Origin of the sequence: Paracoccus sp. SJTW-4 (assembly GCF_047716885.1) — a bacterium.
Lineage (GTDB): Bacteria > Pseudomonadota > Alphaproteobacteria > Rhodobacterales > Rhodobacteraceae > Paracoccus > Paracoccus solventivorans.
The window spans coordinates 1,280,246-1,334,799 of record NZ_CP136681.1 but is presented as its reverse complement, the minus strand read 5'-3'; the positions used below and the strand labels follow the sequence as shown (position 1 = coordinate 1,334,799).

General features: G+C 69.8%; 54 protein-coding genes, 2 tRNA genes and 1 pseudogene (2 of these 57 running past the window's edge). 34 read left to right on the top strand and 23 right to left on the bottom strand.

Features of this window, described 5'->3' with window-relative positions:
- The 10 genes from RSP45_RS06540 to lpxB all read left to right on the top strand — a co-directional run.
- Nucleotides 1-200 carry the 3' portion of a phosphatidate cytidylyltransferase gene (locus RSP45_RS06540; RefSeq protein ID WP_415393697.1) on the top strand. Its footprint begins 604 nt before the window's first position, so 200 of the gene's 804 nt are visible here — the last part of the coding sequence; the start codon falls outside the window, past its left edge; it ends in the stop codon at nucleotides 198-200.
- Nucleotides 201-1,373 carry a 1-deoxy-D-xylulose-5-phosphate reductoisomerase gene (gene dxr, locus RSP45_RS06535; protein WP_415393696.1) on the top strand — a complete coding sequence of 391 codons (1,173 nt, stop codon included), beginning with the start codon at nucleotides 201-203 and terminating at the stop codon, nucleotides 1,371-1,373. It begins immediately after the preceding gene.
- Nucleotides 1,370-2,704: an RIP metalloprotease RseP gene (gene rseP, locus RSP45_RS06530; RefSeq protein ID WP_415393695.1), complete on the top strand. Its 1,335-nt coding sequence runs from the start codon at nucleotides 1,370-1,372 to the stop codon at nucleotides 2,702-2,704. Before dxr ends, rseP begins: the two co-directional genes overlap by 4 nt.
- A 126-nt stretch (nucleotides 2,705-2,830) precedes the next feature.
- Nucleotides 2,831-5,170, top strand: coding sequence for an outer membrane protein assembly factor BamA (bamA, locus tag RSP45_RS06525; RefSeq protein ID WP_415393694.1), 2,340 nt, complete (start codon nucleotides 2,831-2,833; stop codon nucleotides 5,168-5,170).
- Complete coding sequence (locus tag RSP45_RS06520; RefSeq protein WP_415393693.1) at nucleotides 5,170-6,408, top strand: OmpH family outer membrane protein; 1,239 nt, start codon at nucleotides 5,170-5,172, stop codon at nucleotides 6,406-6,408. Before bamA ends, RSP45_RS06520 begins: the two co-directional genes overlap by 1 nt.
- 1 nt (nucleotide 6,409) lies before the next feature.
- Nucleotides 6,410-7,033: a nicotinate-nucleotide adenylyltransferase gene (locus RSP45_RS06515; RefSeq protein WP_415393692.1), complete on the top strand. Its 624-nt coding sequence runs from the start codon at nucleotides 6,410-6,412 to the stop codon at nucleotides 7,031-7,033.
- A gap of 66 nt (nucleotides 7,034-7,099) precedes the next feature.
- Nucleotides 7,100-7,585 (top strand): 3-hydroxyacyl-ACP dehydratase FabZ, encoded by a 486-nt coding sequence (fabZ, locus tag RSP45_RS06510; RefSeq protein ID WP_415393691.1) that lies wholly within the window; start codon nucleotides 7,100-7,102, stop codon nucleotides 7,583-7,585.
- Nucleotides 7,578-8,366: an acyl-ACP--UDP-N-acetylglucosamine O-acyltransferase gene (lpxA, locus tag RSP45_RS06505; protein ID WP_415393690.1), complete on the top strand. Its 789-nt coding sequence runs from the start codon at nucleotides 7,578-7,580 to the stop codon at nucleotides 8,364-8,366. The genes fabZ and lpxA overlap by 8 nt, the downstream gene beginning before the upstream one ends.
- Complete coding sequence (locus RSP45_RS06500; RefSeq protein WP_415393689.1) at nucleotides 8,363-9,193, top strand: LpxI family protein; 831 nt, start codon at nucleotides 8,363-8,365, stop codon at nucleotides 9,191-9,193. Before lpxA ends, RSP45_RS06500 begins: the two co-directional genes overlap by 4 nt.
- 49 nt (nucleotides 9,194-9,242) lie before the next feature.
- Nucleotides 9,243-10,397, top strand: coding sequence for a lipid-A-disaccharide synthase (gene lpxB / locus RSP45_RS06495; RefSeq protein ID WP_415393688.1), 1,155 nt, complete (start codon nucleotides 9,243-9,245; stop codon nucleotides 10,395-10,397).
- Here lpxB and RSP45_RS06490 read toward each other — a convergent pair.
- From RSP45_RS06490 to RSP45_RS06480, 3 genes are all read right to left on the bottom strand, one after another.
- Complete coding sequence (locus RSP45_RS06490; RefSeq protein WP_415393687.1) at nucleotides 10,381-10,728, bottom strand: RidA family protein; 348 nt, start codon at nucleotides 10,726-10,728, stop codon at nucleotides 10,381-10,383. The two genes, lpxB and RSP45_RS06490, sit on opposite strands and share 17 nt — an antisense overlap.
- A 2-nt stretch (nucleotides 10,729-10,730) precedes the next feature.
- Nucleotides 10,731-11,486 carry a sulfite exporter TauE/SafE family protein gene (locus RSP45_RS06485; RefSeq protein ID WP_415393686.1) on the bottom strand — a complete coding sequence of 252 codons (756 nt, stop codon included), beginning with the start codon at nucleotides 11,484-11,486 and terminating at the stop codon, nucleotides 10,731-10,733.
- A gap of 607 nt (nucleotides 11,487-12,093) precedes the next feature.
- Entirely contained in the window at nucleotides 12,094-13,440 is a 1,347-nt protein-coding gene (locus tag RSP45_RS06480) for a glycosyltransferase family 4 protein (protein WP_415393685.1), read from the bottom strand.
- A gap of 336 nt (nucleotides 13,441-13,776) precedes the next feature.
- On the opposite strand from RSP45_RS06480, the gene RSP45_RS06475 reads away from it, so the two are divergent.
- A complete protein-coding gene (locus tag RSP45_RS06475; RefSeq protein ID WP_415393684.1) occupies nucleotides 13,777-14,514 on the top strand; it encodes a class I SAM-dependent methyltransferase in 738 nt (245 codons plus the stop codon).
- A gap of 104 nt (nucleotides 14,515-14,618) precedes the next feature.
- Nucleotides 14,619-15,506: a hypothetical protein gene (locus RSP45_RS06470; protein WP_415393683.1), complete on the top strand. Its 888-nt coding sequence runs from the start codon at nucleotides 14,619-14,621 to the stop codon at nucleotides 15,504-15,506.
- A 256-nt stretch (nucleotides 15,507-15,762) separates the two neighbouring features.
- Here the strand turns inward: RSP45_RS06470 and RSP45_RS06465 are convergent.
- Together RSP45_RS06465 and RSP45_RS06460 are read right to left on the bottom strand one after the other, a co-directional pair.
- Nucleotides 15,763-15,836: transfer RNA gene (locus RSP45_RS06465), tRNA-Gly, on the bottom strand.
- A 130-nt stretch (nucleotides 15,837-15,966) separates the two neighbouring features.
- Entirely contained in the window at nucleotides 15,967-16,389 is a 423-nt protein-coding gene (locus RSP45_RS06460) for a DUF1489 family protein (RefSeq protein WP_415393682.1), read from the bottom strand.
- Between the two features lie 157 nt (nucleotides 16,390-16,546).
- Between RSP45_RS06460 and RSP45_RS06455 the strand changes: the two genes are divergently transcribed.
- The 5 genes from RSP45_RS06455 (at nucleotide 16,547) to RSP45_RS06435 (ending at nucleotide 20,320) form a co-directional block, all read left to right on the top strand.
- Nucleotides 16,547-17,752 carry a multidrug effflux MFS transporter gene (locus tag RSP45_RS06455; protein ID WP_415393681.1) on the top strand — a complete coding sequence of 402 codons (1,206 nt, stop codon included), beginning with the start codon at nucleotides 16,547-16,549 and terminating at the stop codon, nucleotides 17,750-17,752.
- Between the two features lie 147 nt (nucleotides 17,753-17,899).
- A complete protein-coding gene (gene rpsD / locus RSP45_RS06450; RefSeq protein WP_073060516.1) occupies nucleotides 17,900-18,517 on the top strand; it encodes a 30S ribosomal protein S4 in 618 nt (205 codons plus the stop codon).
- Between the two features lie 156 nt (nucleotides 18,518-18,673).
- Nucleotides 18,674-19,441, top strand: coding sequence for a segregation and condensation protein A (locus tag RSP45_RS06445; RefSeq protein WP_415393680.1), 768 nt, complete (start codon nucleotides 18,674-18,676; stop codon nucleotides 19,439-19,441).
- On the top strand, nucleotides 19,438-20,061 hold the full coding sequence (gene scpB, locus RSP45_RS06440) for an SMC-Scp complex subunit ScpB (protein ID WP_415393679.1): 624 nt from the start codon (nucleotides 19,438-19,440) through the stop codon (nucleotides 20,059-20,061). The genes RSP45_RS06445 and scpB overlap by 4 nt, the downstream gene beginning before the upstream one ends.
- 70 nt (nucleotides 20,062-20,131) lie before the next feature.
- Complete coding sequence (locus RSP45_RS06435) at nucleotides 20,132-20,320, top strand: hypothetical protein (RefSeq protein WP_415393678.1); 189 nt, start codon at nucleotides 20,132-20,134, stop codon at nucleotides 20,318-20,320.
- A 3-nt stretch (nucleotides 20,321-20,323) separates the two neighbouring features.
- On the opposite strand, the gene RSP45_RS06430 is transcribed toward RSP45_RS06435, so the two are convergent.
- From RSP45_RS06430 to ihfA, 4 genes are all read right to left on the bottom strand, one after another.
- Complete coding sequence (locus RSP45_RS06430) at nucleotides 20,324-21,394, bottom strand: 2'-deoxycytidine 5'-triphosphate deaminase (protein WP_415393677.1); 1,071 nt, start codon at nucleotides 21,392-21,394, stop codon at nucleotides 20,324-20,326.
- 65 nt (nucleotides 21,395-21,459) lie between these two features.
- Nucleotides 21,460-21,537, bottom strand: a tRNA-Pro gene (locus RSP45_RS06425).
- Between the two features lie 112 nt (nucleotides 21,538-21,649).
- A complete protein-coding gene (locus RSP45_RS06420) occupies nucleotides 21,650-22,291 on the bottom strand; it encodes a MerR family transcriptional regulator (protein ID WP_415393676.1) in 642 nt (213 codons plus the stop codon).
- Nucleotides 22,292-22,328: 37 nt separating this feature from the next.
- The gene (ihfA, locus tag RSP45_RS06415; protein ID WP_073060500.1) at nucleotides 22,329-22,628 is read right to left on the bottom strand and encodes an integration host factor subunit alpha; all 300 of its coding nucleotides are present in this window, start codon (nucleotides 22,626-22,628) and stop codon (nucleotides 22,329-22,331) included.
- Nucleotides 22,629-22,854: 226 nt separating this feature from the next.
- Here ihfA and RSP45_RS06410 point away from each other — a divergent pair, with 226 nt between their 5' ends.
- The gene (locus RSP45_RS06410; protein WP_073060496.1) at nucleotides 22,855-23,124 is read left to right on the top strand and encodes a DksA/TraR family C4-type zinc finger protein; all 270 of its coding nucleotides are present in this window, start codon (nucleotides 22,855-22,857) and stop codon (nucleotides 23,122-23,124) included.
- A 3-nt stretch (nucleotides 23,125-23,127) separates the two neighbouring features.
- Here the strand turns inward: RSP45_RS06410 and RSP45_RS06405 are convergent, their stop codons facing one another.
- The gene (locus tag RSP45_RS06405; protein ID WP_415393675.1) at nucleotides 23,128-23,850 is read right to left on the bottom strand and encodes a response regulator; all 723 of its coding nucleotides are present in this window, start codon (nucleotides 23,848-23,850) and stop codon (nucleotides 23,128-23,130) included.
- A gap of 136 nt (nucleotides 23,851-23,986) precedes the next feature.
- On the opposite strand from RSP45_RS06405, the gene mce reads away from it, so the two are divergent.
- On the top strand, nucleotides 23,987-24,391 hold the full coding sequence (mce, locus tag RSP45_RS06400) for a methylmalonyl-CoA epimerase (protein ID WP_415393674.1): 405 nt from the start codon (nucleotides 23,987-23,989) through the stop codon (nucleotides 24,389-24,391).
- Nucleotides 24,391-24,660: a DUF1467 family protein gene (locus RSP45_RS06395; protein WP_324327079.1), complete on the top strand. Its 270-nt coding sequence runs from the start codon at nucleotides 24,391-24,393 to the stop codon at nucleotides 24,658-24,660. Before mce ends, RSP45_RS06395 begins: the two co-directional genes overlap by 1 nt.
- A 36-nt stretch (nucleotides 24,661-24,696) precedes the next feature.
- On the opposite strand, the gene RSP45_RS06390 is transcribed toward RSP45_RS06395, so the two are convergent.
- Nucleotides 24,697-25,260, bottom strand: coding sequence for a nitroreductase family protein (locus RSP45_RS06390; protein WP_415393673.1), 564 nt, complete (start codon nucleotides 25,258-25,260; stop codon nucleotides 24,697-24,699).
- A 104-nt stretch (nucleotides 25,261-25,364) separates the two neighbouring features.
- On the opposite strand from RSP45_RS06390, the gene RSP45_RS06385 reads away from it, so the two are divergent.
- On the top strand, nucleotides 25,365-25,628 hold the full coding sequence (locus tag RSP45_RS06385; RefSeq protein ID WP_415393672.1) for a DUF167 domain-containing protein: 264 nt from the start codon (nucleotides 25,365-25,367) through the stop codon (nucleotides 25,626-25,628).
- On the opposite strand, the gene RSP45_RS06380 is transcribed toward RSP45_RS06385, so the two are convergent.
- Nucleotides 25,625-25,873, bottom strand: coding sequence for a hypothetical protein (locus RSP45_RS06380; RefSeq protein ID WP_415393671.1), 249 nt, complete (start codon nucleotides 25,871-25,873; stop codon nucleotides 25,625-25,627). The genes RSP45_RS06385 and RSP45_RS06380 overlap by 4 nt on opposite strands.
- Before the next feature lie 186 nt (nucleotides 25,874-26,059).
- On the opposite strand from RSP45_RS06380, the gene RSP45_RS06375 reads away from it, so the two are divergent.
- A complete protein-coding gene (locus RSP45_RS06375) occupies nucleotides 26,060-26,869 on the top strand; it encodes a M48 family metalloprotease (protein ID WP_084731888.1) in 810 nt (269 codons plus the stop codon).
- A 130-nt stretch (nucleotides 26,870-26,999) separates the two neighbouring features.
- Here the strand turns inward: RSP45_RS06375 and ilvN are convergent, their stop codons facing one another.
- The 3 genes from ilvN to RSP45_RS06360 form a co-directional block, all read right to left on the bottom strand.
- Complete coding sequence (gene ilvN, locus RSP45_RS06370) at nucleotides 27,000-27,560, bottom strand: acetolactate synthase small subunit (RefSeq protein WP_073060477.1); 561 nt, start codon at nucleotides 27,558-27,560, stop codon at nucleotides 27,000-27,002.
- A gap of 11 nt (nucleotides 27,561-27,571) precedes the next feature.
- Nucleotides 27,572-29,335 (bottom strand): acetolactate synthase 3 large subunit, encoded by a 1,764-nt coding sequence (locus RSP45_RS06365; protein WP_415393670.1) that lies wholly within the window; start codon nucleotides 29,333-29,335, stop codon nucleotides 27,572-27,574.
- 186 nt (nucleotides 29,336-29,521) lie between these two features.
- Complete coding sequence (locus tag RSP45_RS06360) at nucleotides 29,522-30,334, bottom strand: arginyltransferase (RefSeq protein ID WP_073060471.1); 813 nt, start codon at nucleotides 30,332-30,334, stop codon at nucleotides 29,522-29,524.
- A 407-nt stretch (nucleotides 30,335-30,741) separates the two neighbouring features.
- On the opposite strand from RSP45_RS06360, the gene RSP45_RS06355 reads away from it, so the two are divergent.
- Nucleotides 30,742-33,573: a bifunctional [glutamine synthetase] adenylyltransferase/[glutamine synthetase]-adenylyl-L-tyrosine phosphorylase gene (locus RSP45_RS06355; protein ID WP_415393669.1), complete on the top strand. Its 2,832-nt coding sequence runs from the start codon at nucleotides 30,742-30,744 to the stop codon at nucleotides 33,571-33,573.
- Nucleotides 33,574-33,592: 19 nt separating this feature from the next.
- Here the strand turns inward: RSP45_RS06355 and RSP45_RS06350 are convergent, their stop codons facing one another.
- Together RSP45_RS06350 and carA are read right to left on the bottom strand one after the other, a co-directional pair.
- A complete protein-coding gene (locus RSP45_RS06350; protein WP_415393668.1) occupies nucleotides 33,593-35,611 on the bottom strand; it encodes a glycosyltransferase family 2 protein in 2,019 nt (672 codons plus the stop codon).
- 80 nt (nucleotides 35,612-35,691) lie between these two features.
- Nucleotides 35,692-36,843 (bottom strand): glutamine-hydrolyzing carbamoyl-phosphate synthase small subunit, encoded by a 1,152-nt coding sequence (carA, locus tag RSP45_RS06345; RefSeq protein WP_415393667.1) that lies wholly within the window; start codon nucleotides 36,841-36,843, stop codon nucleotides 35,692-35,694.
- A gap of 163 nt (nucleotides 36,844-37,006) precedes the next feature.
- Between carA and RSP45_RS06340 the strand changes: the two genes are divergently transcribed.
- Nucleotides 37,007-37,468, top strand: coding sequence for a GatB/YqeY domain-containing protein (locus RSP45_RS06340; RefSeq protein ID WP_073060458.1), 462 nt, complete (start codon nucleotides 37,007-37,009; stop codon nucleotides 37,466-37,468).
- 190 nt (nucleotides 37,469-37,658) lie between these two features.
- Here the strand turns inward: RSP45_RS06340 and RSP45_RS06335 are convergent, their stop codons facing one another.
- Entirely contained in the window at nucleotides 37,659-38,255 is a 597-nt protein-coding gene (locus tag RSP45_RS06335; RefSeq protein WP_415393666.1) for a (d)CMP kinase, read from the bottom strand.
- A gap of 111 nt (nucleotides 38,256-38,366) precedes the next feature.
- Nucleotides 38,367-39,505: pseudogene (locus RSP45_RS06330) on the bottom strand (NAD(P)/FAD-dependent oxidoreductase).
- 202 nt (nucleotides 39,506-39,707) lie between these two features.
- On the opposite strand from RSP45_RS06330, the gene RSP45_RS06325 reads away from it, so the two are divergent.
- Genes RSP45_RS06325 through RSP45_RS06315 form a run of 3 tightly spaced genes read left to right on the top strand, consistent with a single transcriptional unit; the run spans nucleotide 39,708 to nucleotide 41,165 of the window.
- Nucleotides 39,708-40,082, top strand: a complete 375-nt coding sequence (locus RSP45_RS06325) for an NADH:ubiquinone oxidoreductase subunit NDUFA12 (protein ID WP_415393665.1) — start codon at nucleotides 39,708-39,710, stop codon at nucleotides 40,080-40,082.
- Between the two features lie 7 nt (nucleotides 40,083-40,089).
- Nucleotides 40,090-40,608 carry an outer membrane lipid asymmetry maintenance protein MlaD gene (locus tag RSP45_RS06320; RefSeq protein WP_415393664.1) on the top strand — a complete coding sequence of 173 codons (519 nt, stop codon included), beginning with the start codon at nucleotides 40,090-40,092 and terminating at the stop codon, nucleotides 40,606-40,608.
- Nucleotides 40,605-41,165, top strand: a complete 561-nt coding sequence (locus tag RSP45_RS06315) for a DUF2155 domain-containing protein (protein WP_073060439.1) — start codon at nucleotides 40,605-40,607, stop codon at nucleotides 41,163-41,165. Before RSP45_RS06320 ends, RSP45_RS06315 begins: the two co-directional genes overlap by 4 nt.
- Here the strand turns inward: RSP45_RS06315 and aat are convergent.
- The 3 genes from aat to RSP45_RS06300 all read right to left on the bottom strand — a co-directional run bounded on the left by aat (nucleotide 41,063) and on the right by RSP45_RS06300 (nucleotide 45,240).
- Complete coding sequence (aat, locus tag RSP45_RS06310; RefSeq protein WP_415393663.1) at nucleotides 41,063-41,803, bottom strand: leucyl/phenylalanyl-tRNA--protein transferase; 741 nt, start codon at nucleotides 41,801-41,803, stop codon at nucleotides 41,063-41,065. The two genes, RSP45_RS06315 and aat, sit on opposite strands and share 103 nt — an antisense overlap.
- 74 nt (nucleotides 41,804-41,877) lie before the next feature.
- Nucleotides 41,878-44,058 carry a phosphoribosylformylglycinamidine synthase subunit PurL gene (gene purL / locus RSP45_RS06305; protein ID WP_415393662.1) on the bottom strand — a complete coding sequence of 727 codons (2,181 nt, stop codon included), beginning with the start codon at nucleotides 44,056-44,058 and terminating at the stop codon, nucleotides 41,878-41,880.
- A gap of 285 nt (nucleotides 44,059-44,343) precedes the next feature.
- A complete protein-coding gene (locus tag RSP45_RS06300; RefSeq protein WP_415394009.1) occupies nucleotides 44,344-45,240 on the bottom strand; it encodes a LysR family transcriptional regulator in 897 nt (298 codons plus the stop codon).
- Between the two features lie 147 nt (nucleotides 45,241-45,387).
- Between RSP45_RS06300 and RSP45_RS06295 the strand changes: the two genes are divergently transcribed.
- From RSP45_RS06295 to RSP45_RS06265, 7 genes are all read left to right on the top strand, one after another.
- On the top strand, nucleotides 45,388-48,801 hold the full coding sequence (locus RSP45_RS06295) for an indolepyruvate ferredoxin oxidoreductase family protein (protein ID WP_415393661.1): 3,414 nt from the start codon (nucleotides 45,388-45,390) through the stop codon (nucleotides 48,799-48,801).
- A 258-nt stretch (nucleotides 48,802-49,059) separates the two neighbouring features.
- Complete coding sequence (locus tag RSP45_RS06290) at nucleotides 49,060-49,872, top strand: glutamate racemase (RefSeq protein WP_415393660.1); 813 nt, start codon at nucleotides 49,060-49,062, stop codon at nucleotides 49,870-49,872.
- An 18-nt stretch (nucleotides 49,873-49,890) separates the two neighbouring features.
- Entirely contained in the window at nucleotides 49,891-50,331 is a 441-nt protein-coding gene (ccmE, locus tag RSP45_RS06285; RefSeq protein WP_073060422.1) for a cytochrome c maturation protein CcmE, read from the top strand.
- Between the two features lie 99 nt (nucleotides 50,332-50,430).
- Nucleotides 50,431-51,042: a holin-associated N-acetylmuramidase gene (locus tag RSP45_RS06280; RefSeq protein ID WP_415393659.1), complete on the top strand. Its 612-nt coding sequence runs from the start codon at nucleotides 50,431-50,433 to the stop codon at nucleotides 51,040-51,042.
- Nucleotides 51,033-51,566, top strand: coding sequence for a 3TM-type holin (locus tag RSP45_RS06275; RefSeq protein WP_415393658.1), 534 nt, complete (start codon nucleotides 51,033-51,035; stop codon nucleotides 51,564-51,566). The genes RSP45_RS06280 and RSP45_RS06275 overlap by 10 nt, the downstream gene beginning before the upstream one ends.
- Nucleotides 51,567-51,797: 231 nt before the next feature.
- Complete coding sequence (locus tag RSP45_RS06270) at nucleotides 51,798-53,759, top strand: heme lyase CcmF/NrfE family subunit (RefSeq protein ID WP_415393657.1); 1,962 nt, start codon at nucleotides 51,798-51,800, stop codon at nucleotides 53,757-53,759.
- Entirely contained in the window at nucleotides 53,756-54,241 is a 486-nt protein-coding gene (locus tag RSP45_RS06265) for a cytochrome c-type biogenesis protein (protein ID WP_324327125.1), read from the top strand. The genes RSP45_RS06270 and RSP45_RS06265 overlap by 4 nt, the downstream gene beginning before the upstream one ends.
- On the opposite strand, the gene RSP45_RS06260 is transcribed toward RSP45_RS06265, so the two are convergent.
- Nucleotides 54,229-54,554: the final stretch of an NUDIX hydrolase gene (locus RSP45_RS06260; protein WP_415393656.1), read on the bottom strand. Its footprint extends 382 nt past the window's final position; the window shows 326 of its 708 coding nt (coding positions 383-708); its start codon lies beyond the right edge, outside the window; its stop codon occupies nucleotides 54,229-54,231. The genes RSP45_RS06265 and RSP45_RS06260 overlap by 13 nt on opposite strands.

Below are 54,554 nucleotides of genomic sequence, written 5' to 3'. Positions count from 1 at the left end.
TCGGCCCGATTCTGGCCTTTGCCGGGCAGATGGGCGACATTGCCGAAAGCTGGATCAAGCGGCGGGTGGGCGTCAAGGACAGCTCGCAGCTGATCCCCGGCCACGGGGGGCTGATGGACCGTTTCGACGCCATGACCGGATCGCTGGGGCTGGCGACGCTGCTGTCGCTGGCGGGGCTGCTGCCGGCAATCGGGGGCTGAATGCGCAGCGTCTCGATCTTTGGCGCGACCGGCTCGATCGGGGAAAACGCCTTTGACCTGCTGATCCGCTCGGGCGGGGCCGCGGCGTGGCGCACGGTGGCGCTGACCGGCGGCCGCAACGTCGCGCGGCTGGCCGAGATGGCGCGGGCGCTGCGGGCGGAAATCGCCGTGATCGCCGATGACACCCTGCTGCCCGTGCTGCGCACGGCGCTGGCGGGCAGCGGCGTTCAGGCCGCGGCGGGCGCGCAGGCGATTGCCGAGGCCGCGGACCGCCCGGCCGACTGGTCGCTGTCGGCCATCGTCGGCGCGGCGGGGCTGGCGCCCGGGCTGCGGGTGGTGGAACGCGGCGGCACGCTGGCGCTGGCCAACAAGGAAAGCCTGGTCACCGCCGGGCGGCTGCTGATGGGGCAGGCGGCGCGGACCGGCGCCACCATCCTGCCGGTCGATTCCGAACATTCCGCGGTGTTCCAGTGCCTTGAGAATGAAAACCTCGACCGGATCGAGCTGGTGACCCTGACCGCCTCGGGCGGCGCCTTCCGCGACTGGCCGCTCGAGCGGCTGGCGGCGGCGACGGTGGCCGAGGCCTCGACCCACCCCAACTGGGTGATGGGGCAGCGCATCACCATCGACAGCGCCAGCATGTTCAACAAGGCGCTGGAGATCATCGAGGCGCATGAGTTCTTCGGCCTGCCGAGCGAGCGGATCGCGGTACTGGTCCATCCCGAATCCATCGTGCACGCGCTGGTGTCCTATGCCGACGGCGGCACGCTGGCGCATCTGGGCCCGCCCGACATGCGCCACGCCATCGGCCACGCGCTGCATTGGCCCCGGCGGGAAAAACTGCCGCTGCCGCGGCTGGATCTGGCCCGGCAGGGCAGCCTGACCTTCCGCGAACCCTGCGCCGCGCGCTGGCCGGCGCTGTCGCTGGCGCGGCAGGTGATCGCGCAGGGCGGCGCCGCCGGGGCGGTGCTGAACGCGGCCAAGGAACAGGCGCTGGACGACTTCATCGCCGGGCGCATCCGCTTTACCGACATGGCGGGCGCGGTGGCGCATGCGCTGGACCGCGCCGCCGGGCAGACGGGGTTCGGCCGCAGCCCCGCCAGCCTGGCTGAGGTGCTGGCCTGGGACGAGGCCGCGCGCCGCGCCGCCGCCGACTGGCGGGCCGCCGCATGATCGAGGCTGTGATCACACAGACCGGCGGGCTCGCCTGGACCGTCGTCGCCTTTGTGGTGGCGCTGTCGATCATCGTCGGCGTGCATGAATACGGCCATTATATCGTCGGCCGCTGGTGCGGGATCCGGGCCGAGGTGTTCTCGCTGGGGTTCGGACCAAAGCTGGTGGCCTGGCGCGACCGCCGCGGCACGGTCTGGCAGATCGCGGCGATCCCGCTGGGCGGCTATGTCCGGTTTCTGGGCGACGCCGATGTCGCCAGCGCGACGCGTGACGGAACCGTGGACCCGGCGCTGGCCCGGCAGACGCTGGGGGGCGCGCCGCTGTGGGCGCGGTTCGCCACGGTGGCGGCGGGACCGGTGTTCAACTTCATCCTCGCCGCGCTGGTCTTTGCGGGTGTGATCACATGGCAGGGGCTGGCGACCGAGCGGCTGGAGGTGGGCGAGATCCTGCAAGCCCCGCCCGGGGTGGTGAACCAGCTGCAACCGGGGGACGAGATCCTCGCCATCGCCGGCCACCCCGTTCCCGACTGGCCGGCGCTGTTCGCCCTGCCCGAGACGCTGCCCGCTGCGCCCAGCCACGACTGGACCGTGCGCCGGAACGGGGCCGAGATCACCGTGACCGCCCCCGACCCGGCGCCGCCGCGCATCTCGGGGGTGTCCCCGCGCAGCGCGGCCTCGGCCGCCGATCTGCGCCCGGGCGACGTGGTGCTGGCGGTCGAGGGCCGCCCCATCGCCCGCTTCACCGAGCTGCGCCCCGCGGTCGAGGCCGCAGCGGGCCGCCCCGTGGCCCTGCGCGTCTGGCGTCCGGGCGTGGGCGAGGCCGATTTCGCCCTGATCCCGCGCGAACAGGACCTGCCCACGGCGGACGGCGGCTATGAAAAGCGCTGGTTGATCGGGGTCACCGGCGGCGAGGGGTATTTCCGCCCCGCCACCCGCACCCCCGGCCCGGTCGAGGCGCTGGCCATCGGCGCCCGCCAGACCCGCGACGTGATCTGGGGCTCGCTGACCGGCATCGTCGCCATGATCACCGGGCAGATCGGGCGCTGCAACCTCTCGGGCGCGATCTCGATCGCCGAGGTGGCGGGCGATGCCGCCAGCGCCGGGGCGGGCAATTTCTTCTGGCTGGTGGCGCTGTTGTCGGCGGGGATCGGGTTCCTGAACCTGCTGCCGATCCCGGTGCTGGATGGCGGCCATCTGCTGTTCTACACATGGGAGGCCGTGGCCCGCCGCCCCCCCTCCGAACGCGCGATGGACATCCTGACCCGCATCGGCATGGCGCTGGTGCTGACGCTGATGGTGTTCGGCCTGACCAACGATATCGTCTGCCGCTGACCTGCCAGGCCCGGATTGCCCCCGTTTCTGCCGGGTTTGCTTTGACAGCTCCCCCCGTGCGGGGTTAATCCTGCCGCAAATGGCGAACGGAAAACCGGCGCCGGACGCTGACGCGAGGGGCAGGCAATGACGGATCGGATGAGGGGCGCGGCTTTGGCCCGCGCGCGCGCGGCGGGGACGATCCCGGCGATGGTGCTTGCCGCGGCGCTGGGCGTGGCCGGCGCGGCGAGTGCCGCGGTCTACGACCAGGTGCGGCTGGAGGGCGCACAGACGGTCGATGCCGAGACCGCGCTGTCGCTGGCCAACCTGCGCCGCGGCGCCGACCTGTCGCTGGGCGATCTCAACGATGCCCAGCAGCGGCTGCAGCAATCCGGGCTGTTCGAGGCGGTCGAGATCGTCCCGCAGGGCCGCACGCTGATCATCCGGGTCAGCGAATACCCGGTCATCAACATCGTCAATTTCGAGGGCAACCGCCGCATCAAGGACGACCAGCTGGCCGAGGTGGTGCAGTCGCGTTCGCGCCGGGTGTTTTCGCCCAGCATGGCGGAACAGGACGCGCAGGCCATCGCCGCGGCCTATGCCTCGCAGGGGCGCTATGCCGCCCGCGTCGATCCGCGGGTGATCCGCCGGTCCGGCAATCGCGTCGACCTGGTGTTCGAGATCCGCGAGGGCAAGGTCACCGAGATCGAGCGCATCGGTTTCACCGGCAACCGTGCCTTTTCCGATCGCAAGCTGCGCGACGTGCTGTCCACCAAGCAGGCCGGGCTGCTGCGCGCCTTTGTCCGCCGCGACACCTTCGCGCCGGAACGGATGCAGCTGGACGAACAGCTGCTGACCGACTTCTACCGCTCGCGCGGCTATGCCGATTTCCGCGTGCAGGCCGTCGCCCCCGAGGTCGCGCGCGAACGCGACGCCTTTTTCGTGACCTACAACATCTACGAAGGCCCGCGCTACAGCTTCGGCAATGTCGCGGTGGTCAGCGAGATCCCGGGCCTGGATGTCGCCCCCTATCAGGCGCAGAACAAGGTCCGCCGCGGGCAGGTCTACAGCCCCTCGGCCGTGGAAAACACCATCCAGCGGATGGAGACGCTGGCCCTGCAGCAGGGGCTGAACTTCGTCGCGGTCGAGCCGCGGGTGACCCGCAACATGCGCAACCAGACGCTGGACCTGACGCTGGCACTGGTGCGCGGCCCGCGCATCTTCGTCGAGCGGATCGACATTGAGGGCAATACCACCACCCTGGACGAGGTGATCCGCCGCCAGTTCCGCACCGTCGAGGGCGACCCCTTCAACCCGCGCGAAATCCGGGCCTCGGCCGAACGGATCCGGGCGTTGGGGTATTTCAGCGACGCGCAGGTGGAAACCCGCTCTGGCTCGACGCCGCAGCAGGTCATCGTCGATGTGAACGTCGAGGAACAGCCCACCGGCTCGCTGAGCTTCGGCGCCAGCTACGGCGCGGATGCGGGCGTCGGCTTCAACGCCTCGCTGTCGGAAAACAACTTCCTTGGCCGCGGTCAGACCGTGCAGTTGGGCTTTTCCACCGCCAGCGGCTCGCGCAGCTTCGATTTCAACTTCGTCGAACCGTATTTCCTGGGGCGCGACCTGCGGGCGCGGTTCTCGGCGTGGTATCGGACCTCGGACTATTACAACGCGCGCTACAATACCCGCAGCATCGGCCTGTCCTCGGGGGTCGAGTTCCCGGTCAGCGACAACGGCCGGCTGGAGCTGCGCTATCGGATCAGCAAGGACAAGCTGTTCGACGTGACGCCGATCGACCTTGTTGAGGATATCGGCTCGTCCGATATCCTCGTGCGAGAGGAGGGCGAGCGGATCACCTCGGCGCTTGGCTACAGCTACGGCTATGACAGTCGCATCGTCGGGATCGACCCGCTGACCGCCTACAAGCTGCGCTTCAGCCAGGATTTCGCCGGGCTGGGCGGCGACGTGGAATCGGTGACGACCACGGTTCTGGCCGGGGTCGAAAGCCGCGCCTGGCGCGAGGAAGTCACCCTGCGGGCCGAGTTCGAGGCCGGGGCCCTGCACATGCTGGGCGACGAGGACAGCCGCATCACCGACCGTTTCCGCAGCACCGGCCGCATCCGCGGGTTCGAGGCCAACGGTTTCGGCCCGCGCGACCTGATCGCGCCCTATCGGGACGCCCTGGGCGGCAATTATTTCTGGGCACTGCGGACCGAGGCGCAATTCCCCATCGGCGTGCCCGAGGAATACGGCATCTCGGGCGGGTTGTTCGCCGATGCGGGGTCGATCTGGGGGCTGGACAACACCATGGGCGGGACCGGCACCGACCCCGTTGACGACAGCATGAAGATCCGCGCCGCGGTCGGGGCCTCGCTGTTCTGGACCACGCCGATCGGGCCGCTGCGGTTCAACTTTGCCAAGGCGGTGAAGAAAGAGGACTACGACCGGGACCAGTCGTTCGACCTGTCCATCACCACGCGGTTCTGATGCGCGGGGCGGGGCTGCGGCGGGCGGGTGCGCCCCTGATCGCGGCGCTGCTGCTGGCGGCGTCGCCGCTTGCGGCGCAGGAACCGGCCGGTACGCGCCCGGTCCCGCGCGCCGAGACCCCGCAAGCCACGGATGCGCCGGGGCTGAGCGGTGCGGCCAGCGACCTTGCCGGCCCCGCCGCGGCCCCGCCCGTGCCCGCCGCCCCGAACAGGGCCGCCGACACGCCGCTGCGGCTGGCGCCCACCCCGGCCGCGCCGGGGCAGGACCCGCTGGCGCTGGCGGTGGTGATCGTCGATCAAGAGGCGCTTTACCGGCAGTCCCGCTGGGGAATGCGCGCGCAGGCAGAGCTTGCCGCGCAGTCGCGCCAGGTTGCCGCCGACAACGACCGCGCCTTTGCCGATCTGGTCGCCGACGAGGACGCGCTGACCGCTGCCCGCGCCCGGCTGTCCCCCGAGGAGTTCCGCATCCGCGCCGCCGAGTTCGACGAGCGGGTGATGGCGATCCGCCGCGAACGCGACGAGGCGCGCGAGGCGCTGTCGGACACCGCCGAACGCGACCGCGCCATCTTCTTTCAGGCCGCGGCGCCGGTGCTGGGGCGGGTGATGGTGGCGCGGGGGGCGTTGGTGATGCTGGACCAGCGCATGGTGCTGATCGCCGACGACCGGGTGGACGTGACCGACGATGCCATCGCCGCGCTGAACGCCGAGCTGGGCGACGGCCGCGAGATCATCGCCGCCGCGCTGAAGGCGCAGGCCGAACAGGAACGCGCACAGGCCGAGGCCGAGAAGGACAAAGCGCCGGCGGGGTCCGAGACGGACCTCGATTCCGCCGCCGGCCGCGACACGGCGGCGGGGGCGGACGGGGCGGCCGCTGACCCCGGGTCCGCGACTGCGCCGGAGGATGCGGCGCCCGCGGCTGTGCTTGACGATGAATCGGCCGAACCGGCCTCCTCGGCGGGGTTGGGCGAAACGGCGGACCCGGCGGCCGCGGCTGCGACGGTGCCGGGGGATGCGGCGCCTGCGGCTGTGCCTGTCGATGAAGCGCCCGGAACGGCATCCTCGGTAGTGCCCGCGCCGGGGGCTGCGGGCACTGACGCCTCTGACCCGGCGCCGCTACCGGAGGATGCAGCCACCGATGCGCCGGATCTGGGTGCCGACTCTGCCCCCCGCGCGGAGGCCGCGCCGGCTCTGCCGCCCGCGGGCTCTGGCCCTCCCTCCGGGCCCGGCGGGGCCGAGTGAGATGCGGGCCGGGACGGGCGACACGCTGATCGCCCTGCCGGGGCAGCGGATCGGGCTGCTGGGCGGCTCGTTCGATCCGCCGCACGCCGGGCATCTGCACATCACCGAAATGGCGCTGCGCCGGTTCCGGCTGGACCGGGTGTGGTGGCTGGTCAGCCCCGGCAACCCCTTGAAACCGCACGGCCCCGCGCCGCTGCCCGACCGCATCGCCGCCGCAAGGGCACTGGTCCACGACCCCCGCATCCGCGTCACCGGGATCGAGGCGCAGCTGGGCACGCGCTGGACCGCCGACACCATCGCCGCGCTGCGGGCGCGCTGGCCGGGGGTACGCTTCCTGTGGCTGATGGGCTCGGACAACCTGATCCAGTTCAGCCGCTGGGACCGCTGGCGCGGGATCGCCGCGCAGGTGCCGATCGGGGTGATCGCGCGTCCGGGCACCCGCACGCCGGCGCGGACCTCGCGGGCGGCGCGGATCCTGTGGCAGGCGCGGCTGCCCGAAGCCCGCGCGCCCCTGCTGGCCGAGGCGCCGGCGCCGGCCTGGGTGATGATCAACGGGCCGATGAGTCCGCTGTCGTCCTCGACCATCCGGGCCGCGCGGAACCCCGCCCCCGGGCGGCCCGGCTGACCGGGGCCAGCTTGCCAAGGCTCAAGCGCATTTGCTAGCACATCCAAAACATCCCGGAGTGACAGAATGGCCGAGCCAGAGCGCGCGCCCGCACCCTACACCACCGCCGACCTGGCCCTGATCAAGCGCATCATTCCGCATCGCTACCCGTTCCTGATGATCGACCGGGTGCAGGACATCGTGCCCTTCGAGGGTGGGGTGGGCATCAAATGCGTGACCTCGAACGAGCCGCATTTCCCCGGGCACTTCCCCGACCAGCCGGTGATGCCCGGCGTGCTGCTGGTCGAGGCGATGGCCCAGACCGCCGCGGTGGTGGTGGGCATCACCCGCAACTACATCGACGAGCGGCTGCTGACCTATTTCATGGGGGTCGACAACTGCAAGTTCCGCCGCATGGTCCAGCCCGGCGACGTGGCCGAGCTGCATGTCAAGGTCAAGCGGCCCGGCGGCAAGATCTGGAAGTTCACCGGCGAGGTGCAGGTGGACGGGCAGGTCTGCGCCAGCGCCGAGTTCACCGCGATGATGGCCGTGAATGACGCGGCCGATGGCTGACACGCAGATTCACCCCTCGGCCATCGTTGAGCCGGGGGCCGAATTGGGGCAGGGGGTCCGCATCGGGCCCTTCTGCCATGTTGGGCCTCAGGTGCGGCTGGGCGATCGGGTCGAGCTGAAATCCCATGTCGTCGTCGCCGGTGAGACCGAGATCGGCGCGGGCACGGTGATCTTTCCCTTTGCCTCGATCGGACAGGCGCCGCAGGACCTGAAGTTCGGGGGCGAGCGCACGCGGCTGGTGATCGGCGCCCGCAACCGCATCCGCGAATACGTGACCATGAACCCCGGCACCGCCGGCGGCGGCGGGCTGACCCAGGTCGGCGACGACGGGCTGTTCATGTCCTCAAGCCACGTCGCGCATGACTGCCGGATCGGGAACCACGTGATCCTGGTCAACAGCGTCGCCATCGCCGGGCATTGCGTGCTCGAGGACGAGGTGATCGTCGGCGGGCTGTCGGGCGTGCACCAGTTCGTCCGCATCGGCCGCGGCGCGATGATCGGGGCGCTGAGCATGGTCACCGCCGACGTGCTGCCGCACGGGCTGGTGTCGGGGCCGCGCGGGCAGCTCGAAGGGTTGAACCTGGTCGGGCTCAAGCGCCGCGGCGCCAGCCGGGCCGAGATCGCGGCGCTGCGCGAGCTGCTGGCGGCGCTGGCGTCGGGATCGCTGCGCGAGACCGCGCAGCTGCGTGCCGGGGGCGAGGTCACCGCGATGGAGCGCGAGGTGCTGGACTTCATCCTCGGCCCCAGCGACCGCAGCTTTCTGCGCCCGCCCGCGAAATGAGCGGCGCGGCAAAAACCGCGATCCTCGCCGGGGACGGGGTGCTGCCGGGGGTGGTGGCGCAGGCGCTGGGTGACGCCGGGACCCCGCCGCTGGTGCTGGCGCTGGAAGGATTTCCCCCCGCGCTGCCCCCGGGGATCGCCGCCGAAAGCTTCCGGCTTGAACGGCTGGTGCCGCTGCTCGACCGGCTGGTGGACGAGGGGTTTGCGCGGGTGGTCTTTGCCGGCGCGATCCGCCGCCCGCGGCTGGAACCCGAGATGTTCGACCCCCGCACCGCCGCGCTGGTCCCCCGCATCCTGACCGCGATGCAGCAAGGCGACGACGGCGCGCTGCGCGAGGTGATCGCGATCTTCGAGGACTGGGGGCTCGAGGTCGTGGGCGTCGATGCGATCTGCCCCGCGCTGGTGCCCGGTGAAGGGGTGCTGGCGGGCGAGCCTTCGGCCGCCGACCGCGCGGATGCCGCCCGCGCCGCCGCGATCCTGTCGGTGACCGGGCCGCTGGATATCGGGCAGGGCTGCGTGGTGGTGCAGGGGCTGTGCCTAGCGTTCGAGACCCTGCCGGGGACCGAGGCGATGCTGGAGTTCGCCGCCCTGCACCAGGGGCTGCGTCCGCGCCCCGAGGGCGCGCGCGGCGTGCTGTTCAAGGCGCCGAAGCCGGGGCAGGACCGTCGCATCGACCTGCCCGCCATCGGCCCCGACACGGTGGCGCAGGCCGCCCGCGCCGGGCTGGCCGGGATCGCATGGCAGGCCGGCGGCGTTCTGCTGCTGGACCGCGGGGCGACCATCGCCGCGGCCAAGGCGGCGGGGGTGTTCCTGTGGGCACGGGCGTGACCGGGTATTTGGGCCAGAAAGAAACCGCTGAGTCCGCGCAGGTGGCCGCGTGAAGGCGTTCCTGATCGCGGGCGAGCCCTCGGGCGACCGGCTGGGCGGTGCGCTGATCGCCGGGCTGCGCGAGTTGGACCCGGGGCTGGAGATCGCCGGGATCGGCGGCGAGTCGATGGCGGCGCAGGGGCTGACCAGCCTGTTTCCCATGTCCGAGCTGTCGCTGATGGGCATCTGGGAGATCCTGCCGAAATATCGCGCGCTCAAGCGCCGCATCGCGCAGACCGCGCAGGCGGTGGTGGCGGCGGCGCCCGATGTGCTGATCACCATCGACAGCCCCGATTTCGGCCTGCGGGTGGCGCGGCTGGTGCGGGCGGCGGCGCCGGGGATCCGCACCGTGCATTACGTGGCGCCCTCGGTTTGGGCCTGGCGGCCGGGACGGGCGGCGAAAATGGCCGAGGTGATCGACCACTTGCTGGCGATCTTGCCGTTCGAGCCGCCGCTGATGCGCGCCGCCGGGATGAGCTGCGATTTCGTCGGCCATCCGGTGGTGGCCGAGCCGGTGGCGACCCCGGAGGAGGCCGCGGCTTTCCGTGCCCGCCACGGCATCGCCGCCGACGCGCCTTTGGTGCTGTGCCTGCCCGGGTCGCGCCAGGGCGAGGTCGCCCGCCTCGGCCCCCGTTTCGACGAGGCGCTGATGCAGCTGCGCGACCGGGTGCCAGAGCTGCGGGTGGTGCTGCCCACCGTGCCCGGCGTGGCCGCGATGGTGGGGCAGATGGTCAAGCGCTGGCCCACCGCGCCGGTGGTCGTGCAGGACAGCGAGGACAAGCGCGCGGCTTTTGCGGCGGCGGATCTGGCGCTGGCGGCCTCGGGGACGGTCAGCCTGGAGCTGGCGGCGAATCAGGTGCCGATGGTGATCGGCTACGACATGGCGCCCCTGACAAGGGCGCTGCTGGGGATGCTGCTGAAAACCGACACGGTGACGCTGGTCAACCTGGTCACCGACACCCGCGCGGTGCCCGAGTTCCTGGGCAAGCGCTGCCAGCCCGGCCCCATGGCCGCGGCGCTGCTGCAGCTGCTGGACGACCCCGACGCCCGCGGCGAACAGCTTGCCGCGATGGAGCTGACCATGCAGCGGCTGGGCCGGGGCGGCGAGCCGCCCGGGCTGCGCGCCGCCCGCTCGGTGCTGGCGGCGGTCAGAGCGCCGCGGTGACGATCACCTCGACCCGGTAATCCGGGGTCGCTAGCCGCGATTCGCCGGTGGCACGGGCCGGGCAGTGGCCTTGCGGCACCCATGCGTCCCAGACCGCGTTCATTTCCGCGAAATCCGCCATGTCGGCCAGCCACACCTGCGCCGAGAGGATGCGGGTGCGATCGGTCCCGGCCTCGGCCAGCAGCCGGTCGACCTCGGCCAAGGCGGTGCGGGTCTGCTCGGCCACGCTGTCGCCGGGGGTGCCGATCTGGCCCGCCAGCCAGACCACGCCATTGTGGACGACGCCCATGCTCATCCGGGGGCCGCATTCGATCCGTCTGATATCCGCCATGTTCATGCTCCGCTTGCCAGTCGCCAAAAGAATACCGCCGTCATGCCGAAGCCGACGACCGCGATCAACCCGCGCAGCACCGGCACCGGGATGCTGCGCGCCACCGGCGCGCCTAGATAGCCGCCCAGGACGGTGCCGATCGCCACCGACAGCGCCGGTCCCCAGGCGACCTGCCCGCCGGCGGCGAAGATCGCGAAGCTGATGATCGACAGCGCGAAAGATAGCCAGTTCTTCAGCCCGTTCATCTCGATCAGGTCGGTCATCCCCCACAGCGCGAACAGCGCCAGCAGCACGATGCCCAGCCCGCCGTTGAAATACCCGCCGTAGATTGCGACGGGAATCATGGTGCCGGCGCCAAAGGCGGTCACGCCCCCGCGATAGCGCGCGGCCCAGGCGCGCAGCCGCCCGCCGGCCATGAACACCAGCGTCGCGGCCAGCAGCAGGAACGGGACCAGTACCGCAAACGCCTCGTTCGAGGACAGCAGCAGCAGTGCCGAGCCCGCCGCGCCGCCTGTCATGGTCAGCACCGTCAGCCGGCTGAAGATCGCGCGCGGCAACAGCGCGATTTCCCGCCGGAACCCCAGCGCCGCCGACAGATATCCCGGCAGCGCCGCCACCGTGCTGGTGGCATTGGCCGACACCACCGGCACCCCCACGAACACCAGCGCCGGAAAAGTGATGAAGGTGCCGCCCCCCGCCACCGCGTTGAGCACCCCGCCCAGCACCCCGGCGATAAGCAGCAGAAGGAAGTCGGTCACGGAAAGCTCCTGTCGTTTTGCAGCGCGGGCCACACTGGCGGCGCGGATCTTGGGGGGCAAGGGGCGGCGCCCGGTGGTTCCCGGCAGGCGGAAACCTGTGGTGTGTGGAGGACAGGGGGGCGAATCGGGCGGGTTGTTCCAGTTGCGGGGGAGATGATGAGGATGCGCCGATGCTTGGGGAAAGTGTTAACACCGCACCGGCAAATGAAGGATTGAAGCGGGTGGAGGGAAACGAGCTGTCGTAAGCTTGGGAAGCTTCTGCTCTGTCATTGAGTTACACCCGCACCCCGGAATGTCCGAGACTCACCGCTGGACTGTGGCCTCGTCTATAGACGCGAGCAATGTTCCGTCTTTTTCCTTTTGTCCACAATTGCGAGATCAAACTTTCCTGCCGTGGGCTGCGGTTTGGCGTCCTCTATTTTTCCGGCAAGGGAATGGAGGCATTGTCGGGTAATGCAACATGAAATTCGGCAAGGCTCGATATTTCCCGGTGGCGCGGCATTCTGCTGTTGAATAATACTGATAAGCCGTTCAGGAGCCGGGCGATGCAATTTGAAACAGGATCAATCCCGCAAAGGAATCTTCACCCCGTGCAACCCTGCATCGGTCAAGGCTCCCCGAGCTGAACAGCCCCTCGATCCGTCCCGGCCATCGGATCGGGCCGCACCGCTCGCAGGCCCAGCACCCAGTCATAGACCTCGCGCACCTGCGTGGCCTTGCGCGTCCATGTGAACAGCCCTTCGACCCGCGCCCGTGCCGCCGCTGCCTTCTGCGCCACTTCGGCCGGGTGCTCCGCGCAACGCAGTAAGGCCGCGCGCAGCCCGGCCACCACCTCGGCGCGGTCGCCGATAGGCACCGCATAGCCGGTGTCCGGCGTCACCAGCTCGGCCGGGCCCGCATAGTCGATCACCACCGGGCAAAGACCCAGCGCCATCGCCTCGAGCACCACGCCGCCGCCGAATTCGCGGATGGAGGGAAAGGCCAGCACCGTGCATTCCGCGGCGATATCCTGCACCTCCTCGTGTTTTTTCCAGCCGTGAAAGCGCACCGTGTCGCCGAGGTGCCGGGCCTGCTCTTTCAGCGCGGGCAGCACCGGACCGTCGCCGATGATGTCCAGCTCCATCCGCCCCGATTCCAGCAGCGGCTCTGCCGCCGCAATCAGCATGTCGACCCCCTTCAACGGCACCAGCCGGCCGATGAAACAGGCCCGCAGCGGCCCGCCGGCCAGCGCAGGCCCGTGATCGGCGCTGCGCCAGAACCGGGCAGGGTCGACGGCATTCTCGGGCAGATAGATCACCCGGTCCCGATGCCGGGCAGGGATGTCGCGGATCATCTGCCGTGATCCGGCCAGAATGGCGTCCGCCCGCAGCGTGTTGCGCCGCCCGGGCAGCAGGCGCGACAGCCCGCGCAGCCGTGACAGCCATTCGTTTTCCTGCTTCATCTCGGCCTCGAAACCCTTGGGCCAGGGCACCCCGCCGTTGAGCGGCCCCAGCAGGAACGGCACCCCGGCACGGCGGCATTTCGCGGCAATCGGACTTTGCTGCACCGGCGACAGCGGCGTGATCCGATGCACCAGGTCGAATTGCCCGGCCCGGATCTGCGCCCCGAACCGCCGCCACACCAGATGTTCGAAATAGGGATAGCTGATCGTGTTCACCGCCTGCTGGATCGTCCAGCCGCGCCCCTCGCCACCCGACAGCAGACTGCCCAGCTTCCACAGGGGCCGGGCCAAGGCCTCGCTGTCGATGGCGGTGAAATCGCGACCCTCGACCAGCCCGGCGCGCAGGATCGCCTCTCGGTTGCGGATCTGGGTGACCAGATGCACATCGGCCACGTCGCGCAGCGCCTGCGCGAGGGACCAGCCGACCAACGGAACCGACACCCATTCGGGATTGGCTGCCTCGGCGATCAGCAGGACCCTTGGCCGCGTCGTCCCTGTGGTTTCCTGCGTCATGTCCCTGTCCCCGCCCGTCCCATCGCATGTGGCAGCCGACCTGCACCTGCCGATCGGCTTCGATTGCGTTGAAACAATCTTAGACCATGGCGGCGGCTTGCCACCATGGGCAGCATGATCCGACCTGATCGTTGATGATCGCGGGCGGGCGGAATTGATGTCAATCCCAATCCCCCGCGAACTTGAGAAAACGCCTCATGGTTGCATGATCGGTTGACAACAAGTTGGACCGAGACCGATTTCGCCGGTGACCCGATCCGAAGCTTGTCTTCAAGGCCGGCTTCAAATAGCATGGCGCAAGGGGAAATTATAGCCGGGAGCAATCGGAATTAGCTGATGATCTGCAATAGGGCTGATTTTGTAAAGTATTATAATGATTTGATCCGTGGCAGGGAGTTTGTCGAATACGAGTCCTATTATGAAAACTCGGTGACCCGCTTCTGGAAAGCATTCGACCATATCCAGCGGCTAGATCTGCCGCCTTCGGCCAGGGTTCTTGATATCGGCGGCGGTATCATGGGGGTCTTGCTGGCGCGGATCCATGGCATGCAGGTCACCGTCGGCGACGTCAATCGCCGTGCGGCCGAGGATATAAATGGCTTCGGTATCCCCTTTGTCGAGCTGAACCTGATGTCGGATACGCAGCTTCCGCAAGAGCAGTTCGATCTGATCATCCTGCAAGAGGTCATCGGCCATATCCCGCAACCGCCCTATATCGTTTTCGGGCGGATTCAGGGTTTCCTGAAAAGCGGCGGTATCCTGTTCCTGACGACGCCGAATGGATCGCGTTTCCGCAATGTGCTGTATCTTCTGGCCGGAAAGCAGGTCCTGGATCATTTCCGCTACCCCGAGGGGACCGAATCTCTGGGGGCGCAGCATGAATATACGCTCAGCCAGATGACATGGCAGTTGGAGCGGGCAGGGATGCAGATCCTGTTCGCCAAGCAGTATACCTGCGGCTGGGCGGGGGCGACGCTGTGGGCGCGGTTGGCGCACAGGCTGGTTGCACCGGCCGCCCTGATCCCGCATCTGCGCAACGGCCTGATGCTGGCGGCGCGGAAACCGGCGGACTGAGACCGCCGGGGCGGAAACGCGGGTTTCGTGAAAAAACTGATGCCTGTATGGCTTCTGTCCGTTATAATTCTTTCGATCCGGTTCATCCTTCAGGAAAGGCCTTCATGACCGCCCTGACCTCCACGGATACACCGCCCTCTCCGCCTTCCGGGTGCTTCGTCGTAATGGCGCATCCCGATGACGAGGTGCTCTGGGCCAGTTCCATCCTGAAAACCGCGGGCAGGGTGATCCTGTGTTACGGCGATTTTCCGGGCCAGCCGGTCTTTTCGGAGGGGCGCCGGCGGGCCGTTCGCGCCCTGCCGCTGAGCAATGTGGAAAGCCTGAATATTGTCGAGGCATCGGTATTCAATCACGCCACCTGGCCCATTCCCGAAGAAACGGCCGAGGGGCTGGCGCTTCGCCGGATGCCGTTCAACCTGCATGGCGCCACCGCGGCCGCCTATCGGGCCAATTTCGAAATGCTCTGCACCGCGCTGGAAGATCGCCTGAAAGGGGCGGCGGATGTGGTGACCCACAATCCGTGGGGCGAGTATGGGCATGAGGATCACGTGCAGGTGTTCCGCGCCGTCGAGGCGGTGCAGAAAAAACTGGGCTTTCGGATCTGGGTCACCTGCTATGTCAGCGACAAGGCGGTGATTCTGATGCAGCGCCATCTGTATCGGCTGGGTCCGCCTTCACCGCCGCTGGGGACGGACAAGGCGCTGGGGGATGAAATGCGCCGGATCTACATGGAAAACAGCTGCTGGACCTGGCCCGATGAATATGTCTGGCCGGATCGCGAATGGTTCTATCCGCTGCTGCCGAATGCCGGGGAGGCTCCGCCGGTATCACCGTGCCAGGTGCAGCCGGTTCATCTGAACATGATCCGTTTCGACTGGGTGCCCATGCGCAGCAAGGATTTCGTGAAAAACGGCCTGCGTCATGTGAAATACCGGCTGGTGCGGCGTTTCCCGAGTTTCGGGCGGTTTCTGGAGGGAATCAGGAATCGGTAACCGATGAAGGGGCCGGAATGCGTTATCAATCGCGGGCCAAGAACATTATCGGCTCTGCGGGCACCGCGCGGCACTGGCGATCTGGCCACGCACCCTGGACTGCGCCGGTCACCACCCTCCGCATTCCCTCCGTTCCCGCGAATGGGATCGGTCGCAACGGCTTGCTGACCATAGCAACCGCCTCTCGGCCAACAAACATTCCTGGGGTGGAGGCCCGTTCCGGGCCGGGCAGCGCGCCGGTGCGAACACTGATTTCTGGAGCGGGTGAAGGGAATCGAACCCTCGTCGTAAGCTTGGGAAGCTTCTGCTCTACCATTGAGCTACACCCGCGGCCCGCCTGCGATATACAAAGCTGCCGGCCCGGTCAAGCGGGCAGTCGCCGGAATGCTGCCGCGCCCCGGCTTCTTCCCTTGTAAAAATATCCCCGCCGGAGGCTCCGCCGCGTCAGCGCCGGATGGCGTCAAAGCAGCCCCATCTCGGCCAGTTCGCGGACCAGCTCTGGCGGCAGCGGGTCCTCGCTGGCGCGGCCGGGGGGCAGGTCGGGGGGCGCGTCGGCGCCGGGCAGATAGCGCCAGCCCTGGAAGGGGCGGCGGGGCACGGCGGCCACCCGCACCAGCTGCGGGTCGAGCACCAGCGCGCAACGGGTGATTCCATCGGCACCGACCCGGTCGTTGAGCCCCAGCAGCCGCTGCCGTGCCAGCATCACCCCCCGGAACACCCAGTAGATCGAGCCGCCGGCCAGCAGCTCTTCGGCGCGTTTCGGGCGCATCCTGGTGACGTGGATCGCGGGGCCGGCGCCGAAACGCTCGTGCTGCCATTCCTCGAGATCCTCGGGACGGTCGGCGCCGACGCAGAGTTTCATCATGTGCAGGGGCTCGCTCATGCCGCCGATATAAACCCCGGCGGCGCAGGTGAACAGGGCGGGTGAACAGAGGGGTGACAACCGCCGCCCCCGGGCACGGCATGGTGAAAACCGATCCTCGCGCCGGGGTTGCGACCCCCGGTCGCAGAGCGTAGGGGATCATGGAAAGGACGCTCTCATGACTTCGCAAAACTCTGACACCGCTCGGGCGCGGCAGGGTGAACTGATTGCCATGCTGGCATTCCTGTTCGCCACGGTGGCATTTTCCATGGATGCGATGCTGCCGGCGCTGCCCCAGATCGCCGCCGAGCTGACGCCGACCGACGTCAACCGCGCGCAGCTGGTGCTGACCAGCTTCATGGCCGGCATGGGCATCGGCACGCTGTTCGCCGGGCCGATCTCGGACGCGCTGGGGCGCAAGCGGGCGATGGCGATCGGGATTACCATCTACCTGGTATTCTCGATCGTGGCGATGTTCGCGGGGACGCTGGACGCGCTGCTGCTGGCGCGATTCGCGCAAGGGCTGGGGGCGGCCTCGCCGCGGATCGTCGGCACCGCGCTGGTGCGCGACCTTTACGCCGGGCGCGAGATGGCGCGGATCACCAGCTTCATCATGATGGTGTTCATGATCGTGCCGGCGATGGCGCCGCTGATCGGGCAGGGGTTCATCCATGTGCTGGGCTGGCGCGGGGTATTCATCGGCTTCTTCCTGTTCGGCTCGCTGGGCTGGCTGTGGCTGGGGCTGCGGCAGGAGGAAACGCTGGCCCCGCAGGACCGCCGCCCGCTGCGGCTGCGCAGCTTGTGGGAGGGCACGCGGGAGGTGCTGTCCGACCGGCAGGTGGTGCTGAGCACGATCACCATGACGCTGGGCTTCGCGCAGATGTTCGCGCTGCTGTCCTCGGCCCAGCAGCTGTTCGGCGAGACCTACGGCCAGGGCGAGCGCTTCCCGCTGTGGTTTGCCGTCATGGCGCTGCTGGCGGCGACCGGCACGCTGATCAATTCGCGGCTGGTGATGCGGGTGGGGATGCGGCGGATCGCCCGCACCGCCTATCTGCTGCAGATCTTCGCCTCGGCGGCGTTCCTGCTGGCGCTATCGGGCGGGCTGCCGCCGCTGCTGCGCTTTCCGGTGTTCTTCCTGTGGTCGGTGGGCATCTTCACCATGGCCGGGCTGACCTTCGGCAACCTCAACGCGCTGGCGATGCAGCGCATGGGGCATATCGCGGGGCTGACCGCCTCGGTCGTGGCGGCGCTGTCGACGCTGGGGGCGGTGCTGATCGCGGCGCCGGTGGGGCTGGCCTATGACGGCACCGCCATGCCGGTGGCGGTGGCGGCGCTGGTCTGTTCGGCGCTGGCCTGGGCGATCATGGGGCTGATGCGGGGCTGACGGCCCATGGGGGGCGGTTGACTCTGCCCCCCGCGCGGCTATAAGCGCCGCTTCCATTGGTGTTGGTGGACCCTGCAAGGGGAAGCCTGTCGCCCCTGTGAAGGGGAGAGGACAACGCCCTTCTGCAACGAACGAAGGAGATCAGCGATGACCAAACGCACCGCTGCCAAGTACAAGATCGACCGCCGCATGGGCGAAAACATCTGGGGCCGTGCCAAGTCCCCGGTGAACAAGCGCGAATACGGCCCCGGCCAGCACGGCCAGCGCCGCAAGAACAAGCTGTCGGACTTCGGCACCCAGCTGCGCGCCAAGCAGAAGCTCAAGGGCTACTACGGCGACCTGACCGAAAAGCAGTTCCGCCGCATCTACGCCGAGGCGGTGCGCCTGCGCGGCGACACCGGCGAGATGCTGATCGGCCTGCTCGAGCGGCGCCTGGACGCGGTGGTCTATCGCGCCAAGTTCGTGCCGACCATCTTCGCCTCGCGCCAGTTCATCAACCACGGCCATGTCACCGTGAACGGCAAGCGGGTGAACATCGCCTCCTATCGCGTCAAGGAAGGCGACGTGATCGCGGTGCGCGACCGTTCGCGCCAGCTGGCCATCGTGCTGGAAGCCGTGGGCCTGGCCGAGCGTGACGTGCCCGATTACCTGGACGTCGACCACAACAAGATGACCGCCACCTTCGTGCGCACCCCGGCGCTGGGCGACGTGCCCTATCCGGTGGTGATGGAGCCGAACCTGGTGGTCGAATTCTACTCGCGCTGATCTCTTGCGCGATCGGGTTTCAGGGGCCGTCCTTCGGGGCGGCCCTTTTCCATTGTGGCGGCGCCGGACCGGGGCTCTGCCCCGGGCCCCGGGATATTTGACGACAGAAGACATACGCTGGTTGACAGCGCGGGCCCCGGTTTCCATGGGTGGGGGATGAACCCGACGCCGGCCAATACCGACAGCATCCCGCGCCCCGACGAGGCGCTGATCGTCGATGTGTCCGGCTATGACGGGCCGCTGGACCTGCTGCTGACGCTGGCGCGCACGCAAAAGGTCGATCTGATGCAGATCAGCGTGCTGGCGCTGGCCGAGCAGTATCTGGGCTTCATCGAACGCGCGCGCAGCCTGCGCATCGAGCTGGCGGCGGATTATCTGGTGATGGCGGCGTGGCTGGCCTATCTCAAGTCGCGGCTGCTGTTGCCGCCGGACCCGCAGGCCGAGGGCCCCTCGGCCGAGGATCTGGCCGCGCATCTGGCCTTTCAGCTGGAACGCCTGCAGGCGATGCGCGAGGCGGCGGCGCGGCTGATGGGACGGCCGCTGCTGGGGCAGGACCGTTTCGCCCGCGGCGCCCCCGAGACGGTGGCGAAGCTGCGCGCCACACGCTGGCAGGCCGGGCTGATCGAGCTGATGCAGGCCTATGCGCGGCTGCGCACCCGCGACGAGTTCCGCCCCTATGCCTTTGACCGCCGCGATATCTGGTCGCTCGAGGATGCGCTGGACCGGATGCGCCGGATGATCGGCCACAGCGGCGACTGGACCGACCTGATGCGTTTCCTGCCCGAGGGCTGGACCGGGACTCCGGCGCGGCGGCGCTCGGCCACGGCGGCAACATTCGCGGCCTCGCTGGAGCTGGCGCGGCAGGGGCGGGTCGAGCTGCGGCAGCAGGCGGTGTTCGCCCCGATTGCGGTGCGGCCGCGATGAGCACGCCCCCGCCCGAGGACCAGCAGGAGCGGATGGTCGAGGCGCTGCTGTTCGCCAGCGCCGAGCCGCTGGCTGTGCGCGACCTGGCCCGGCGGCTGCCCGCGGGCTGCGATGCGGCCGAGGCGCTGCGCCGCCTGCGCGCGCGCTATGCCGGCCGCGGGGTCGAGCTGGTCCGCGTCGGCGACGCCTGGGCATTCCGCACCGCCGCCGACCTGGGCTTCCTGATGCAGGAGCAGGTGGTCGAGACCCGTCGCCTGTCGCGCGCGGCGACCGAGACCCTGGCCATCGTCGCCTATCACCAGCCCGTCACCCGCGCCGAGATCGAGGAGATCCGCGGCGTCTCGGTCAGCCGCGGCACGCTGGACCAGCTGATCGAGATGGGCTGGGTGCGGCTGGGCCGTCGCCGCCAGACCCCGGGCCGGCCGGTGACCTTCGTGGTGACCGAGGCGTTCCTCGACCATTTCGGCCTGGCCAGCGTCGGCGATCTGCCGGGTCTGGCGGAACTGCGCGCGGCGGGTCTGCTCGACTCCCGCGCCGGCGCGATGCCGGGGCTTGCGCCGGATCGGGAGGACGCCGATAGTCATGCGGACGGGCCGGGCGACGATCTTTTCGGAGATTGACGCCTGGAATCACAAGGGCTTGCGTCGAATCGGGCGCTTGAGGGGTTGCACCATGAATGCCAATGGCCTGATGTCCATGCTGATCCGCCGCCTGATGAGCTGGGGCATGGACAAGGGGATCGACCTCTACGCCCGGCGCAGCGGCGGGACCGACCCCGACGGCAAGCCCACGCCCGCCGCCCAGAAACAGGCGCGAGGCGCGCGCGAGGCCGCCAAGCGCGCCCGGCAGGCGGCGCGGATCACCCGCAGGCTGCGCTAGCCCTCAGCCGCGGAACTGCTTGGCAAGCTTCAGCCCCTGGCCCTGGTAGTTCGAGGCGATGCCCGCGCCGTAAAGCCGGTCGGGAGGCGCGGCCATCCGCTCATAGACCAGCCGGCCGACGACCTGGCCGTGTTCCAGCGCGAACGGCGCCTCGTGGCAGCGCACCTCGAGCACGCCGCGCGCGCCTGCGCCGCCGGTGCCGTACCCGAAACCGGGGTCGAAGAAACCGGCGTAATGGACCCGGAACTCGCCCACCATCGCCAGATAGGGCGACATTTCCGCGGCATGGTCCGGCGGAATCGTCACCGATTCGCGGCTGACGAGGATGTAGAAGGCGCCGGGATCGAGGATTAGCCGGCCTTCGTCCGTGCGCAGCTCGTCCCAGAAATCCCGCGCCAGATAGCCGCCGATGCGGTCGAGGTCGATCACCCCGCTGTGCGGCCGCGCCCGATAGCCGACCAGATCGCCCGAGGCCGGACGCAGATCGACCGAGAAGCCCAGCCCGCCGTCGATCAGCGGTTCGCCATCGACCAGCGGCTGTGCACCATGCAGCGCCGCCAGCGCCGGGTCGTCCAGCATCGCCTGCCCGCGCCGCAGCCGCAGCTGGTTCAGCCGCATCCCCGGCCGCACCAGCACCGAAAAGCTGCGCGGGCAGATCTCGGCGTAAAGCGGGCCGTCATAGCCGGGGGGCAGGCGATCGAACTCGGTGCCGTCGTCGGTCACCAGCCTTGTCAGCAGGTCCAGCCGCCCGGTCGAGGATTTGGCGTTCGCCACCGCCTCCACCCCCTGCGGTAGCGCCAGCCGTTCCTGCAGCGGCACCAGATAGACGCAGCCCTTTTCCAGCACCGCGCCGCCGGACAGGTCCATGCGGTGCATCTCGAAATCCGCCAGCCGCTCGGCCACGCTGCGCCCGCGCCCGGCCAGGAACGAGGCCCGCAGCCGCCAGGCGGTCGCGCCCAGGCGCAGGTCGAGGCTGGCAGGCTGGATCTGGTCCGGGGTAATCGGTGCGGCGGCGGTGATCGCGCCCTCGGCGATCAGGCGGCGCAGGGCGCTGTCGGGAAGGACACCGTTCACATCAACCCCCCAATCAAGCCCCGTTCATAAGCGAACGCCCACCCCGAGGGGTGGGCGTTTCGTGATGGTCGGGCCGGCGAGATTCGAACTCGCGGCCTTCCGCCCCCCAGACGGACGCGCTAACCAGACTGCGCCACGGCCCGACGCCGGCCATATAGAGCGAAGCGCGGCGGCTGCACAAGGGGGCGGGGCCTCGAAAACGGCTTTCCTGCCGAGGTTTTCGCCGGGGCCGGAAAAACCTGCATCAAGGCTGGGTTACAGGCTGCCACCCCGGGCGCGGTGCAGGGCCCGGCCGAGGTCCTGGCGCAGCCGCGCCAGCTCGGGCGGCGGCGGGTCGGCATGACGGCGCAGTGCCCCTGCCGTCGCGGTCAGCCGCGCGAGCCAGGCGCCGCGGTCCTGCAAGAACTGCGGGGCGGCGGCTGGGTTCTGTGGGGCGGCTGGTCTGGCGGCGGCGGCCGGGTCCAGCTCGGGAAACAGCGGCAGGGAAGGGCCGGCGCGTTCGGCAGGCGCGCCCTCCACGCTGCGGGTGGTCTTGCGGGCGGGCTTGCCGGGGGATGCGGGTTTCCGGACGCGGGGCTCGGCCGCGGGTGTCGCGGTGTCCGGGCCGGCGGGGTCCGCCATGGCCAGCCGCTCGCGCCCGCGGGCACGCAGCTCCTCGCCCCGGTCCAGCGCGATCAGCCGGCGGGCGCCGCGGATGGTTAGCCCCTCTTCGCGCATGACCACGCACAGCCCGGCGGCCAGCTGCACATCCTCGGGGCGGTAATAGCGCCGGCCGTCGGGGCGCCGCACCGGGGCCAGGGCCGGAAACTGGGTTTCCCAGTAGCGCAGGACATGGGTCGCGACCCCGATCATCTGCGCGACCTCGCCGATACTGCGAAAGGCTTGCGGCGATTTCATGTCCTGGTTCCCGCTGTGGCGGTGCCTGCCGGTGGCGCTAGCGGTTGCCGGCGGCGATCCGTTCTTTCATCAGATGCGACGGGCGAAAAGACAGCACGCGCCGCGGGGTGATCGGGACTTCCTCGCCGGTCTTGGGGTTGCGGCCGATGCGCTCGTTCTTGTCGCGCACCGAGAACGTGCCGAAGGACGAGATCTTCACCTGCTCGCCGCGCACCAGCGCATCCGAGATATGCCCCAGCACGCTTTCCACCAGCTGGGCGCTTTCGTGCCGGGACAATCCGACCTCGCGGAAGACCGCCTCGGCCAGATCCATTCGGGTCAGTGTCTTGTCGCTCATTCGCCGGCCTTTCGTTTCTGACAGACTGTTGATCCTTAAGTGCAAAGTCAACCTGCGGCCATGGGGATCGTTCCGCGCCACCGGCAGTTTCATGTCCCGGCCCGGCTGCCGGCCCCTGAGGCGGCCCGTTCCGGCCCTTGCCCTGCACTGCGGAACGTCCCATTTTCATGGTCTGGACGCAGGATTTCCACCCGCAGCATCGCGGGCTGGCATCAGGGAGGTTGCGATGGCCGGGGGATGGGCCACCGATGGCGCGGTGAACGAGCAGATCGAGGTCAGCACCGAGGAGGCGCTGGCGCGGATGCGGCTGCGCAACCGCCGCGGCGGCGAGAGCCTGGCCGAATGCGCGGATTGCGGCGACCCGATCCCCGAGGCACGGCGCCGCGCCGTGCCGGGCGTCACCCTGTGCGTCGCCTGCCAGAGCGAGGCCGACCGCCGCTTTGTCCCCGGCGCGGGGATCAACCGCCGCGGCTCCAAGGACAGCCAGCTGCGCTGACGCTCAGCCCTGCGCGGCGGCCAGCCGGTCCTGTACCAGCCCGCTGATCCGCGCGAGATCGGCGGCCAGGGCGCGGCCGGCGGAATGGTCGCGGGCCAGCGCGGCGGCGGCCTGTTCCAGCGGCTCGTCCCGGGCCGAGCGGGCGACCCCGGCAAGGAAGCGCGCGATATAGTCGATGGCCCCGGTATCGGAGGAACTCGCCAGCACTTCGGCCACATGCGCAAGATCGTCGTGCAGCGCGCCGGCATCGGGCTGCACGGTGTCGCGGGGAACCACCCGCAGCCCGGGCGGCCGCGCCTCGGGCGGCAGGTTCGACAGGATCAGATGCTGGAACAGCGCCAGGCTTTCCACCGGCTTGGCCAGGAACCCGTCCGCGCCCGCCGCTATCGCCGCGGCCTCGGTCTCGGGGTCGCCGGACATCCCCAGCACCACCGGCACCACCCCCGCCAGCTGCGCGATCAGCTGCGCGCCGCTGCCGTCGGGCAGCGCCATGTCGACGATGGCCACCCCGGGGCGATAGGTCTGCAGATGCCGGGCCGCGGTGCGCAGGCAGTCGGCGCGGCGGATGCGCGCGCCCGAGCGCAGGCAAAGCAGGCGCACCGCTTCGGACGCGAGACGCGAATCCTCGACCACCAGCACGGTCAGCCCGGCCAGCGGCCGCCCCGGCGGCGCCACCGGCCACAGCGGCATCGGGGCGTCATGGGCGCAGATCTGGTTGGAGTTCATGGCAGCATCCCCTCGAATCATCCACAGGCCCAGATTAGCCGCCATTATCCTAACGCCCGGTTAAGCGCGGTTCCCCCGCGGGACTTTTCCTTGCCCCGCGTCCGGCCTATTGAGGGCCAAAGCTGAGGAGCCTCGCATGATCGGACGCCTGAACCACGTCGCCATCGCCGTGCCGGACCTGGCCGCGGCGGCCGACCAATACCGCAACACGCTGGGCGCCACCGTGCGCGCGCCGCAGGACGAACCCGACCACGGCGTGACGGTCGTGTTCATCGAGCTGCCGAACACCAAGATCGAGCTGCTGTATCCGCTGGGCGAGAACAGCCCGATCAAGGGGTTCCTGGACAAGAACCCCTCGGGCGGTATTCACCACATCTGCTATGAGGTCGAGGATATCCTTGCCGCCCGCGACACGCTGAAGGCGCAGGGCGCCCGCGTGCTCGGCGACGGAGAGCCGAAGATCGGCGCCCACGGCAAGCCGGTGCTGTTCCTGCATCCCAAGGATTTCAACGGCTGCCTGATCGAGCTGGAGCAGGTCTGATGACCATCACCGGCGGGCTGGTCATGTTCGCAAGCATCTGGTTTCTCGTCATGTTCCTGCTGCTGCCCTGGGGACACCAAAGCCAGGAGGAATCCGGCCATGTGGTTCCGGGCACGCCCGCAGGCGCGCCGGTCAAGCCGGGGCTGGGCAAGAAGGCGCTGTGGGCGACGCTGATCGCGGCGCTGCTGGTGGGGGCGATCTGGGCGTTCCTGGCCTCGGGGATCGTCACCCGCGCCGACATGATGGAGTTCAACCGCCTGACGCCCTGAGACGCGGCCCCGCCGAAGGGGCCGCGACATGCGGCGTTACAGGAATACCGTCCGCGCCGCCACGTCGGGGCGGGGGCGGTCGGGAACCTCGTCCGGGCCGGTGCCGATGTGGATCAGCCCGACCACACGCTCGCCCTCGGCCACGCCCAGATGCGTGCGGGCGAAATCGTCGCCGGCCGCGGGGCCGGTCAGCCAGGCCGCGCCCCAGCCCGCCGCCAGCGCCGCGTTCAGCAGCGACAGGCACACCGCGCCGGCCGACATCTGCTGTTCCCACAGCGGGATTTTCGCGCTGTCCACCGGCGAGGACACCACCGCCACGATCAGCGGCGAATCAAAGCCGCTGCGGGCTTTTTCAGCGGCGGCCTCATCGCCGCCCTTGGCGCGCACATGCTCGGCCAGCAGCGGCGCCAGCCGGTCCAGCGTCGCCCGCTCCAGCACCACGAAGCGCCAGGGTTCCAGCTTGCCGTGGTCGGGTACCCGCGTGGCGATGGTCAGCAGCCGCGCCAGCGCCTCGCGGTCGGGGGCGGGGGCGGAGAGCAGCTTGGGCGGGCGCGAGCGGCGGCGGGCCAGGAAATCGAGCGCCTCGGGGGTGGCGGGCATGGCAGGTCCTCGGGTGGTGTCAGATCCTGGCCAAGGCTACAGCCCGCCCCGGCGGATGGAAAGCCGGGCTTGACGCGGACCCTTGCGCGCGCCACCCCCATGGAATGAGAAAGCCGCAAGACCTGTCCGAACTGGCCGTGCCCGGCGCCCGGATCGCGGTGCGGGTGACCCCGCGCGGCGGGCGCGAGGCGCTGACCCGCGACGACGCCGGCGCCATCCACATCCGCGTCACCGCGCCGCCCGAGGACGGCAAGGCCAACGAGGCCGTGCGCAAGCTGCTGGCAAAGGCGCTGCGGGTGGCGCCGTCGCGGCTGACGCTGGTGGGCGGCGCGACCGCGCGCGACAAGCTGTTCCGGGTCGAGCCCTAGGGGTCGCGCGGGACCACGCGGTAATTGCCCTCGGGCAGGTTCAGGGCCAGCCGCAGCTCGTTCAGCTGCTCCATGGTCAGGACGATGCGCGAGACGCCGTCACCGCCCGGCTCCATCTGCTCGATCACCACGCGGTCGTCGAAACCCAGGATCACCACGTCCTCGTTCAGCGGGCGGGTGCCGGGGGGCGCCTCGTCCACCAGCGTGATCACGGTGGCGTCGAAATCGTGCTCGATGGTGAACATGGCCGGGCCTTTGCGCAAACGATGTGGGGTGCGTGCAACATTCGCGTGAGCGGCGGCGGCCCGCAACCCCGGAGCTTTGCAGCCGCCCGGATTAGGCTGTAGCCTGCCGGCAGGAACAACGCGCGCGTGGGACGGGTGGACATGACGAGGACGGCGGCAACCGCGGCAGGCACCGCGGCGGAGGCCATGGCGGCGACCGGAGCCGGGATCAGGGCGGCACGCCCCGCCCGCCCGGCCGGCCGGATCGGTCTGCGCGGGCTGGTGCTGGCTGCGGCCGCGGCGCTGGCCGGTTGCGGCGTGCCCGGCGACATCCCGATGCCGCCGCCGGGGCTGCCGCCCGCCGATCCGGTCATCATCAAGACCACCTCGGGCGCGCCGGCCACGCCGCAGGCGGCGGCCTCGAACTTCACCGCGGTGATCCGCGCGATGGAGCCGGCGGTCGAGCGCGAATGCGCGCTGCGCCGCCGCCAGCCGATCAACTGCGATTTCCAGTTCGTGGTGGACGACCGCCCGGGGCTGGACATCAACGCCTTCCAGACGCTGGACGACAACGGCCGGCCGATCATCGGCTTTACGCTGGCCTTGATCGCGGCGGCGCGGAATGCCGATGAGCTGGCGTTCGTGGTCGGGCACGAGGCCTCTCACCATATCCTCAACCACCTCAACCAGCGCAGCGGCGCAGCCCGCGCAGGGGCGGTGATCATGTCGGGGATCGTCGCGGCCTCGGGCGCGGATCTGGCGACGATCCAGGCGGCCCAGCAGATGGGGGCGCAGGTCGGCGCGCGCTATTATTCCCGCGACTGGGAATTGCAGGCCGATTATCTGGGCGCGATCCTGACGCTGAATGCCGGGTTCGACCCGATCCGCGGGGCCGAGTTCTTTGCCCGCATCCCCGACCCCGGCGACCGCATCCTGGGCAGCCACCCGTCGAACGTGCAGCGGCAGGCTCAGGTCGCGCGGGCGGTTGCAGATGTAAGGGCGGGACGGGCGCGCTGAGCCCGGCGGAAACGGCGCGATAAGGCTGCATCGCCGCGCCGGCGTCGCCGTTGCATGGGTATTTGGGCCAGAAAGAAGCCCCGCGGCCCGGGAGGCGCCACGGGGGCTTGTCGTTACGGGGGAAGGGGCGTCAGCGGCCGCGCGACAGTGCGGCCACGCCGGTGCGGGCGACCTCGGCCAGGCCCAGCGGGCGCATCAGCTCGGCGAAGGCGTCGAGTTTTTCCGGGGTGCCGGTGATCTCGAACACGAAGCTTTCCAGGGTGGAATCGACCACATTGGCGCGGAAGATGTCGCTGATCCGCAGCGCCTCGACCCGTTTCTCGCCGGTGCCGGCGACCTTGAATAGCCCCAGCTCGCGCTCGACCGAGGCACCCTCGACCGTCAGGTCGTGGACCTCGTGCACCGGGATGATCCGGCTGAGCTGCGCCTTGATCTGCTCGATCACGGCCGGGGTGCCGCGGGTGACCAGGGTGATGCGCGAGGTGTGGCCGGTGTGGTCCACCTCGGCCACGGTCAGGCTGTCGATGTTGTAGCCGCGGCCGGAAAACAGCCCGATGACCCGGGCCAGCACCCCGGCCTCGTTGTCGACGATCACGGCAAGGGTGTGCCGTTCCTCGCCCGCCGCGTGATAGTCGCGCAGGTCGTAGGCTGAATGGCTGGACGCGCCGCGTTCGATCTTGAGTGCAGACATGACCGGCCCCCTTACACCAGCACCGCGCCGTCGGACTTGATCGCGGTGCCGATGTCGTCGGCCGCGATCTCGTCGCCCAGCAGCATTTCGTTATGCGGCTTGCCCGACGGGATCATCGGGAAGCAGTTTTCGTGCTTTTCCACCAGCACGTCGAGGATGAAGGGGCAGTCGCTGTCGATCATCTCGCGGATGGCGTCGTCCAGATCGCCGGGTTCGTGCACCTGCCGGCCCTTGCAGCCGAAAGCCTCGGCCAGCTTGACGAAATCGGGCAGGCTTTCCGACCAGCTCTGGCTGTAGCGCTCGCCATGCAGCAGCTGCTGCCACTGGCGCACCATCCCCAGCCGTTCGTTGTTCAGGATGAATTGCTTGACCGGTGCGCGGAACTGCACGGCGGTGCCCATTTCCTGCATGTTCATCAGCCAGCTGGCATCGCCCGCGACATTGATCACCAGCGCCTCGGGGTGGGCGACCTGCACGCCGATCGAGGCCGGCAGCCCATAGCCCATGGTCCCCAGCCCGCCGCTGGTCATCCAGCGGTTCGGCTGGTCGAAATGCAGGAACTGCGCCGCCCACATCTGGTGCTGGCCGACCTCGGTGGTGATGTAGCGGTCGCGGCCGGCGGTCAGCGCCTCGAGCCGCTCGAGTGCGTGCTGCGGCTTGATCAGCTTGTCCGAGCGCTTGTAGGCAAGGCAGTTGCGCGCCCGCCACTGCTCGATCTGCGCCCACCATTGCTGCAGCGCCGGGTTGGTCTTGCGGCCGCGGGCCTTCCAGATCTTCAGCAGATCCTCCAGCACGTGCCCCACGTCGCCGACGATCGGCACGTCGACCCGGATCACCTTGTTGATCGAGCTGGGGTCGATATCGACATGCGCCTTGACCGAGCCGGGGCTGAAATCGGCCACCCGCCCGGTGATGCGGTCGTCGAAACGCGCGCCCAGGTTGATCATCAGATCGCAGCCATGCATGGCCATGTTGGCCTCATACAGGCCGTGCATCCCCAGCATCCCCAGCCAGTTCTTGCCGCTGGCCGGATAGGCGCCCAGGCCCATCAGCGTCGAGGTCACGGGGAATCCGGTCGCGTCCACCAGCTCGGTCAGCAGCTGGCTGGCGGCGGGCCCCGAGTTGATGACGCCGCCGCCGGTGTAGAACACCGGGCGCTCGGCGGTCTCCATCAGCTCGACCAGGCGGGTGATGGCGGCGGTGTCGCCCTTGCGCGGCGGCTGGTAGCGCGGCGGCTCGATCTGTTTCGGGCCGACATAGCTGCCGGTGGCGAACTGCACGTCCTTGGGGATGTCGATCAGCACCGGTCCCGGCCGCCCCGAGGTGGCGACGTGAAAGGCGCGGTGCAGCGTCTCGGCCAGGCTGTCGGTGTCGTTCACCAGCCAGTTGTGCTTGGTACAGGGGCGGGTGATGCCGACGGTGTCGGCTTCCTGGAACCCGTCGGTGCCGATCATGAAGGTGGGGACCTGCCCGGTCAGCACCACGATCGGGATCGAATCCATCAGCGCATCGGTCAGCCCGGTGACCGCATTGGTCGCGCCCGGCCCCGAGGTCACCAGCACCACGCCGGGCTTGCCGGTCGAGCGCGCATAGCCCTCGGCCATGTGCACGGCGCCCTGTTCGTGGCGGACCAGGATGTGCTTGATGTCGTTCTGCTGGAAGATCTCGTCGTAGATGGGCAGGACCGCGCCGCCGGGATAGCCGAATACGGTATCGACGCCCTGATCGCGCAGCGCCTCGACCACCATTCTTGCACCCGTCATGCTTCGGGACATCTCCGACCCCCTGTTCGCGAAAAATTTGCGGCAAAGCGGCAGGCTCTGCTGCGCCGCCGCAAGCTAGTCGCCGGCTCCGGTCGGGTCAATGCCGCGTTTTGGGAAAAATGCCGCAACCCCGGGGTCCCGCGCAAGAAAATTACAACCGCGAAGGGTGTGGCGCAAGCTGTGGCCGGGATTGTGCGCTCAGGGCAGGTGGATTCGCGCGACCTGCTCGACGATCGGGTCCACGGACAGCGGGTGGGCCTCGTCCTCGTGGTCCTCGGGGCGGCCGATGTCCTGCCAGACGCCGCCCTTGTGGATTTCCAGCGCCCCGAAGGCGGCCTTGTAGGCCATCTTGCGGCTGCCCGGCACCCAGTAGCCCAGATAGACATAGGGCAGCCCGGCCGCTCGTGCCATCTCGACATGGTCCAGCACCATCCAGGTGCCCAGGCTGTCGGCGCGGCGGTCGGGGTCGTAGAAGCTGTAGACGAGGCTCAGCCCGTCGTCGAGGATATCGGTCAGGCACACCGCGGCCAGGGGCGCAGCCTCGCCATTGCGGGCGGGGGGACGGTATTCGAACACCCTTGTGCGGACCGGGGTCTCCTCGATCATCGCCGCGAATTCAAAGATATCCATGTCGGCCATGCCGCCGTCGGCGTGGCGGCGGTCGAGATAGCGGCGGAACAGCTCGAACTGTTCGTCGGTGGCCCAGGCGCTGGTGCCCAGCCGGATCAGTCCCGCATTGCGCTTCAGCACCCGGCGCTGGCTGCGCGAGGGGCGGAAATCCGCCACCCGGATCCGCGCCGACATGCAGGCGACGCAGCTTTCGCAGCTGGGCCGATAGACCACGTTCTGCGAGCGGCGAAAGCCCTGTCGCGACAGCGCATTGTTCAATTCGCGCGCGCGGTCGCCGGTCAGGGCCGTGAAAAGCTTGCGCTCGGCCCGGCCATGCAGATACGGGCAGGGCTGCGGCCCGGTGACATAGAACTGCGGAGCGTTGTGCCCGGAATGCCGCATCACGCGCCCCGCCCGGAAGGATCCGCGGCTGGTTTAAGTCCGGGGGGGCTGGCAGGGACGATGGACATGCGCAGGGGCCGGAAAATCGCATCATTCAGCGGGAATCAAGCGACGGTAGCAACTGCCGCGGCGCGGGACAAGCGCCGAAGCGAGGGCCTGCCCAGGCTGGGCAGGCTTGCGCGCACCGCAGGGGGCCGCGGCGCGATTGCCGCGGGTTTTCCCGGGGTTCCGGCGGGTGGCGGGGAAAGGCTGGCCACGGCAACAGCGGTGTTGCTGCGAAATCCGGGGGGCGGGCACGCGGTTGTGAACCGGCGGGGTGTCGCGGGGCTGTCCCCTGCGTCGCATCGGCGCAGCCGCGCGTGCAGACTGGCGCGGCCGGCCGGAAGCCGCCGCCGGTGGGCCGGGGCATGAGGCTTTCGACCAGCATCACCCGCCTGCCGCTGGCAGAGGACCCGGCCCGGGCCGAGGGCGCAGCTGCCAGCCTGCCCGCGGCCGGGGGGAAGTTGTCGGCACTGATTGCCGGGGCCGGGGGCTCGAGCCCGTATCTGGCCGGGCTGATCGCCGGCGAATCCGCCTGGCTGTCGGAGGCCGCCGACAGCGATCTTACCCCCGCCGCGCTGGTGGCGTCCGGGACTGCTGGGTTCGAGGCGCTGTCCTCGGCCGAACTCGGTCCGGCGCTGCGGCAGGCCAAGCGGCGGGTGGCGCTGTTTGCGGCGCTCGCCGATCTCGGCGGCGCCTGGTCGCTGGACGAGGTGACCGCGGCGCTGACCGCGCTGGCCGACCGCGCCACCGACCTGGCCCTGCGCGCCCATGTCGGGGATGAGCTGCGCCGCGGCCGCCTGCCTGCCCCGCGCGCGGGGGCAAGCCCGGATGCGGCGGGGATCTTTGCGCTCGCCATGGGCAAGATGGGCGCGCATGAGCTGAATTATTCCTCGGACATCGACCTGATCGTGCTTTACGATGACGCGGCCTATGCGCCCGAGGACCAGCACGACGTTCGCGCCGCGCTGATCCGCGCCACCCGCAAGGCGGCGGCCACGCTGTCGGACCTGACCGCGCAGGGCTACGTGTTCCGCACCGACCTGCGGCTGCGCCCCGACCCTTCGGTGACGCCGGTCTGCATCTCGGCCTCGGCCGCGCTGGGGTATTACGAGGCCGAGGGCCGCAGCTGGGAACGCGCCGCCTATATCAAGGCACGGCCCTGCGCCGGTGATCTTGCGGCGGGGGCGCGATTCCTGGCGGCGCTGCGGCCGTTCATCTGGCGCCGGCACCTCGACTTTGCGACCGTCGAGGACACGCATGAGATGCGGCGGCGGATTCGTGATCACAAGGGGCTGCATGGCGGAATCCAGGCGCCCGGCCATGACCTCAAGCTGGGGCGCGGCGGCATCCGCGAGATCGAGTTCTTTGCCCAGACCCGCCAGCTGATCGCCGGCGGCCGCGACCCCGACCTGCGGTCCCGCCGCACGGTCGAGGCGCTGGCGGCGCTGGCCGAAAAAGGCTGGATCCCAGGCGACGTTGCCGCCGAGTTGAGCGCCCATTACCGCGAGCACCGCGAGATCGAGCATCGCATCCAGATGGTCAACGACGCCCAGACCCATGTGGTGCCCGCAACCGCCGCGGCGCTGGCGCCGGTGGTGGCGCTGTCGGGCGAAACCGAACCTGCCGCCTGGTGCGCACGGCTGGAATCGCGGCTGCAGCGGGTCGAGGCGCTGACCGGCGATTTCTTTGCCCCCACCGCGGTGCAGACCACCGCCCGCCCCGAGCTGACCGACGAACAGGCAGCGGTGGTCGAGGGCTGGCAGCGCTATCCGGCGCTGCGCTCGGCCCGGGCGCGGCATCTGTTCGGGCGGATCGAGCCGCAGGTGCTGGCGAGCCTGTTCCGCGCCGCCCGCCCGGACGAGGCGCTGGCGCGGTTCGACAGCTTCCTGCGCGGGCTGCCGGCGGGGGTGCAGCTGTTTTCCATGTTCGAATCGAACCCCTCGCTGATCGACCTGCTGGGCGACATCTGCGCGACCTCGCCGGCGCTGGCCGCCTATCTCGCCCGCCACCCCGAGGTGCTGGACGCGGTGATCGCGGGGCGGTTCTTCGCCCCTTGGCCGGGGCTGGCGGCGCTGCGCGCGGGGCTGGCCGGGCTGCTGGACGGCACCATGACCGCAGCCGAAGGCGGGTATGAGCGTGCGCTGGATGCGGCGCGGCGCTGGGCGCATGAATGGCAGTTCCGCGTGGGCGTGCACCATCTGCGCGGGCTGATCGAGGCCGAGCAGGCGGGCCAGCATTACGCCGACCTGGCCGAGGCGGCGCTGGCGGCGCTGGCGCCGCTGGTCGCGGCCGAGTTCGCCCGCCGCCACGGCCCGGCCCCCGGGGTGGGGGCGGCGGTGCTGGGCATGGGCTCGCTGGGGGCGCGGCAGATGAATGCGCTGTCCGACCTCGACCTGCTGGTGATCTACGATGCCGACGGGGCCGAGGCGTCGGATGGCGCCAAGCCCCTGGCCACGCGGGCCTATTATGCACGGCTGACCCAGGCGCTGCTGGCGGCGCTGACCGCCCCCACCGCGGCCGGGCGGCTTTACCAGGTCGACATGCGGCTGCGCCCCTCGGGGCGGCAGGGGCCGGTCGCGACCTCGATCGGCGCTTTCCGCGACTATCAGATCAACGAGGCCTGGACCTGGGAGCATCTGGCCCTGACCCGCGCGCGGGTGGTGGCGGTGATCCCCGGCGGGGGGGGGGGGGCGGGCGCCCCCCCCCCCCGGTGCCCCGCGCGCATCGAGACGCTGCGGCAGGAGATTCTGGTGCAGCGCGGCCGCGACCCGCGGGTGATGCCGGATTTCCAGCAGATGCGCGAACGGATCGCTGCTGCCGGGGGGGATGCCGCAGGCTGGGCGCCCCGTGCAGGCCGCGGCCGCCTGCAGGATATCGAGCTTTATGCGCAGACGCTGGCGCTGCGGGCGGGCTCGGCCTCTCGACGGGCGCCGATGCAGATCCGCGCCGGGCTCAAGGCCGGGCTGGTTGCGGCCGCGGATGCAGAGGTGCTGGTGCGGGCGCATGAGTTCCTGTGGCGGCTGCATTGCGGCGCGCGGCTGCTGAGCGAACGGCCGCTCGACCTTGCGACCATCGGGCAGGGCGGGCAGGAGTTCCTGCTGCGCGAGACCGGGGCCGAGGATGCCGCCGCGCTGTCGGCCCGGCTGGACGAGCTGACCGAGGCCGCGGGGCGCATCATCGACGCCGCGGCGGGCTGAGTCGGCGCGGGCCATGGCGTCAGCGCACCGTGCCGACCAGCGGCACCGCCGTGGTCGCGAGGGCGCTTTCGGCGCCGTCCTTGGCCCCGTCCTCGGCGGCGTGGTCGAACACCCCGTGCAGGGTCTTGTCCCAGTAGAACGGCTTGGCCACGATCTCATAGGCGGCCTTCCACGCGGCCAGGCAGGCCAGCGGGAAATAGAAATACAGCGTCGGCGCCCAGAGCCCCAGCCCGGGATGGGTGCGCCGCACCGCCCAGGCCGCGACCGCGATGTTCAGCGCCTCGGAAAGCAGGAACAGCGTGATCACCGCCGGCCCCAGCCAGGCGCCGCCGAAGCCGGCGAGCGGATGGGAAAACCCCAGCAAAAACAGCCAGAAGCTCCACAGCACCGGGGCGAGCAGGAATTGCTGGACGGTGGCGAACATCTGCAGATGGAACCCGACCGCCGGCCAAAAGCCGATCGCCCGCACCAGCCCGCGCGGGTCGCGCATATGCACCCCCCAGGTCATCGCAAAGCCCTTGAGCCAGCGCGAGCGCTGCTTGACCCAGGGAATCGGGCGGCAGTTGGCCTCTTCATGGGTGGTGGTGGCGACGATTTCGGTGCGGTAGCCCAGCCGGGCCAGGCGCACGCCCAGATCGGCGTCCTCGGTGACGTTCCAGGCGTCCCAGCCCCCGGCCTCGGCCAACGCCGAGCGGCGGATGAAGAAGGTTGTGCCCCCCAGCGGCACCACCAGCCCCATGCGCGCGATCCCCGGCAGCACGCCGCGGAACCACGCCGAATATTCCAGGGTGAAGCAGCGGGCCAGCCAGTTGGTGCGCGGGTTGTAGAAATCCAGCGCGCCCTGCACGCAGGCGACCTGCGCCGGGGCGAAATGCAGGTGGCGGGCGACGCGATGCAGCTGGTCGGGCTCGGGGCGGTCCTCGGCGTCCCAGACTCCGATGATCTCGCCCCGGCAGAAGTTCAGCGCATAGTTCAGCGCCCGTGGCTTGGTGCGGATCGGGCCGTCGGGCACGGTCACCACCCGCATCCAGAAGGGCAGCTTCACCCCCTTTAGCGCCTGCCGCGTCACAAGGTCGGTTTCCTCGACCACCAGCAGCACGTCGGTCAGCTCGCGCGGGTAGCTGAGCCGGGCGAGGCGGCCGACCAGCCGGTCGGCGATGTCCTCCTCTCGGAACATCGGCACCATCACCGAGATCACCGGCCATTTGCCGTCCATTTGCGCATCGGGCGGGGGTAGCGGCGGCTCGTGCGAAGCGCGCAGCGTGCGACGGAAGGCCAGCGCCTTGAGCAGCGTCGTCGCCAGCAGCGTCAGGACCGTCAGCAGGCTGACCGCCGCCAGCACCAGCACCGGCGCCAGCCATAGCCCCAGCGCCAGCGCCCCCATCAGCGCCAGCAGGATTCGGCCCAGCCGCCCCTCGTCCCTGGTACGGCAGGAATATTCGGGCGCGACGCAGCTTTCCGCCTGCCGGATCAGCGCAGTGCGGCGGGTGGAAAGCAGCGCCTGGGTGGCGTCGTTTTCGGTGCAGAGCAGCATTCGCACCGGCCCGAGCCGGGATTCCAGCGTGGCCCGCGCCGCCTGAAAACGTTCGGGCCAGGCCGCGGCGACAAAGGTCACGCCGCCGGTGCGCCGCCAGGGCACGATTCCCTGCGTCAGGCACCAGTCCGCGCCGGCGAGGTCGATCAGCCGCGCATCCGGCGGCATCGCCATCAGATCGACGCTGCTGGTCCGCCATTGCTTCGACAGCGCCCCGGTCAGCGCCTGTGCCGTCACCCAGCCGCGGGCGAGCAGGATTTCCCCCAGCCGCGCCGATTCCGAGCGGCTGACCACCAGCGCCTTGAAAAGATTGCCCGGATCGACCGCGCCCGCATCCAGCAGCAGCTGCCCTAGCGTGCGTTCGTCGCGCCCCTCGGGCTGCGGCGCCGGGCGGTCGTCGGGCCGGGCCGCCCGCAGCCGGAAGGGCAGCGGCCCGCCGCCGGGCACGGCCGGGCCGGGCACAGCGATGGGCTGGGCAAGCTTGCGGAACGGCGTGACGGACATGGAGGGCACCCCGGTGCGAAAGGAATCGCCCCTTGATGCCCTTAAATGTTTAAGCGGCCGTTAACGCCGGCCGGACGCCCTCAGGCCGGGCGGCGGTCCAGCATCGCCTGGCTGAAACGGGCGAACAGATGGTCGCTGTCGCGCGGGCCGGGGCTGGCCTCGGGGTGGTACTGCACGGAAAACACCGGACGATCCGCGATGCGCAGCCCGCAGTTCGAACCGTCGAACAGGCTGACATGGGTCTCGACCACGCCCTCGGGCAGGGTCTGGGAATCGACCGCGAAGCCGTGGTTCATCGAGGTGATCTCGACCCGCCCGGTCTCGAGGTCGCGCACCGGGTGATTCGCGCCGTGGTGGCCGTGGGGCATCTTGATGGTGTTCGCCCCCAGCGCCAGCGCCAGCAGCTGGTGGCCCAGACACACGCCGAACACCGGCAGGTCGCGCTGGATCAGCTCGCGGATCATCGGCACCGCGTATTCCCCGGTCGCGGCCGGATCGCCGGGGCCGTTCGACAGGAACACGCCCTCGGGGTCGTGGGACAGCACGTCCTCGGCGGTGGCGGTGGCGGGCAGCACGGTCACCTCGGCGCCCGATTGCGCCAGCGAGCGCAGGATGTTGCGCTTGGCGCCATAGTCGATCGCCACCACCCGCAGCGGGTGGTCCGGGCGCTTGTCGTTGAACCCGCCCGGCCAGGCCCAGTGGCCCTCGGACCAGCGATAGCTTTGGGTGCAGCTGACCTCGCGCGCGAGGTCCATGCCCACCAGCCCCGGCCAGTCGCGGGCGCGGGCGACCATCGCCGCGGTGTCGAAATTGCCCTGCGGATCATGGGCCAGCACCACATGCGGCGCGCCCTGTTCGCGGATGGCGCGGGTCAGGCGCCGGGTGTCGATGCCGCCGATGCCGATGCGGCCGCGGCGTTCCATCCACGACACCAGGTCGCCCGCCGCACGCCAGTTCGAGGGCTCGGTCGGGTCCCATTTCACCACGATCCCCGCGGCGACCGCATCGGGGGATTCGTCGTCCTCGGGGGTGATGCCGGTGTTGCCGATATGGGGGAAGGTGAAGGTCACAACCTGCGCCGCATAGCTGGGATCGGTCATGATCTCCTGATAGCCCGACATCGCCGTGTTGAAGACGAGCTCTGCCACGACCTCTCCGCTGGCGCCGAAGCCCCGGCCATAGAAGATCGTCCCGTCGGCCAGTGCCAGGCACGCGGTCGGTTTCTGTTCCATCTTGAACCCCCGGAAAATCGGGCGAGTGCTAAGGGAAGCCGCCGCCGCGGTCAAGGGCGCGATCGTCCGCGGGCCCGCGGGCCCGCGGGCAGGCGGGTCGGCGGCGGGTTGACGGCGGCCGGGCGTGGGGGCAACCCTGACGGGTCAGACAACGAGGACCAAGATGGAACTGCGCGCGCGTATCCAGGACGCCACGAAAGCGGCGATGAAGGCCAGGGACCAGCTGCGGCTGTCGACGCTGCGGCTGATCGGCGCCGCGATCAAGGATCGCGAGATTGCCGCCCGCGGCGAACCCGGCGAAGGCCAGTTGACCGAGGATGACCTGGTCGCGCTGCTGTCGCGGATGGTCAAGCAGCGCCAGGAATCGGCGCGCGCCTATGAAGAGGGCGGCCGGCTGGAGCTGGCCGAGCGCGAACAGGCCGAGATCGGCATCATTCAGGAGTTCCTGCCCCGGCAGCTCGACCCCGCCGAGGTTGCGGCGGCGATCGACGCGGTGATTGCCGAGCTGGGCGCGACCGGGGTGCGCGACATGGGCCGGGTCATGGGCGCGCTGCGCGAGCGCCATGCCGGGCAGATGGACTTCGGCGCCGCCGGGGCGCTGGTGAAGAAGCGGCTGATGGGGTGAGGGCGAGGCGGGGGCGCTGCCCCCGGGCCGCTGCCGCGGCCTTCCTTGCTGAAAACGGTCCACCGGACCGTTTCCCGGGCGCTCGGAAGCCCCGGGATATTTTTACAGGTAAGAAGCGCAGGAGCGGCGCTGACGGCTGCGGCCTAACCTGTGGATATTTCAAAGGAAGCGGCCGCAGGGACGGCGTGCGTCAGGTCGCCTGCCGCTCCAGCCGTTTGCGCACCAGCGCGGCGGCGGCGGCGACGGCTTGCTCGATGCTCATTGCGGTGGTGTCGAGGATCACCGCGTCGGGGGCGGCGCGCAGCGGTGCGGTGTCGCGGGCGGCGTCGCGGGCGTCGCGTTCGCGCAGCTCTGCCAGCATCACTGCCGGGTCGGCGCCCAGCTCGGCCGCACGGCGGGCGGCGCGGGTCTCATCGGCGGCGATGACGTAGAGCTTCACCTCGGCGCCCGGGCAGATCACCGTGCCGATGTCGCGCCCGTCGAGGATCGCACCCGGCTCCTGCCGCGAAAACCGGCGCTGGAAGTCGATCAGCGCCGCGCGCACCTCGGGGATGGCGGCCACGCGCGAGGCGGCCTGCCCGGCCTCGGCGCTGCGCAGCCCGGGGCGCAGCAGGTCGTCGGGGTCGAGCCCGCGGGCGGCGGTGGTCGGGTCGCCGCCCATGGCGCCCACCGCGCGATAGAGCAGCCCGGTGTCGAGATGCGGGAACCCGAATTCCCGTGCAAGCGCCCGCGCGATCGTGCCCTTTCCCGAGGCGGCGGGTCCGTCGATGGCGATGGTAAAGGGCATGGTGGTCTCCGATCCGAAGGGCGCAGGGGGGTGATGCCATATCGGGGGGCGCGGGGAAAGCGGGCGGGGCCGCTGTATCCGCTGGGATTTTTGGCGTCCCAGGCAGGGGAGTCAGACGATGGCGGCTTCGGCCAGCGGGCGTCCGTCCAGCACCCGCTGCATCCCCAGCGGCGACAGATCCAGCGTCACCCAGTTGCCATGCACGATCTGTTCGGCGATGCCGCGCCCGACGGCCGGGGCCTGTTGCAGCCCGTGGCCGGAAAACCCGTTGGCGAGATAAAGGTTCGCCACCAGCGGATGCCGCCCGATAATCGCGTTCTGGTCCAGGGTGTTATAGGCGTAATGCCCGGCCCATTCGCGGATCACCCGCGCGGCTGCAAACCCCTCGGCCCGGTCGTAGAGGGCGGGCCAGACGTGATCCTCCCACAGTGCGGATTGGGGGGCGAAGTCCTCGGGATCGCAGGGGCCGTCGGTGGCGGGGACGGTGGAGCCAGCCATTGCCCGTGTTCGGGGCGCATCCAGATCCCCGAGGGATCCACGATCAGCGGCGCATCCTTGTGGCGGGCCTGGGGCGCGTCGACCACGAAAATGGTGCGCTTGCGCGGCTCGACCGGCAGCGCCAGCCTGGCGCTGCGCATAAGCCCCGCCGCGCGCGGTCCGGCGCAGTTGACGAAGATATCGGCGGGGCGGCGGCCCGCGGTTTCCAGCGTCGCGGCGGTGATGCGGCCGCCGTCGCGGTCGAGCCCCAGCACCCGGTCGGTCAGCCACACCGCGCCCGCGGCACGGGCCGCGTTCTTCAGCCCCGCCAGCAGCCCCATGTTGTCAAAGAACCCCTCGTCGCGGGGGCCGAAGGCGCCGGCCGCGATGTCGTCGAGCCGCATCCACGGAAAGCGGCGGGCCAGCGCCGCCCGGTCCAGAACCTCGGTCGCCGCGCCCAGCCGGCGCTGCATGGCGGCAAGCGCTTCCAGCTGCGCGGCGCCGGCCTCGGTCCGGGTCAGGAACAGATAGCCGTTCTCGCGCAGCCCCAGGTCGGGGACGCCGCCGGCGGGGCCGGTGTGGCGGGCAAAGTCGCGGATGAACTCGATCCCGAAGCGGCTGATCGCCACGTTCACCTCGGTCGTGAACTGCGAGCGGATCCCGGCCGCCGACAGCGCGGTCGAGCAGGTGGCATAGCTCGGGTCCGGCTCGACCACGGTGACGCGCAGCGTGGGGTCCAGCCGGGTCAGCCAGAACGCGACCGAGGCTCCCATCACCGCCCCGCCTGCAATCAGCACCTCGGCCATGCGCCGCCCCCATCCCCCAAAGCCGTGACAGGCTTGGCCGATGGCATGGGCGCGTGCAAGGGGTGCTTCAATTCAGCGCAAGCAGCGGGGATGCAGGGCGCAAGGCGCTGGACCTTGCGCCCCCGATGCGCGATATGGTGGGCCAGTCGCGCCAGAGCGGAGTTGCCCCATGTGGATCGTCGATCGCATTTTGACCTGGTGGAACGGCCAGACCCTGGGAACGCAGGTCTGGACCCGCCGTTTCGGCCGCAAGGTCGGCGAGGACCAGCAGGGCAACGTCTATTACCAGACCGCCGACGGCAAGCGCCGCTGGGTGATCTACAACGGCGAATCCGAGGCCAGCCGCGTGCCGCCCGAATGGCATGGCTGGCTGCACCACACCTGGGACCAGCCGCCGACGCAGGCGCCGCTGCCGCACAAGCCTTGGGAACGCCCGCATCTGCCGAACTTGACCGGACTGCCGGGCGCCTATCGCCCCGCCGGCTCGCTGCTGCAGGCCGAGCCCGCGCGCCGGCGCGACTACGACGCCTGGCAGCCCGAGTAGGGAAGCGGTGTCCGCTGCCGCCGAAAGGGCCGAGCTGCTGGTCGGCGCCGCCGTGCTGGCGGTGGCGGCGGGGTTTCTGGCGTGGTCGGTGGGCGGCTGGGCCGAAACCGGGCGCGGCAGCTATCCGCTGATCGCCTCGTTCCCCAATGTCGCCGGCGTCGAAAAGGGCACCGAGGTGCGGCTGGCCGGGGTGCGGGTGGGCCGCGTGTCCGACATCCGCCTGAACCCGCAGACCTATTACGCCGAGGCCGAGATGCGGCTGCCCGCCGACATCCTGCTGCCCACCGACAGCGCCGCGCTGATCCAGTCGGACGGGCTGCTGGGGGGCTCCTACATCGAGCTGCGCCCGGGCGGCGCGCTTGAGCTGCTGGGGTCGGGCGACGAGATCGAGGACGTGCAGGGCGCGGTCAGCCTGCTGACCCTGCTGATGAAATTCGCCGATTCGCAGGCGGATGACGGGGACGCCCCCGCATCCGACCCGGCCGCACCCGCAGCGGAACCGGCCGACCCCGAGGGCGGGCAATGATTCGCGCCGCGCTGGTTGCGGCGGCGGCCATGGCCGCGGCGCCGTCCTGGGCGCAGGCGCCGCCGGTTCGGCCCAGCACCGACATCGCCCCCGGCACCCGCGCCGAATCGGTGATGCCGCTGGTGCAGGGCGAGGTCGCGCGCGCGCCGGCGGCGCTGCTGCGCGGGCTGGACAAGGTGTCGGGGCAAAGCACCGACCTGCCGCTGCTGGTGGGAGACAGCGTGGTCTTTGGCCGGCTCGAGGTGCGGCTGGGGGAATGCCGCTATCCGGCCGCCGATCCCGATTCGGACGCTTTCGCGCAGCTGACCATCACCGACACCCACAGCCGCCGCACCCTGTTCACCGGCTGGATGATCGCCTCGTCCCCCGCGATTTCCGCGCTGGACGATGCGCGCTATGACGTCTGGGTGGTGACCTGCGACGACGGCAGCGGGCTGGCGCTGCCCGAGCTGACCTATGAGCCCGACACCGCCGAGCCCGAGGGCGGCGAGGGCATGGGCCCGGACGGAGAGACCGCCCCGGTCGAGGACGAGGACGGGGCCGAGGCGGCAGAGTAGCCCCCTCGCGCCGCCAGTTCGGCGGCGCTGCGCAAGGGCAGGGCGTGGTAATCCGCGGGCTGGCGCAGGGCATGGGCCAGCCGGGCGCGATAATCCTCGCGCGTGATCTCGACCCCGCCCATGCTGGCCAGATGCGGGGTCAGATACTGCGTGTCGAACAGGGTGAAGCCGCAGCGGGCCAGATGGTCCGACAGCCACACCAGCGCCATTTTCGAGCCGTCGGTGCGGGTGGAAAACATGCTTTCCCCAAAGAACGCGCCGCCGAGCGTCACCCCGAAGATCCCGCCCGCCAGCGCGCCGTCCTGATACACCGCCAGCGCCTGCGCGTGGCCGCTGTCATGCAGCCGGTGGTAAAGCTGCAGCAGCGGGGCGTTGATCCAGGTCTCGGGGCGGTCGGCGCAGTGGCGCACGATGCGATCGAAATCGGGGTGGGCGTCGGCGGTCCAGCCGCCCCGCGCCAAGCTGCGCCGCAGCGAGCGCGACATATGCACGCCGCCCACCGGCAGGATGCCGCGGAACGGCGGGTTGAACCAGTAAAGCCGCGGATCGTCGGCGGCGCGGGCCATCGGAAAGATGCCCTGCGCATAGCCGGCAAGCAGCTGCATCGGGCCGAGATGGGGCGGGTGATCCTGGCTCATCCCCCGAAGCTAACTGATTTCGTGGGGAAAGGGCAGGGTGGCCGCGCCGCCGGTGGGCCTGCGCGGCCGTGGGCCTAGTCCTGCGCGGCAGTGCCGGTGATCGCCCGGGCAAAGGCCGAGCGATACAGGGCCGACAGCTCGGCAAGCGGCGCGGAATCGCCGCCCAGGGTGACGCGGGTGCCGTGGAAGCTGCCGACGCGGGTGACCGGCACCCCGGCTTTTGCAGCGAGTTCGATCAGGCTTTCGGCGTCGGCCGCGGGAGCGGCGAGCAGATAGCGGGCCTGATCCTCGCCGAACAGCGTCGGGATGTCGGTGGGGTCGAGCTCGACCCCCAGCCCGGCACCCTCGGCCATCTCAAAGGCTGCCAGCGCCAGCCCGCCGTCCGACAGGTCGCTGGCGGCGCGGATGTGGTTGCGGTGCGCCAGCAGGAACTCGCCGTTGCGCCGCTCGGCCGCCAGATCGACGTGCGGAGGCTCGCCCGCCTCGATCCCCCAAGCTTCGGCTGCCAGCGCCGACTGGCCCAGGTGGCCGGCGGTGGCGCCGATCACCAGCGCCACGTCGCCCGCATGGGGCAGCCCGCCGATCAGCTGGTCCAGATGCGCGACCAGCCCGACGCCGCCGATGGTGGGGGTGGGCAGGATCGCCTGCCCGTCGGTCTCGTTGTAAAGGCTGACGTTGCCCGACACGATGGGGAAGTCGAGCGCCCGGCAGGCCTCTCCGATCCCCTTGATGGCGCCGACCAGCTGGCCCATGATCTCGGGCTTTTCGGGGTTGCCGAAGTTCAGGTTGTCGGTCGCGGCCAGCGGCCGCGCGCCGGCGGCGACCAGGTTGCGCCACGCTTCGGCCACCGCCTGCTTGCCGCCCTCGACCGGGTTCGCGCGGACATAGCGGGGGGTCACGTCGCTGGTGAAGGCCAGCGCCTTGTCGGTGCCGTGAACGCGGACCACGCCTGCGCCGATCCCGGGGCGGCGGATGGTGTCGGCGCCGACCTGGGTGTCGTATTGTTCCCAGACCCAGCCCTTGTGCGCATGGTTGGGCGAGCCGATCAGCGCCCGCAGCGCCGCGATGGGGGTGATCTCGGGCAGCGCCGGCAGCGGCTCGGGCGCCGCGGTTTCGACCCAGGGACGGTCGTATTCGGGCGCGCTGGACGACAGTTTCGACAGCGGCAGGTCGGCCATGACCACGTTGCCGTGCAGGATCAGGAAGCGGTCCTCGGCGATGGTCTCGCCCACGATGGCGAAGTCGAGGTCCCATTTCTCGAAGATCTCGCGGGCCAGTGCCTCTTTTTCCGGCTTCAGCACCATGAGCATCCGCTCCTGGCTTTCGGACAGCATCATCTCGTATGCGGTCATGCCGGTTTCGCGCTGGGGCACGTGGTCCAGCATCAGCTTGATGCCCAGGCCGCCCTTGTCGCCCATTTCCACGGCCGAACAGGTCAGCCCCGCCGCGCCCATGTCCTGGATCGAGATCACCGCGTCGGTGGCCATCAGCTCCAGACAGGCTTCCAGCAGGCATTTTTCGGTAAAGGGGTCGCCGGCCTGGACGGTGGGGCGCTTGTCCTCGATCGATTCGTCGAACTCGGCGCTGGCCATGGTGGCGCCGCCCACGCCGTCGCGGCCGGTCTTGGCGCCCAGATAGACCACCGGCATCCCCACGCCCGAGGCGGCGGAATAGAAGATGCGGTCCGATGGCGCCAGCCCGGCGGCAAAGGCGTTGACCAGGCAGTTGCCGTCATAGGCGCGGTGGAAACGTACCTCGCCGCCCACGTTCGGCACGCCGAAGGCATTGCCATAGGCGCCGATCCCCTCGACCACGCCCTTGACCAGATGGGGCGTGCGCGGGTGTTCGGGGCGGCCAAAGGACAGCGCGTCCATGGCGGCGATGGGGCGGGCGCCCATGGTGAACACGTCGCGCAGGATGCCGCCGACGCCGGTCGCGGCGCCCTGATGCGGCTCGATATAGCTGGGGTGGTTGTGGCTTTCCATCTTGAACACCACCGCCTGCCCGTCGCCGATGTCGACCACGCCCGCGTTCTCGCCGGGGCCGCAGATCACCTGCGGGCCGTCGGTCGGTAGGGTGCGCAGCCATTTCTTGGACGACTTGTAGGAGCAATGCTCGTTCCACATCGCCGAGAAGATGCCCAACTCGGTGAATGTCGGCTCGCGGCCGATGATGTCCAGAATGCGCTGATACTCGTCGGGTTTCAGCCCATGCGAGGCAATCAGCTCGTCGGTGATCGCCGGTTCGTTCTGCATGTCCAACCCCCTTCACGGCCCTGGCCGCCTAATAGGCCGCGGCGCCCGGCTTGGGAAGATGGCCCGTCGGCGCTGCGACGCAGAAAACACGGCGCCGGCGCGAAAAAAAGAGCCGGGCACGATGGCCCGGCCAAGTCCAACAGGGAGGTTGAAGAAACGACAAGACATTGCGCTTCCTCAATATCCACATAAGCGCCTCGTGCCGGGGATTTCAAGGATTCCCGACGATTATTGCAGCATGACCGCCATGCAGGGCGTGCATGGCAGCGGTTTCCCGCCGGGGGCTCAGCTTTCGCCAGGGTTGCGGCGCAAGGATTGAATCTCCTCTACCACGAAATCGCGGAATGCTGCGACGCGGCGCGAAGAGCGCAATTCCTCGGGAAAGGCGAGGAAAACCGGCACCTCGGCGGATTCCACATCCGGCAGGGCGCGGAGCAGATGCGGGGCCTCGGTCTCCATGTAGTCGGGCAGGATGCCGACGCCGACATGGCTCAGCACCCCCTGCAGGACGCCGAAATAGCTGTTGACCAGCAGGGTGGTGCTGACGTGGCGCGACAGTAGCGACTGCGACAGCACCGCGCCCGCCGAGACCTGCGGCGTGGTCGGGTTCTGGCAGATCAGTCGGTGGCCGGGCAGATCCTCGAGCGTCTGCGGCACCCCGCGCTGCGCGGCGTATTCCGGCGACACGTAAAGCCGCATCCTGATGTTCAGCAGTCGCCGCCGGATCAGGTCGGCCTGGCTGGGTTCCTTCATGCGGATGGCGACGTCGGCCTCGCGCATCAGCAGGTCCAGCACGCGCTCTTCCAGCATCAGGTCGATCTTGAGATCGGGGTAGCGTTCATAAAGCTTGCCCAGCCGCGGCACCAGCCACAGCGTGCCGAAACCGGTGGTGGTGGTGATCTTCAGCTCGCCCGCGACATGTTCCTCGCTGTCGCGGATGCGGGCGGTGGTGGTGTCCAGCTTGCGGCTCATCGCCTTGGTGGCGTCGAACAGCATCTCGCCCTGTTCGGTCAGGATCAGCCCGCGGGCGTGGCGGTGAAACAGGGTCGAGCCCAGCATCTCCTCCAGCGCGCGGACCTGGCGGCTGACCGCGGACTGCGACAGGTGCAGCACGTCGCCGGCATGGGTCAGGCTGCCCGCGTCGGCGACCGCATGAAAGATGCGCAACTTGTCCCAATCCACCATACCGACCATCCCTGCTGGGTGAACCCTGCTATGCAATTTGCGCAATACATAGTGTGGCGGGATGGTTTCACAAAGGGCTTTATCGGTCAGCGTTCCTGACCTATACTGAAGGCGGGTCATCGACGCCCCCGGGGAGGAAGCAAGATGAGCGTGCAGGATATTTCCCTTGCCGACCGTTTCGACATCACCAAGCGCCATGTGCTGCTGAATGGCACGCAGGCGCTGGTGCGGCTGATGCTGATGCAGGCCGCCCGCGACCGAGAGGCCGGGCTGAACACGGCAGGGCTGGTGACGGGTTATCGCGGCAGCCCGCTGGGCGCGGTCGACCTGCAGATGATGAAGGCGGAAAAGCTGCTCGCCCCCGCCAACATCCGCTTTCAGCCCGGTCTGAACGAGGACCTGGCCGCCACCGCCATCTGGGGCAGCCAGCAGGCCGAGCTGCGGGGCGAGGGGAAATACGACGGCGTGTTCGCGCTGTGGTATGGCAAGGGGCCGGGGGTGGACCGCTCGGGCGACGTGATGCGCCACGCCAACATGGCCGGCTCGTCGCAACATGGCGGCGTGGTCATGGCGATGGGCGACGACCACACCGGCGAAAGCTCGACGGTGCTGCACCAGTCCGACTGGGCGATGGTCGATGCCTATATTCCGGTGCTGTCGCCGGCGGGGGTGCAGGAAATCCTCGACTATGGGCTTTACGGCTGGGCGCTGTCGCGTTTCGCCGGGGTCTGGACCGGGCTCAAGACCATGAAGGACACGGTCGAGGCGACCAGTGTCGTCGACGGCGACCCCTTCCGCATGAGCTTTGCCGTGCCGGTCGATTTCACTATGCCCGAGGGCGGGCTGAACATCCGCCTGGGCGACAACCCGGTCGCGCAGGAAGCGCGGATGATCGACTACAAGCGCTTCGCGGCCGAGGCCTTTGCCCGCGCCAACCGCATCGACCGCCGCGTCTGGGGCAAGCCCGGCGCCAAGATCGGCATCGCCGCCGCCGGCAAGAACTGGCTGGACGTGGTCCACGCGCTGGGGCTGCTGGGTATCGACGCGGCCGAGGCCGAGCGGCTGGGCATCACCACCTACAAGATCGGCCAGACCTGGCCGCTGGACATGGTCAGCTTCCACGAATGGGCCGAGGGGCTCGAGCTGATCATCGTGGTCGAGGAAAAGCGCAAGCTGATCGAGGTGCAGGTCAAGGAGGCGATCTTTGACGACCGCCGCGGCCGCCGCGTCTATGGCTGGCACAAGGGCGACACCTGGGAACACGGCCGCCGGCTGGAGCTGTTCCCGACCCGCTATGCGCTGGACCCGGTGCTGGTCGCCGAACGGCTGGGCGGCATCCTGATCGAGGAAGGCCGGCGCACCGACCGGCTGGACGCGGCGCTGTCCCGGCTGGCCGACACGAGGCGCAACGACAACGCCCCGGAAATCGCGGTGCGCACGCCGTGGTTCTGTTCGGGCTGCCCGCACAACACCTCGACCAAGGTGCCGGACGGCAGCCGCGCCTATGCCGGGATCGGCTGCCACTACATGGTGCAGTGGATGGACCGCGAGACCTCCGGTTTCACCCAGATGGGCGGCGAGGGCGCCAACTGGATCGGCGAGGCCCCGTTTTCCAAGCGCCCGCATGTGTTCCAGAACCTCGGCGACGGCACCTACAACCACTCTGGTTCGCTGGCGATCCGCGCGGCCAAGGCGGCGGGCACCAACATCACCTACAAGATCCTGTTCAACGACGCGGTGGCGATGACCGGCGGCCAGCCGAACGAGGGCGGGCTGACCGCGCCCCAGATCGTGCGCGAGTTGCAGGCGCTGGACGTGCCGGTGGTGCTGGTCCACGACGAGAAAGAGGACGTGGACCCCAAGGCGTTCCCGAAGGGCCTGCGGATCGAGAAACGTGAAAACCTGATGGGCGTGCAGCGGGAACTGGCGCAGGTGCCGGGCGTGACCGCCATCGTCTATGTCCAGACCTGCGCCGCCGAAAAGCGCCGCCGCCGCAAGCGTGGCGCCTTCCCGGACCCCGACCGCCGCATCTGGATCAACCCCGAGGTCTGCGAGGGCTGCGGCGATTGCTCGGTGCAGTCGAACTGTGTTTCGGTCGTGCCCTTCGACACGAAACTGGGCCGCAAGCGCGCCATCGACCAGTCCAGCTGCAACAAGGATTATTCCTGCGTCAACGGCTTTTGCCCCAGCTTCGTCAGCGTCCGGGGCGGCAAGCTGCGCCGCCCGGCCGCGCAGGCGCTGGAGCTGCCGGACCTGCCCACGCCGACCCTGCCCGCCATCGACGGCACCCACAACATCGTGATCACCGGCGTCGGCGGCACCGGCGTGGTGACCATCGGCGCGGTGCTGGCGCAGGCCGCGCAGCTGGACGGCAAGGGCGCCGGCATGATGGAGATGGCCGGCCTCGCGCAGAAGGGCGGCGCGGTCCATATCCACCTGCGGCTGGCCAACGCCCCCGAAGATATCAGCGCCATCCGCGTCGCGGTGGGCGAGGCCGACGCCGTGATCGGCGGCGATCTGGTGGTGACCGCGGGGGCCAAGACCGTGGGGCTGATGACCCATGGCCGCACCGGCGCGGTGGTCAACGACCACGAGATCATCACCGGCGAGTTCACCCGCAACCGCGATTTCCACGTCCCCGGCGATCGCCTGAAACTGTCGCTGCAGGCGCGGCTGGGCGAGCGGGTCGGGTTCCTCGACGCCTCCAAGCTGGCCGAGCGTTACCTGGGCGATTCGATCTATTCCAACATGCTGATCACCGGCGCCGCCTGGCAGCAGGGGCTGATCCCGCTGACCGAAGCGGCGATCCTGCGCGCCATCGAGCTGAACGGCGCCAAGGCCAAGGAAAACCAGCGCGCCTTCCAGATCGGCCGCTGGGCGGTGCTGTTCCCGCAGCAGGCCGCACCCGCGCCCGAGGTGGCGCAGGTGCATGACCCGGTGGCCTATCGGGCGGGCCGGCTGGTCGGCTATCAGGGCCCGCGGCTCAAGCGCCGCTTCCTGCGGCTGGTCGAGATGGCGCCCCCGGAACTGCGCGAGACGGTGGCGGAAAGCTTTTATCGGCTGCTGGCGATCAAGGACGAATACGAGGTCGCCCGCCTGCACCTGACCACCGCCGAGGGCGTCGCCCGCAGCTTCGAGGGCGATCTGGACCTGACCTTCCACCTCGCCCCGCCCTTCCTGGGCGGCAAGACCCCCGAGGGCCGCCCGCGCAAGCGCGACTTCGGCCCGTGGATCCTGCCGCTTTTCCGGGCGCTGTCGGCGCTGCGGGGCCTGCGCGGCACGCCGCTGGACGTGTTCGGCTGGCAGGGCGAGCGCCGGTTCGAGCGCGCCCTGGCCCGGCAATACGAACGCGACATGGAGGAGGTGCTGCCCAAGGTGACGCCCGAGACGCTCGAGATCGCCCGCGAGTTGGCCGCCCTGCCGCAGGACATCCGCGGCTACGGCTTCATCAAGCACGAGGCCGCCGAGAAAGCTTCCGCCCGGCGCGAGGAGCTGCTGGCCGCCTTCCGCGCCGGCGGCTGGCCCCGGCAGCCGGAACTGCGCATCGCGGCGGAATAGGGGGAAGCCCGGGCCTGCCGCCGGCGGGGATATTCGGGCAAGCAGGCAGCGGCTACGTAGCGGGGCGTGCTTCTTCTGTCCGTAAATATCCCGGGGCTTCCGAGCGCCCGGAAAACGGTCCGGTGGACCGTTTTCAGCGAGGAAGGCCGCGGCAGCGGCCCGGGGCAGCGCCCCGGTCCGGCCGCGACAACATGACCAAGGTCATGGATTCCGCGCGCCGCTCGCCTTAGATGTGGTCGCAGCAACACGGAGGGGTGGATGGCTGTCGGCGTTTTCGATTCGGGGCTGGGCGGGCTGACCGTCCATCAGGCCATTGCCCGCCGCATGCCGGATCTGCCGCTGGTCTATCTGGGCGACAACGCCCATGCCCCCTATGGGGTGCGCACCGCGGACAATATCTATGAGCTGACCTGCCGCGCGGTCGAGCGGCTGTGGGACGAGGGCTGCGACCTGGTGATCCTGGCCTGCAACACCGCCAGCGCTGCCGCCCTGCGCCGGATGCAGGAAAACTGGCTGCCGCCGGGCAAGCGGGTGCTGGGGGTGTTCGTGCCGCTGATCGAGGCGATGACCGAACGGCAATGGGGCGACAACTCGCCCCCGCGCGAGGTCGCGGTCCGCCATGTGGCGCTGTTTGCCACCCCCGCCACCGTCGCCAGCCGCGCCTTTCAGCGCGAGCTGGCCTTCCGCGCCATCGGCGTCGATGTCGAGGCCCAGCCCTGCGGCGGCGTCGTCGACGCGATCGAGGACGGCGACGAGATGCTGGCCGAGGCGCTGGTGCGGTCCCATGTCGAGGCCCTCAAGCGCCGGATGCCGCACCCCGAGGCCGCGATCCTCGGCTGCACCCATTACCCGCTGATGGAGCAGACCTTCCGCGAGGCGCTGGGCGAGGGGGTGCGGGTGTTCTCGCAGGCCGATCTGGTGGCCGAAAGCCTCGAGGATTATCTGCACCGCCGCCCCGAGTTCATCGGCCCCGGCACAAGCTCGCGCTTTCTGACCACCGGCGATCCGGCCCGGGTCACCGCCAAGGCGACGCAGTTCCTGCGCCAGCCCATCCAATTCGAATCTGCCTGAACAGACAGGGGAAATACCATGAAATCCCTCAAGAAGAAGCGCCGGGTCCAGGTCCTGATCGCGACCGCGGTGGCGCTGCTGATCGCCACCGTGCTGATCGGCTACGGCTTCCGCGACGGGATCAACCTCTATCGCTCGCCCAGCCAGCTGGCCGAGAATCCTCCGGCCGCGGGCGAGGTGTTCCGGCTGGGTGGCATGGTCGAGGAAGGCTCGCTGCTGCGAGGCGAAGGCACCACCGTCAGCTTTGCGGTCACCGATGGCGGCGACACGGTGCAGGTCAGCTTTACCGGCGTCCTGCCTGATCTTTTCGCCGAGAACTCGGGGATGATCGGCACCGGCCAGATGGTCGACGGGGTGTTCGTCGCCTCGGAGATCCTGGCCAAGCATGACGAGGATTACATGCCCCGCGAACTGGTCGATTCGCTGGAGCAGCATTCCTACCAGGCGCCGAACAGCTGACGCCGCGCCGCCAGTCGCCACAGCTGCAACGTCCGCATCGTTAAGAAAGCCTTAACCGGATCGGGCAACCCTGCCGCCCTTGGACGAAAGGGGGCAGGGATGCAGACAGTCGAACAGCTTGCGGCCGCGATCGTGGCGCGCGAGGGGGGGTATGTGAACGACCCCGACGACCCCGGCGGCGCCACCAATTTCGGGGTCACCATCGGGACCATGCGCAGCCTGGGGCTGGACCTGGACGGCAACGGGCGCGTGGAAGCAGCGGATCTGCGCAAGCTGGACCGCGCCCGCGCCGCGCAGATCTATATCGAGCATTATTTCCGCAAGCCCGGGCTGGACCGGCTGCCGCAGGCGCTGCAGGCCAGCGTCTTCGACATGCAGGTGAACGCCGGCGCCAATGCGGTGAAGATCCTGCAACGGCTGGTCGCGCGCATGGGCTTCGCCTGTGCCGATGACGGTATCGTCGGCCCCCGGACCGAGGCCGCCGCCCGCGCCGCGGCCGCGGCCGCGCCCGCCCATATCGCCGACGCCTACGGCATCGCGCGGCGGAATTATTACTACGCCCTTGCCGATGCCCGCCCCGCCAGCCGCAAATACGCCCGCCGCAAGGACGGCGGCAAGGGCGGCTGGATCACCCGCGCCGAGGAATTCATCTCGGCCCGCTATCACCTGACCGACGCGCAGCACCGCGAAAGGACCGCGACATGGGCCTGATCGACCGACTGACCAGCCGCAGCCAGCAGGTGTCTACGGCCGCCGGGGCCGCCGCCCGGGTGGCGCAGGCGCTGGCCGCGCGAAAAGCGACGCCCGCCCGCGACGCGGCCGAGGGTCTGGCCCGCATCGAGGCCGAGTTCGCCCGCGGCGGTTTCGACGGGCTGGTGAACGCGCTCAACCGCCTGCCGCGGCCGCTGCTGATGCTGGGCGCGGTGGCGGTCGGCGGCTACGCGATGCTGGACCCCGAGGGCTTCGCCGCGCGGGTCGAGGCGATGGCCGGGATGCCCGAGCCGCTGTGGTGGCTGTCCGGCGCGATGCTGGGGCTGCATTTCGTCGGGCGCGAGGGGCATTACTGGCGCAACCGCCTGCGCGGGAACCCGGAGGCACCGGCCGGAGCAGGGCTGACCGGGGGCGAGGACGCGCCGACAGAGCCTCGGGCTGTCCCGCCGGAGGGTGACGGTTTTGCCGACAATGCTGCCTTGCGGGACTGGGTAGGGGGTATCGCCGCCACCACGCAGGGTTGACGGGGCGCCGAGCCGTCCCGGCGGAACCGTGGCAGGGGGGCTGTCTGCCCCCCCGTTGCCTTCGGCAACTCCCCCCGAGGATATTTGCCAACCGCCCGAAGTCCGCCGGGATCCTTCGGATGAGCGGCGGCGTTGACGGGGCTGTGACAACCGGCCCCGCAGGCGGGGCTGGTCGCGCGGCCGCGCAGGGCTTACTGTAACCCCCGGTTCCTACGTTGGGGGTTTTTCCGTATGATTGCCGAAACCGGGCATTTCGCGCTGATCCTCGCGCTGGGAATCGCGCTGTTCCAGACTGTCGTGCCGATGCTGGGGGCCGCGCGCGGCCATGCCGCCTGGATGGACAGCGCCCGCCCCGCCGCGGTCGCGCAGTTCGGGCTGCTGGCCATCGCCTTCGCGGCGCTGACCTGGTCCTTCGTCACCTCGGATTTCAGCGTGGCGCTGGTCTATGAAAACAGCCACTCGGCCAAGCCGATGCTCTACAAGATCACCGGCGTCTGGGGGAACCACGAAGGCTCGATGCTGCTGTGGGTGCTGATCCTGGCGCTGTTCGGGGCCGCCGCGGCGGTGTTCGGCGAACATCTGCCGCCCGGGCTGCGGGCAAGGGTGCTGTCGGTGCAGGGCGCGATCGGGGCGGCGTTCCTGGCATTCATCATCTTCACCTCGAACCCCTTCGTGCGGATGCCGCTGCCGGCCTTTGACGGGCGCGACCTGAACCCGCTGCTGCAGGACCCCGGGTTGGCGTTCCATCCGCCGTTCCTCTACCTCGGCTATGTCGGGCTTTCGATGTCCTTCAGCTTTGCGGTGGCCGCGCTGATCGAGGGGCGGGTGGACGCCGCCTGGGCGCGCTGGGTGCGGCCGTGGACGCTGGCGGCCTGGGTATTCCTGACCATCGGCATCGCGCTGGGGTCGTGGTGGGCCTATTACGAGCTGGGCTGGGGCGGGTTCTGGTTCTGGGACCCGGTCGAAAACGCCAGCTTCATGCCCTGGCTGTTCGCCGCGGCGCTGCTGCATTCCGCCATCGTCGTGGAAAAGCGCGAGACCCTGAAAAGCTGGACCATCCTGCTGGCCATCGTCGCATTCGGGTTTTCGCTGATCGGCACCTTCATCGTGCGTTCCGGCGTGATCACCTCGGTCCACAGCTTTGCCAGCGACCCGGCGCGCGGGGTGTTCATCCTCGGGATCCTGGCCCTGTTCGTGGGGGGGGCGCTGACGCTGTTTGCCGCCCGCGCCGGGGCGATGACCGCCAAGGGCGTGTTCTCGCCCGTCTCGCGCGAGGGGGCGCTGCTGCTGAACAACATGCTGCTGGCCGTGGCCTCGCTGGTGGTGTTCATCGGCACGATCTGGCCGCTGGTGGCCGAGATGTTCTGGGCCCGCAAGCTGTCGGTGGGGGCGCCGTTCTTCAACCAGGCCTTCACCCCTTTCATGGTGGTGCTGGCCATCGTGCTGCCGATCGGCGCCATCCTGCCGTGGAAACGCGGCAAGCTGGGTCGCGCCATGCGCACGCTGGTTCCGGCAGTGGTCTTGGCGGTGGCGGTGGCGGCGCTGACCTATGCGGTCTCGACCGGCAACAGCGGGCTGGCGGTGGTCGGCGCGGCGCTGGGGTCGTGGCTGATCGCGGGCGCCGCGGTCGACATCTGGCAGCGCGCCGGCGGGCAGGTCGGGCGGCTGGCGCGGCTGCCGCGCGCCGACTGGGGCCGGGTCGTGGCCCATGCCGGGCTGGGGGTGACCTTCATCGGCATCAGCCTGCTGATGGCCTGGTCGGTCGAGGATATCCGTGTCGCGCGCGAGGGCGAAAGCTTCGAGGTTGCCGGCTATCAGATCACCCTTGTCGATGTCTCGGACGTGCAGGGGCCGAACTATATCTCGACCACCGCGACGATGCGGGTGGAACGGAACGGGCGGCAGGTCGCTATGCTCTATCCCGAAAAGCGGGTGTATCCGGTGCAGTCGATGCCGACGACCGAGGCCTCGATCCGCACCTCGGTGTTCGGCGACATCTACCTGGTGATCGGCGATGCGCAGCAGGGCGGCGGCTGGGCGGTGCGCAGCTACATCAAGCCCTTTGCCTTCTGGCTGTGGCTGGGCTGCGGGCTGATGGCGCTGGGCGGGCTGATCAGCCTGACCGACCGGCGCTGGCGGGTGGCGGTGCCGGCTCGCCGGGCCGCACCCGCGCGCGCGGTGGCCGCGGAATGAGCGCGCGGCTGAGGGGCGCGCGGCTGGCGCTGGCGGTGCTGGCGCTGGGGATCGCGCAGGGCGCCTGGGCGGTGCAGCCCGACGAGGTGCTGGCTGATCCGGCGCTGGAACACCGCGCCCGCCTGATCGGGCAGGTGCTGCGCTGCCCGGTCTGCCAGGGCGAGAACATCGACGAATCGAATGCGCCGATCAGCCGCGACCTGCGGCTTTACGTGCGCGAGCGGCTGGTCGAGGGCGACAGCGATGCCGAGGTGATCCAGGCGGTGACCGAGCGCTATGGCGAATACGTGCTGTTCGAGCCGCGGCCCGAAGGCGCGAACCTGATCCTCTACTGGGCGGGGCCGCTGATGGCGCTGGTGGCGCTGCTGGCGGGGTTCCTGTTCCTGCGCGGCCGCCGCCCCGAGGCTGCGCCCGCCCCGCAGGCGCTGACGCCCGAGGAACGTGCCCGGCTCGACGCGCTGATGCGCGATCAGGACAGCTGAAGGAACCGCGTCTCGGCGTTGCGGTTGTCGAAGAACGGCACGCTGAGCGGCACCGACAGCGGCCCGGGCCCGGCCTCGGCCACCAGCTGCGCGATCTCGGCCAGCACCACCTCGGTGATGAAGGGCAGGTCGAGCGCGCGTGCCTCGGCCAGCGGCACCCAATGCAGGTGGCTCAGCTCGTCGCAGGCGGCCGAGAAATCCTCGCGGTCGCCGACGATGTTGCGCGCGTCGATCAGGAAGAACCGCGCGTCGAAGCGGCGCGGCCGCCCCGGGGGCGTGATCGCGCGGAACACGAACAGCAGCGGATCGTCGG

Bases quoted from the DNA above. Each gene is read 5' to 3' on its own strand.
- RSP45_RS06375 (WP_084731888.1), top strand. From the start codon at position 26,060: ATGGCGGCGACCGGAGCCGGGATCAGGGCGGCACGCCCCGCCCGCCCG.
- RSP45_RS06410 (WP_073060496.1), top strand. From the start codon at position 22,855: ATGGCCGGGGGATGGGCCACCGATGGCGCGGTGAACGAGCAGATCGAG.
- RSP45_RS06290 (WP_415393660.1), top strand. From the start codon at position 49,060: ATGGCTGTCGGCGTTTTCGATTCGGGGCTGGGCGGGCTGACCGTCCAT.
- RSP45_RS06380 (WP_415393671.1), bottom strand. From the start codon at position 25,873: ATGTTCACCATCGAGCACGATTTCGACGCCACCGTGATCACGCTGGTG.
- RSP45_RS06470 (WP_415393683.1), top strand. From the start codon at position 14,619: ATGACCGCCCTGACCTCCACGGATACACCGCCCTCTCCGCCTTCCGGG.
- RSP45_RS06435 (WP_415393678.1), top strand. From the start codon at position 20,132: ATGTCCATGCTGATCCGCCGCCTGATGAGCTGGGGCATGGACAAGGGG.
- RSP45_RS06340 (WP_073060458.1), top strand. From the start codon at position 37,007: ATGGAACTGCGCGCGCGTATCCAGGACGCCACGAAAGCGGCGATGAAG.
- RSP45_RS06270 (WP_415393657.1), top strand. From the start codon at position 51,798: ATGATTGCCGAAACCGGGCATTTCGCGCTGATCCTCGCGCTGGGAATC.
- scpB (WP_415393679.1), top strand. From the start codon at position 19,438: ATGAGCACGCCCCCGCCCGAGGACCAGCAGGAGCGGATGGTCGAGGCG.
- rpsD (WP_073060516.1), top strand. From the start codon at position 17,900: ATGACCAAACGCACCGCTGCCAAGTACAAGATCGACCGCCGCATGGGC.
- RSP45_RS06350 (WP_415393668.1), bottom strand. From the start codon at position 35,611: ATGTCCGTCACGCCGTTCCGCAAGCTTGCCCAGCCCATCGCTGTGCCC.
- RSP45_RS06460 (WP_415393682.1), bottom strand. From the start codon at position 16,389: ATGAGCGAGCCCCTGCACATGATGAAACTCTGCGTCGGCGCCGACCGT.
- RSP45_RS06455 (WP_415393681.1), top strand. From the start codon at position 16,547: ATGACTTCGCAAAACTCTGACACCGCTCGGGCGCGGCAGGGTGAACTG.
- purL (WP_415393662.1), bottom strand. From the start codon at position 44,058: ATGCAGAACGAACCGGCGATCACCGACGAGCTGATTGCCTCGCATGGG.
- RSP45_RS06420 (WP_415393676.1), bottom strand. From the start codon at position 22,291: ATGAAATCGCCGCAAGCCTTTCGCAGTATCGGCGAGGTCGCGCAGATG.
- RSP45_RS06385 (WP_415393672.1), top strand. From the start codon at position 25,365: ATGAGAAAGCCGCAAGACCTGTCCGAACTGGCCGTGCCCGGCGCCCGG.
- RSP45_RS06280 (WP_415393659.1), top strand. From the start codon at position 50,431: ATGCAGACAGTCGAACAGCTTGCGGCCGCGATCGTGGCGCGCGAGGGG.
- carA (WP_415393667.1), bottom strand. From the start codon at position 36,843: ATGGAACAGAAACCGACCGCGTGCCTGGCACTGGCCGACGGGACGATC.
- RSP45_RS06365 (WP_415393670.1), bottom strand. From the start codon at position 29,335: ATGTCCCGAAGCATGACGGGTGCAAGAATGGTGGTCGAGGCGCTGCGC.
- RSP45_RS06335 (WP_415393666.1), bottom strand. From the start codon at position 38,255: ATGCCCTTTACCATCGCCATCGACGGACCCGCCGCCTCGGGAAAGGGC.
- RSP45_RS06520 (WP_415393693.1), top strand. From the start codon at position 5,170: ATGCGCGGGGCGGGGCTGCGGCGGGCGGGTGCGCCCCTGATCGCGGCG.
- bamA (WP_415393694.1), top strand. From the start codon at position 2,831: ATGACGGATCGGATGAGGGGCGCGGCTTTGGCCCGCGCGCGCGCGGCG.
- RSP45_RS06490 (WP_415393687.1), bottom strand. From the start codon at position 10,728: ATGGCGGATATCAGACGGATCGAATGCGGCCCCCGGATGAGCATGGGC.
- RSP45_RS06475 (WP_415393684.1), top strand. From the start codon at position 13,777: ATGATCTGCAATAGGGCTGATTTTGTAAAGTATTATAATGATTTGATC.
- ilvN (WP_073060477.1), bottom strand. From the start codon at position 27,560: ATGTCTGCACTCAAGATCGAACGCGGCGCGTCCAGCCATTCAGCCTAC.
- RSP45_RS06315 (WP_073060439.1), top strand. From the start codon at position 40,605: ATGATTCGCGCCGCGCTGGTTGCGGCGGCGGCCATGGCCGCGGCGCCG.
- ccmE (WP_073060422.1), top strand. From the start codon at position 49,891: ATGAAATCCCTCAAGAAGAAGCGCCGGGTCCAGGTCCTGATCGCGACC.
- lpxA (WP_415393690.1), top strand. From the start codon at position 7,578: ATGGCTGACACGCAGATTCACCCCTCGGCCATCGTTGAGCCGGGGGCC.
- RSP45_RS06500 (WP_415393689.1), top strand. From the start codon at position 8,363: ATGAGCGGCGCGGCAAAAACCGCGATCCTCGCCGGGGACGGGGTGCTG.
- RSP45_RS06325 (WP_415393665.1), top strand. From the start codon at position 39,708: ATGTGGATCGTCGATCGCATTTTGACCTGGTGGAACGGCCAGACCCTG.
- fabZ (WP_415393691.1), top strand. From the start codon at position 7,100: ATGGCCGAGCCAGAGCGCGCGCCCGCACCCTACACCACCGCCGACCTG.
- RSP45_RS06405 (WP_415393675.1), bottom strand. From the start codon at position 23,850: ATGAACTCCAACCAGATCTGCGCCCATGACGCCCCGATGCCGCTGTGG.
- RSP45_RS06295 (WP_415393661.1), top strand. From the start codon at position 45,388: ATGAGCGTGCAGGATATTTCCCTTGCCGACCGTTTCGACATCACCAAG.
- RSP45_RS06275 (WP_415393658.1), top strand. From the start codon at position 51,033: ATGGGCCTGATCGACCGACTGACCAGCCGCAGCCAGCAGGTGTCTACG.
- RSP45_RS06360 (WP_073060471.1), bottom strand. From the start codon at position 30,334: ATGCGGCATTCCGGGCACAACGCTCCGCAGTTCTATGTCACCGGGCCG.
- RSP45_RS06265 (WP_324327125.1), top strand. From the start codon at position 53,756: ATGAGCGCGCGGCTGAGGGGCGCGCGGCTGGCGCTGGCGGTGCTGGCG.
- RSP45_RS06515 (WP_415393692.1), top strand. From the start codon at position 6,410: ATGCGGGCCGGGACGGGCGACACGCTGATCGCCCTGCCGGGGCAGCGG.
- ihfA (WP_073060500.1), bottom strand. From the start codon at position 22,628: ATGAGCGACAAGACACTGACCCGAATGGATCTGGCCGAGGCGGTCTTC.
- mce (WP_415393674.1), top strand. From the start codon at position 23,987: ATGATCGGACGCCTGAACCACGTCGCCATCGCCGTGCCGGACCTGGCC.
- aat (WP_415393663.1), bottom strand. From the start codon at position 41,803: ATGAGCCAGGATCACCCGCCCCATCTCGGCCCGATGCAGCTGCTTGCC.
- RSP45_RS06445 (WP_415393680.1), top strand. From the start codon at position 18,674: ATGAACCCGACGCCGGCCAATACCGACAGCATCCCGCGCCCCGACGAG.
- rseP (WP_415393695.1), top strand. From the start codon at position 1,370: ATGATCGAGGCTGTGATCACACAGACCGGCGGGCTCGCCTGGACCGTC.
- RSP45_RS06480 (WP_415393685.1), bottom strand. From the start codon at position 13,440: ATGACGCAGGAAACCACAGGGACGACGCGGCCAAGGGTCCTGCTGATC.
- dxr (WP_415393696.1), top strand. From the start codon at position 201: ATGCGCAGCGTCTCGATCTTTGGCGCGACCGGCTCGATCGGGGAAAAC.
- RSP45_RS06355 (WP_415393669.1), top strand. From the start codon at position 30,742: ATGAGGCTTTCGACCAGCATCACCCGCCTGCCGCTGGCAGAGGACCCG.
- RSP45_RS06395 (WP_324327079.1), top strand. From the start codon at position 24,391: ATGACCATCACCGGCGGGCTGGTCATGTTCGCAAGCATCTGGTTTCTC.
- RSP45_RS06390 (WP_415393673.1), bottom strand. From the start codon at position 25,260: ATGCCCGCCACCCCCGAGGCGCTCGATTTCCTGGCCCGCCGCCGCTCG.